Here is a 57671-nt window from a genome sequence, read left to right on the forward strand (position 1 = left end):
CAAATAAAAACAGTACTTTTCTAATGAGTTTATACATTGCTTACGCTCTTAATTCTGCTTTTAATTTGGTTTCAAATGTTTGTTGTAGCTTATTCATTACACCGTCAATTTGATTGTCTGTTAACGTCTGTTTATCATCTTGTAATATAAAACTAACGGCATAAGACTTTTTACCTTCTGGCAATTTATCACCTTCATACACATCAAATAAATCGACAGATTTTAATATTTTTCTATCGGTTTGAATTGCCAATTGAAACACTTCATTAAAAGTCACTTTCTTATCCAATAATAAAGAGAAATCTCTTTTAACCGATGGAAACTTAGTTAAACCACTTACTTTAAGTGTTTTGTTTTTAATGAATTGAAGCATCACATCCCAATTAAAGTCTGCATAAAGAACTTCTTGTTTAATTCCAAATTGTTTGGTTATAGTAGCCTTTACCACACCAAAATCTACAAGCGTTTCTTTTCCAACCTGTAATGATATACCTTCTGAAAAGAAATCATTTTCAAGTGGTCGCGATTTATATGAGCTAAGACCAACTCTTTCTAAAACATTTTGAACGATCCCCTTTCCGTAAAAGAAATCAGATTTTTTTGTTTTAAGCAACCAATTATTATCATTTCTATTCCCTGATATTAAAAGGGAAAAATGTTTTTGTTCTTCATACTTACCATCAAATTTATGATAGGTATTTCCAAATTCAAACAATTTAATATCACTACTTTTTCTATTGATATTATAGGCTACTGCTTCTAAACCACTAAAAAGTAAGGTCTGTCTTAACACAGATAAATCAGCACTTAACGGATTAAGCATGGTTACATTATGCTTCGTGTCTATTTGTTCTGAAAATTCAACATAATCAGGACTTGTTAATGAATTGGCCATCATTTCATAAAACCCTTGACTTGCCAGTTGATTGCTAATTAAATTCTGTAATTTATTAGCATCTGGTTTAGGAGCATATGAAATTGAAGTATTCAACTTCGGTGAAGTTTTGACATTATTATAGCCATAAACTCTTAAAATTTCTTCAATAATATCTGCCTCTCTCGTAACATCAACTCGGTATGCCGGTATGGTTAATCCTAAACCGGAATCAGTTTGATTGTTAATTTTTATATCTAATGAAGCTAAGATATTTTTAATGGTATCTGGTTTTAACCTTTCACCAATTAGTTTTTCTGCATTATCGAATGAAAAGCGTACTTGATGATCTTCTATTTTATTCGGGTAAATATCAATTAAGTCAGAAGAAATTTCTCCTCCCGATATTTCTTCAATTAACAAAGCTGCTCTTTTTAGAGCATAATCCGTAATATTTGGATCAATCCCTCTTTCAAAACGGAAAGAAGCATCCGTATTTAAACCAAATCTTTTTGCTGTTTTACGAATAGAAACAGCATCAAAATAAGCACTTTCTAAAAAGATAGCGGTTGTATTTTTACTTACACCAGAATCTAAACCACCATAAACACCTGCAATACATAAAGGATTTGAATCGCCATCGCAAATCATAATATCATCCTTATGTAACTTACGAGTTTCTCCATCTAAGGTTACAAACTCAGTATCTTTTGGTAAATTCTTTACAATAATTTTATTTCCATTGATTTTTGCAGCATCAAAAGCATGTAAAGGTTGCCCCAACTCATGTAACACATAATTGGTAATATCAACGATATTATTAATTGGATTTACGCCTATAGCCTTTAATTTATCTTGCATCCATTTAGGAGAGTCTTCAACTTTAATCCCCGTAATTGTTACACCCGCATAACGTGGTACTTGCTTTTTATTAGCAACGTCAACCTGTATTTTTAAGGAACGGATGTCAACATCAAAATTACTTACGGAAGGAGTTATTAATTCTTCATCAATATTTAGTTGTAGTAAACCCGCTTTTAAATCGCGTGCTACACCAAAATGACTCATAGCATCTGATCTATTGGGAGTTAATCCAATTTCAAAAACATAATCTGTCGTTATTTCAAACAATTCAGCAGCAGGCGTACCTGCTTTTACTTTTTTATCTAAGACTAAAATACCATCATGACCTTCACCCAGTCCTAACTCATCCTCAGCACAAATCATTCCGTGACTCGCTTCACCTCTTATATTTCCTTTTTTAATTTTAAATCCGTTACCTTCTTTATCATATAATGTGGTACCGACAGTTGCTACTGGAACTTTTTGACCAGCATCTACATTAGGAGCTCCACATACAATTTGTACAGGCTCTCCATTGCCCAAGTCTACAGTAGTCACTTTTAATCGATCTGCATTAGGATGCTTTTCGCAAGTCAATACCTCTCCTACTACAATCCCATCTAAACTTCCTTTTATTGATTCTACCTTATCAATACCTTCTACTTCCAAGCCTAAATCGGTTAAAATTTCACCAACCTTTTCTACCTCTAAATCAATCTTTAAGAATTGTTGTAACCAATTATAAGAAATCTTCATTTATTCTATTTTTTTTAATATCGGCACAAAGATAATCAATACATTTTACTAGTTGCAATAGGGAATGTATAAATTTCATCAACAAAAAATTAATATAATTACAATCATATTAAACACTGTTTTTCGCTTGTTTATTACTTTTAATTTTTATACTTTGCATTACCAAATTACAAAAATATGCCCATAGAAATTACGAGATTATTTGATTTCCCCTACTATCAATTGGAGAAATACAATTTAGACGCCGCATTGGTAACTAAATATAATGGAGAATGGGTAAAAACATCCACTAAAGAATATTTAGATAAAGCGAATGCATTAAGTAGAGCTTTACTCAAAATGGGAGTAAAAAAGAATGATAAAATTGCAATTATATCTTCTACGAACCGAACGGATTGGAATATTACAGATATAGGTGTTTTGCAAACAGGTGCTCAAAACGTTCCTATATACCCCACTATATCAGCGGAAGATTATGAATATGTATTAAACCATAGTGAATCTATATATTGTTTTGTTTCTGATAGTGAAGTATTAGCTAAAGTTAATGCTATCAAAAGTAAAACCAGTTTAAAAGAAGTTTTTTGTTTCGATCATATTGAAGGATGTAAACATTATTCTGAACTGTTTGAGTTAGGTAAAGACTTAGATAACCAACCCGAATTAGATCAACGAAAAAGTGAGGTTTTATATACTGATTTGGCTACTATTATTTATACATCAGGTACAACTGGAAAACCCAAAGGAGTTATGCTTTCGCATAAAAACATTGTTAGCAATGCCTTAGATAGCGACCCTAGATTGCCTTTAATTGACGGTCAGACCAGAATTTTAAGCTTTTTACCAATATGTCATATTTTTGAAAGATTATTAATTTATTTATATCAATATGCAGGATGTACCGTCTATTATGCAGAAGGTTTAGATAAAATTGGTGATAACATTAAGGAAGTTCAACCCCATATGATGAGTGTTGTACCTCGTTTATTGGAAAAATTATATGATAAAATATATGCCAAAGGAGGAGAATTAACAGGTATCAAAAAAGCCTTGTTTTATTGGGCCGTTGAAATTGGTGAAAAATTTGAGCCATACGAGGCTAATGGTTGGTGGTATGAATTTAAACTTAAAATTGCCAGAAAATTAATTTTCAGTAAATGGCAAGAAGCCCTAGGAGGCAACTTAGGCACCATGGTTTCTGGTAGTGCCGCTTTAAACCCCAGATTGGCAAGGATATTTTGTGCGGCAGGTATGTACGTTATGGAAGGTTATGGCCTGACAGAAACTTCTCCTGTAGTTGCTGTTAATATGTATAAAGACAAAATGTTTAAAATAGGTGCGGTTGGAAAACCTATTAGAAATGTTGAAGTAACTATTGCCGAAGATGGCGAAATATTAGTTAAAGGCCCCAATGTGATGATGGGTTATTATAAAGATCCTGAAAAAACAGCAAGTGTAATGACTGGAGATTATTTCCATACGGGAGATAAAGGAGAGATAGATAGTGAAGGTTTCCTGAAAATTACAGGACGTAAAAAAGAAATGTTTAAAACCTCTGGAGGTAAATATGTTATACCTACACTTTTAGAAAATATTTTAAAAGAATCTCAATTTATAGAACAAATAATGGTGATTGGTGAAGGCGAAAAAATGCCAGCAGCATTAATCCAACCTAATTTTGATTTTATAAAGGAATGGGCAAAAAGAAAAAATGCAACCATCGGTAATAATGATCAAGAAATTATTAAGAATCCTGAAGTAATTCAACGTATTCAAAAAGATGTAGATAAATGCAATAAAAACTTTGGTAAATGGGAACAAATTAAGCGTTTTGAACTCACTCCCGATGTTTGGAGCATAGATGGCGGGCACTTAACACCTACCATGAAAATGAAACGAGCCATTATAAAAGAAATATATAAAGATTTATACGATAAGATATATAGTAATTAATACCTTTGTCCTCACCCAAGATTATAGAAAACAATAATCTTGACCTCTCCGAAGGTGAGGTAAAAAATTTGTTGGAATTTGAATTTTAAATTTTGATTTTTTAAATTTTCTATGGAACATTTTATAGTATCGGCACGTAAATATAGACCTCAGGTTTTTGATGATGTTGTGGGGCAAAAAGCCATTACAAATACGCTAGAAAATGCTATAAAAAACAACCATTTAGCACAAGCTTTGTTGTTTACAGGCCCCAGAGGAGTTGGAAAAACTACATGTGCAAGAATTCTAGCAAAAAGAATTAATCAAGCCAATGCAGAAACGATTGACCCTAATGAAGATTTTGCTTTTAACATCTTTGAATTAGATGCAGCTTCTAATAATTCGGTTGATGATATAAGGAATCTTACAGATCAGGTTCGTATACCTCCACAAACAGGAAAATATAAAGTTTATATAATTGATGAGGTACACATGTTATCTCAAGCTGCGTTTAATGCATTTTTAAAAACTTTAGAAGAGCCTCCTGCTCACGCTATATTTATTTTAGCAACCACAGAAAAACATAAAATTATTCCTACCATTTTATCAAGATGTCAAATATTTGATTTTAAACGGATTGGTGTTGTTGATATCAAAGAATACCTACATAAAATAACCAAGGAAGAAAAAATTGAGGCAGATGATGATGCCCTGCATATTATCGCTCAAAAAGCGGATGGAGCTTTACGTGATGCTCTTTCTATTTTTGACAGAGTCGTTAGTTTTTCTAATGATACTATTACAAGGCAGGCCGTTGCAGAAAACTTAAATGTATTAGATTATGATTCTTATTTTAAGATTACTGATTTAATTCTTGAAAATAATATACCTCAGGTATTAATTGCTTTTAATGAAATTTTAGCTCAAGGTTTTGAAGGTCATCATTTTATTGCTGGTTTAGCATCACATTATAGAGACCTACTTGTTGCAAAAGACAGTATAACTATTCCATTATTGGAAGTTGGTGAGTCTACAAAAAAACAATACGACGAACAAAGTAAGAAATGTGAAATATCCTTTTTACTTAAAGGGATTGATTTAGCCAATGACTGCGATTTAAAGTACAAAAGCAGTAAAAATCAACGGCTGTTAGTGGAATTAACTTTAATGCAATTGGCATCCATCACTTTTCCGAATACGGACGAAAAAAAAAAGCATAAAAACTACATAATTCCCGCCATACACTTTATAAGTACTTCTGTTGCTAAAAAAAATAAAGTGGCTCCAGTACTTTCTAAAAAGCCAACGGCTGTAGTTGAAAAAACTAAAATTAAGGAAGCACAAAAGACACCTATAGAGAAACCAACGCTATCCACAAGAACAACAAGGCGTTCTTCTGCCCTATCTCTTAAAAGTATTCATAAAAAGAAAGAAACCGTTAAAAAAACGGATGATGAATTAGAAGATAATTCTAATAAACCAAGGGACGAATTTTCAGAAGCTGAATTCTTAGAATTTTGGAAGCAATATATTGAAGGATTAGAGAAAAAAGGCGTTCGTAACCTGGTCGCTATTTTAAAAGCGGATATTCCTAAAGTTAAAAAAAACAGCATTCAATTAGATATGCCTAGTGCAATGATGAAAACCGAACTTTTAAAGGTAAAACCTAAATTAGTACGCTATTTTCGTGAAAAACTAAATAATTACGGCATTGATTTGGTGATTAATATTAATGAAGATAATCAAAAAAAATTCGCCTATACGCCACAGGAGAAGTATAATAAATTATTGGAAAAGAACCAGGCTTTGGCATTACTAAAAAGTAAATTTAAACTCGATTTATAACAAAACTATGTTAGGACTTAAATTTGAAACAGAAACTTCATGGGCAGAAATTGCCAAAAATGATTTACAGCAAATATTAACAGATCATGCATTTTTAGAGCAAAAAGCGGCTTCTAATGCGGTTTCTATTATCATAAATTACTCTGAAGAAACAGAATTAGTTTCGGCAATGAGTGAAATTGCCATAGAAGAAATGCAACATTTTAAAATGGTGCATGATTTAATGACTGCAAGGGGGATGGTATTGGGCAGATCTCAATCAAATAACTATGCCAAAGATTTACAAGGCTTTTTTGTAAAAACAAAGGACAGAAATGAAGCTTTAATTCAACGTTTATTAGTTGCAGCACTTATAGAAGCTAGAAGTTGTGAACGTTTTAAAGTGTTTTCAGAAAATTTGGAAGATCAAGAATTATCTGAATTTTATAAAGATTTAATGATTTCTGAGGCCAATCATTATACTTTGTTCTTAGGTTTTGCGAGAAAATATCAGGATAAAGATATTGTCAACAAGAAATGGGATCAATTATTAGCCTTTGAAGCAGAGTTGATGAAAGCAGGAGGTAAAACAGCAAAAGTACATGGCTAGAAAGCAACTCAAACGATTCAACTAACGATCTCAAATAATTTAAGAGGAACTAGAACAGTTATAATATTCAACAAATAAAATGAATTTGCGTATACCATTAATAGTTGCATTTCTAAGTCGCCTATTTGTTTTGTTCCAAAAAAGTATTTCCGAGATAAATACCTATCGTGAATAGTACTATAGACTTTATGAAAACTGGTAGAAAATAATAAGAAATAAATTTTTGATTTTAAAATAGTAAGGAGAAAAGCTACTTGTAGTGTTAAGCTCATACTTAACCTTTCGCTTCTCTCCTTTCTCCCCTGAGTTAAACTCCTAAGAGTAATACTTTTATATTTTTTACTAATTCTACTTTTAATAGAAGGAGAAAAGCTACTTGTAGATTTGAATCTTCATTCATAATTTTCACTTCTCTCCTTTCTCCCCTGAGTTAAACTCCTAAGAGTAATACTTTTATATTTTTTACTAATTCTATTTTTAATAGAAGGAGAAAAGCTACTTGTAGATTTGAATCTTCATTCATAATTTTCACTTCTCTCCTTTCTCCCCTGAGTTAAACTCCTAAGAGTAATATTTTTATATGTATACTAACTTTAGTTTAATAGAAGGAGAAAAGTTACTTGTAGATATGAACTTTAATTCATAATTTTCACTCCTCTCCTTTCTCCCCTAATTTTAGTATTCAGATATTATAACGTCGTATTTTCGTTTCTATTATATATTAATTTTATAAAGCAAATGTATGTTCTCAGACCATACCAGTCAATAGTGTAAATGGGTGTTTTTAAAAATCAAGGAAAATGGGTAGTTTTTAGGTTTTTACCTAACGCGTTGACATTCAATTATTTCAATCGTTTGTTTTGATGCTAAGGATGAACATTGTTATAAATAAATTCAAAAATTATAGAAAAATAATTCTAAATATTTTCATCATTTAAAGAATTTTTAGGGAAAATGGGTAGTTTGGGGGCTCATTATTACTTGCTTTTATCGCATTTATTATTGGGAAAATAAAATAAAAGACACCAATTACTGCAAATCCAAGTAATCCTAGACCAAAAAATAGTATTAATGGAATACATATTAGCATGTAAATTATCATACTTAACCGAAAATTGATAATTGATCTTCCATGTTCGTCCATAGTAAAAACTTTATCCTTATTTGTGATCCATATATATAACGGTACTAATAATCCTCCTACTAAAGTTACCAAATCTAAAAGTTGGCTTAAATGTGTAATTACAATTAATTGATTGTTTCGCTTCATAGGATGTGTTTTAGAGTGTTTGTTTTCTTATAAGACGCATTATTTTAGAAAATGTTACAAACATAGCTTTACTAAACACCCGTAAAACAAGAGAATTTGCTACTTTTGCATAGAAATTAAATTATGAATACACAAGATACAATTATTGCTTTAGCAACTCCTTCCGGTTCTGGTGCCATTGCCGTTATACGGTTATCAGGTAGTAATGCCATTTCTATTGCCAGTAGCTATTTTAAGTCTATTCATAATAAAAAATTATCCAATCAAAAGACACATACGATTCATTTGGGTAATATAATTGATGGTGAGCGTGTAATTGATGAAGTTTTAATTTCTCTCTTTAAGAATCCTCAATCATATACTGGTGAAGATGTAGTTGAAATTTCTTGCCATGGCTCACTATATATCCAGCAAGAAATTATGCAACTTTTTGTGAGTAATGGATGTAGAATAGCTGACCCTGGTGAATTTACTTTACGAGCTTTTTTGAACGGTAAATTAGACCTTAGCCAAGCGGAGGCTGTAGCTGACCTAATAGCTTCTGATTCCAAAGCTTCTCATCAAATTGCCATGCAACAGATGCGGGGTGGTTTTTCTAATGAAATTGAAAATCTGAGACAAGACCTTTTGAATTTTGCTTCTCTAATTGAATTGGAATTAGATTTTTCTGAAGAAGATGTTGAATTTGCAAATAGAGACGATTTCCAAAAATTGGTCACTAAAATCTCAACTGTCCTAAAAGCATTAATTGATTCGTTTGCTTTTGGTAATGTTCTAAAAAACGGTATTCCAGTTGCCATTATCGGAGAACCCAATGTAGGTAAGTCTACATTATTAAACACATTATTAAATGAGGAAAAAGCAATAGTAAGCTCTATTGCGGGTACAACTAGAGATGCCATTGAAGATGAATTAATTATTGAAGGAGTAGCGTATCGCTTTATTGATACGGCCGGAATAAGAGATACCACTGATGAAATTGAGAGTATCGGAATTAAAAAAACTTTCGAAAAAACGGCACAAGCTCAATTGATTATTTATTTATTTGACGCATCAATAATTAGAAGTAGACATGATGGTGAAATAACTGAATTATTGAATTTGATCAAACATGAAATTGAAAAGGTTTCCATAAAGTTTCCTGATAAAAAAATGTTGATAATTGCAAATAAATCTGATTTACTTTCCGAAAAAGAAATGGATCAGATTGAAAACCAAATTCCTAATATCTTATTTCTTTCTGCAAAAGAAAACGAAGGTATTCATGAATTAAAAGATCAACTAACTGAATTATCTAATATTGGAGTCTTAAGTAATAATCAGACCATTGTAAGTAATAGTCGCCACTTTGCCATATTAAACAAGGCCCTAATTGAAATTAAAAATGTTCAATTTGGAATTGACAACAGCATCAGTTCTGATTTAATAGCTATCGATATCCGCCAAGCCCTACTCTATTTGGGTGAAATTACTGGAGCAGTAACTAATGAGGATTTGTTAGGTAATATTTTTGCTAACTTTTGTATTGGGAAGTAAATTACATCTTTTAGTTTTTACTTCATCTCTTTTTATTGCGGAATACAAACCATTGCCCACATAATTAACTTTCTTTAATCTTACGTTATTACGACAATATAACCTCTTTGGTACTACACATATTAATTTTGTTGCACAATGTTACTTCATAATGAAAATAGTCCTTTTATTAAATTTAATGTTAAGTTAATTTTATAATGGTTTGTGAACTTAACGTTATTACAATTCTCTTATAATTACCATCACTTTAAAAAAAATGTTATAATAATAAATAAAATTAGACTTAGAAATTACGTAAAACTAAAAATATAAACACCACTACTGCATACATTTAAAAACGTTTTGTTAAAAAATTAAAATTTATAAAATTCCATTTCTACGATTTTTATAGCATAATCTTTTTTAATCTTTCCAATAACTTAAATGTAATACTTCTCTAACAATAAGTTAACCCATTCGGTACTTTCTGGTTCTGTTTAAATAATAATTTTGGGAATCAATTTTAACACTAAAACGTAAAATTTTTACTCATGTATAAGAAGTTACTCTATCTATTTTTTAGCATTTGTCTTTTTTCATGTGCAACTACAAACGAGTCAAATGTTGTCACAGTACTAACTACAAAGGACGGCTCCAACATTCAAAAGATTCAAAGTATTAACTGGACTAAAAATAAGATTCACCCAAAAATCAGTTGGAATCACCATCAGTTTCAAGATCTTTTTTCTTCTATACAAAGTATAACCGTGGTAGAAATAAAAAGTCCAGGTAAAAGAATAAAAGCTGCAGTCGAATACGCTACATCTGGATTTATAAAAACAAGTGATTTTGCTAAAAGCTCAGAAGCATTGGTGGCTATAAACGGCTCCTTTTTCGACACCAAAAATGGAGGCTCAATTGTCTTTTTTAAGAAAAATGGATTAATTATTAATCAAACTAAAGAAGGTTTTACCCCGACAAGAGAATCAGTTGGATTTTCAATTAACAAAAGCGAATCCATGGAAATTATAAAAAAACCAATTAATGGTTGGGCTGGTGCCACGGAAAAAACCATTTTAAGCTCTGGCCCATTACTTCGTTACCATGATGTTAATGCCTCTCAAGAAAAAACCAAATTTAATACAAATAGACATCCTAGAACAGCCATTGGACGCACCCAAGATGGTCGAATATTAGCTGTTGTAGTTGATGGGCGTTCCTCGCAAGGGCAAGGAGTTTCAATAAAAGAATTAGCTCAACTGATGCACGCGTTGGGCTGTGTTGACGCTATGAATTTAGATGGAGGCGGATCTTCTACCGTATGGATAAAAAATAGTGGCATTGTAAATTTTCCAAGTGACAATAAAATGTATGATCACCAAGGTGAACGTGCTGTAGTAAATGCAATAATTTTTAAAGAATAATAACTTTTAATACCCAAACCTAAATTAATATTATGAACATTAGAAAATTACGAAGTGTATGGTTTTTAATTTACCTGTTGTATTCAATCAACAGTTTTTCACAAGAAATAAAAATTGATGGAGAAATTAAAGATGAAGAAAACATAGCCATTCCCGGCGTTACTGTTTTAATAAAAGGCACCAAAAAAGGGGCAGTTAGCGATTTTGATGGGAAATTTACGATTACAGTACCTGATGGCGAAAATAGTATTTTAGTTTTCTCATCTGTCGGTTATAAAACTCATGAATTAAAAATAGCAAATCAAGTAAATCTACAAGTCCGCCTGCTTGTAGATAATGAAAGTTTAGAAGAAGTAGTTGTTGTAGGGTATGGCACACAGAAAAAAGAAAACTTAACTGGTGCAACAAGTCAAATTGAAGCTAAAGATATTGCTTTAAGACCTTCATCCAATATTTCAACGGCATTACAAGGCTTATTACCAGGCTTAAATATTCAAGTAAATTCTGGAGATCCTTCTGCAACACCAGACATCAACATTAGAGGGTTCAACTCTATTAATGGAGGTAGTCCATTAGTCTTAATAGATGGTATCGTAGGTGATATAACACGGGTTAATCCACAAGATATAAAAAGTGTTACCGTTTTAAAAGATGCTGCTTCAGCGGCAATATACGGAGCTAGAGGAGCCTTTGGGGTAATATTAATAACCACTAAGACAGGTAAGCCAGGAGAAATGAAGGTAGAATACACCAACAATTTTGCATGGACTACAACCACGACGCGAACTGATTATATTTCTGACCCTTATGTATATGGTAAAACAATAGATGCCGCAATTTTCGGTTACAATGGAACTAGTTTCACCGGTTATAATGATGATGATTGGGAGACCATTCAAGGAGTTGCCAATGGCACAATAGAACCATTTCATCAAGTGCAACCTAATGGAACTAATAAGTTTTTTTATAAAACAGATTGGTATAATTATTTATTTAAAAAATGGCAACCTTCACAAAACCATAATGTTTCTATTTCCGGAGGAACAGAAAAATTACATGGATATTTGTCAGGAAGATTGTATGATAGAGAGACCATAAACAATTTTCAAGATGGTGGATTGAAACAAAACAATATAAAGACAACGCTAACCTTTAAGCCAACAAGCTGGTTAGAGCTATCAAACAATGTTTTATTTAATCGTGAGCAAAATAAAGAGTATGGAGGCTTTAGAAGTGGGTATGGAGGTATTTGGAGTACTACAACTTGGTATGACTTAGCAGCTTTTTATCCAAATGAAATGGATGGGATTCCAACGGATATTGGAAGAAGTGGAAATGGTGGTCAAGGTGGACATGCAGCTATGGAAGCTGGTAATAATTATCGCACTTTCAACTCAGAAGAATTTACCAATACATTTAGGGTCAAAATAACCCCAGCTAAAAATTTAGAACTAAATTTTGATTACAGTAATAGAATTTCTAATATTTCTAATAGTTACCGACTAAACGAATTTGAATATTTAGCATCTAGCCGTCTTACAATGCAAACAGCAGGATTAAATAGGTTGACTGAATATAGAAATAGAAATTACTATAATGCTATGAATATATTCGGATCTTATTCAACATCAGTTGCAGAAGATCATAATTTTAAATTACTATTAGGTTATAATCAAGAGGACTATGAAGCTGATAATGTAACTGCAGAACAGGGAGGTCTTTTGGTAAGAGATGAATCTAATCTTTCTTTTGGCACTGAATTGTTACGGGCAGATGGTTCTGCTCAACTTTGGGCCGTTCAAGGTTTTTTCGGACGATTTAACTACGATTATAAAAATAAATATTTGCTAGAAGTAAATGCTAGATACGACGGATCCTCACGTTTTCCAAAAGATAGTAGATGGGGATTCTTTCCATCAATTTCTGCAGGATGGCAAATTAATCGTGAAGATTTTTGGGAACCACTTAGTAGCACTGTAAGCACAATTAAACTTAGAGCTTCTTATGGTGAACTAGGAAACCAAAGTATTGGTGTAAACACTTTTCAAAGTTTGATGGGAACAGGTCAAACAAGCTGGTTAAACAATGGTGATCGATTAAATTATGTAAGTGCTCCAGGGCCTTTACCAACAACCGTAAGTTGGGAGACTACAAAAAGTTTAGATTTTGGAATTGATCTTGGATTTTTTAATAATAAATTAAATGCTACGTTTGACTGGTACGAGAAAAACATTGAAGGAATGTACTTGCCAGGAACACCGTTACCAGCAGTATTTGGATCTTCAGAACCTAAAGAAAATTTAGCTTCTTTACGTAATAGAGGTTTTGAATTGAGCTTGAACTATAGAAATTCTTTTATTGTAGGAGGATCTCCGCTATCATTAAGTGCAACAGCAACAGTTTCTAATTTTAAAGGAATTATTACAAAATACGAAAACCCTGAAGGTTTAATGAGCTCATACTGGGAAGGTCAAGAATTAGGTGTGATTTATGGTTATCAAACTGATGGTCAATTTCAATCTGATGAAGAAGCGTTGGCTTATCAGAATTCATTTGCAAATCCATCAGGTGACTTAAGTCAAGTTTATAGATACATTCTTAACATTGTTCAGAATAGTGAGTGGAATAAATTAAGAGCAGGTGATGTTAAATATCTAGATACAGATGGTGATGGAAGTATTGATCGTGGTAATTATACGTTAGACGATCATGGAGATTTAAAACCAATTGGTAATGCAATGCCAAAATTCCCATTCGGATTTAATATCAATGCTTCATGGAAGGGTCTTGATTTATCTATTGCAGGTGCTGGAGTTGGTAAACAAAATTGGTACCCAACTGGTGATATCTATTGGGGTCCATACCAAAGACCCTATTTAACTTTAATAAGAAAGGATTTAGTAGACCAAGCATGGACAAGTGAAAGCCCAGGTCAGTATCCTCAAATCTATAGAGGCTACTCTTCTTTAGGAAGCGGTCGATCACTCTACGAAATGAATGACCATTATCTTAAAAATATTGGATATTTAAGAATCAAGAACCTTACTTTAGGATATACTATACCTGAAAACCTAACCTCTAAATTTAATATTGACCGCCTGCGTTTCTATATTAGTGGAGAAAATATTCTTACCTGGAGATTTGGAGATTTAACAAAATACGTTGACCCTGAGCAAGCAGGATCAGCTATAAACTATTCAAGCCCAGGTAGTGCTGTTGGTCGTGCTGATTTACGGTCTTATCCAATGGGAAAAACCTTCTCAATGGGCATAAACATATCCTTATAATTAATAAACATTTAAGCTTTTTAAAAATGAAACATTTAACTTATTTATTGCTCATACTATTGACATTTTCAAGTTGTGAAGACTACTTAGAACGTGCTCCTAAAGATCAGGTTGATTCAGCGTTTTTCTTTAATTCAGCCAAAGACTTAGAAGTTGCAACTAACGATTTTTACTCAATGTTACCAGGTAAAGAAGTATATACTGATGATTCTTCTTCTGATAATGTAGTAACATTATCCACTGCTGATAGATTGAAAGGAACTAGAATTGTACCTACAAAAAGAGGAACTGGAGGGTGGTCATGGAGCAACTTACGTGATATCAATTTTTTTCTAGAGAATTATACAAAAGTTGATGATGAAGAGGCCCTGAAAGAATATGGTGGAATTGCGAGATTTTTCAGAGCATTTTTCTACTTTGATAAAGTTAAAGATTTTGGTGATGTACCATGGTATAGTAAAGTATTAAATGCTGGAGATGAGGATTTATATAAAGCTCGAGATTCAAGAGAACTGGTTATGGATTCAATAATGGCTGATATTGATTATGCTATTGAAAACATTCCTGCTCAAGTTGAAGTAAGTAAAATTACCAAGTATACTGCACTAATTTTAAAAGCAAGAATTGCCTTGTTTGAAGGAACTTTTAGGAAATATCATAATTTAAGTGGTCATGCAGCCTTTTTAGAAGCCGCTGCTGATGCTTCTAAAAAATTGATAACCTCTGGTACATATTCTATTTATTCTATTGGAGGTCCTGAAGCTGCATACCGTAATTTATTTTCAAGAAATGATCAAGATGCTACAGAAACTATTTTAGCAAGAGATTTTGATCGCGAAAAACAAACACATAATCTTGGCTACTTAATGACAGCTCCTACCAATGGAGCCTACGGACTTACCAAAGATTTAGTAAATAGCTATTTAATGTCTGATGGATCACCATTTACAAATAAACCAAACTATGGTACAATGCAATATTATCAAGAAATACAGAACAGAGATCCTAGGTTAACGCAAACCACCGCTGGACCTAATTTTATTGTTAATGGTGAAGGCTCGGTTGAGCCAGTGACACTTAATGGAACCACAACAGGTTATAGAATTATCAAAGGCTTGCCATCTAGAGATCAATGGAATGCCGCATTTTTTGATGTCGTAATTTTTAGATACGCTGAAGCTCTTTTAATTTATGCTGAGGCAAAAGCGGAATTAGGTACATTAACCCAAGAAGATTTAGATATTAGTGTAAATGTTTTAAGAGATCGTGTTAGTATGCCTCATTTAGTAATGGAAAATGCAAATACTAATCCAGATGCTTATCAAGATGCAATGTATACCAATGTTGATAATGGAGCCAATAAAGGAGTAATCTTAGAGATTAGAAGAGAAAGAAGAGTCGAATTGTTTAATGAAGGTCTGCGTTGGGACGATTTAATGAGGTGGAAAGAAGGAAAAAAAGTTGAACAACCCATGCTTGGATTATACTTTCCAAATTTAGGATCTTTTGATTTTAATAATGATGGAACAGCAGATGTTTATGTACACAATGGAGATATTTCAGGTGCACCAACTGGGATAACTTCATATATTAATGTGCAACAACGAACACTAACCAACGGTAATGAAGGTAATTTAAATCCGTTTAGTGAAGGAGGATCTTTTGATGAAAGTAGAGATTATTATTATCCAATTCCTTTAGAAGATTTGGCATTAAATGATAACTTAATTCAAAATCCGAATTGGTAAACTGTCGCACCAATTGTTGAAATCAATTAAATTATGAAAATAAATATTATTGTAGCCTTTTTTAGTACTTTGTTGGTTAGCGTAACATGTATTGCCCAAGAATTAAAGAGGAATAATCGTTTAAATATTCCAGATATTCCAGGCTATATGACATTAAAAGCAGATTTTCATTTACATACGGTCTTTTCGGATGGACATGTTTGGCCTACTTTTAGAGTAAGAGAAGCTCAACAAAACGGCTTAGATGTTATTTCATTAACTGAGCATATCGATTATGAAGGTTTTCCAAATGAATTGGCCTATAATCGAGAAAGAGCATTTGAAATTGCAGAAGCAGCAGCAGAAAACACAGAAGTATTAGTAGTACGGGGAGTCGAAATTTCTCCCCGTGTTCCTCCTTACCATCACAATGCTCTTTTTCTTAAAAATGTTGATAAAATACCCTATCAGTATATGAAAGACACACATAACACCTTTATTATGAAGGATAAAATTGAACGATCAGAATTGTTGGCACCGTTTTTAGAAGCACAACGTCAAGGTGGTTTTGTATTTTATAACCACCCCAGTTATAATTGGTGGGATAAAAAAGATACTCTTTTGTTTACAGATTTCCATCAAGAATTATTAGATAAAGAAATTTTGGCTGGTGTTGAGGTTTCAAATTCTGGTAGATATAACAAGATTGCCCATGAGTTTGCTGAAAAATATGATTTAACTATCATATGTAATTCAGATGAACATTACGATATAGCTTCAAGGTATAAAGATAATCATAGACCGATGACTTTAGTGTTTGCCAAAGAGAAAACAGAGGCCGCAGTCGCCGAGGCACTTCGAAAAAAACGAACATTGGCCTATTTTAGAGACTATTTAGTTGGACGTTTTCCAGAAGCTGATGCTTTTTTTAGAGCTTCAATTGAAATTATTCCAGAAAAAGGAAAAGGTAAAAACTCTCCTTTATTAAAAGTTCACATTAAAAATACTACACAAATACCTTATCGAGTTCAGTTGAAAACAGACTATTTAATAGAAGATTTACCCTTAGGCCAACTAATCATTCCTGCAAATGAAACTAAAACCATTATTCTAAATCCCATTTGGAAATACCCTAAAATTATCACTTTAGATTTTGTTGTTCAGAATATATTAGTTTCCCCAGAAGAGGCTCTTAAAACAACTATCACAGTTCCTATTGACTAAAAAACTTAAATAAAAACAAAAATAACTATTATGGAATGAGTAATAACTAGAATTAATATACATTAGCAACAGCAAAACCGTTGACATCCACTACTTCTTCACCACTACTACCCTATTCTTTAAAAGTTAATCTATATATATTCTAAAAATAAAACATAAAGAAATGATTGAATGTATTTTACCATGGTGTAAATTTATTTAATTGATAAAGTATCTTTGCAATTCAAACCTGATGCTACTATGAATATTTCAAATCTTATAGGAACGTATAACATTATTGGAAGTAACCAAGATGATACTGATATTAATTACAAAGGAACACTAACTTTAAAACTTGATTCAGATAACAGAATACAAGCAAAATGGTTAATTAATAACAACCAAGAACAAAATGGAACAGGTTTTTTTAAGGATAATATATTAGTAGTTAACTTTAATTATTTAGGAGAAAATAATATCATTTTTAAGGGTGTTGTAGTCTATAAATGCATATCGAAGGATATTTTGGAAGGGTTTTGGTCTGAAGAATTTGGAGATCCATTATATCTCGGTGAAGAAAATTGCTTCAGAGTAAAAGATAAAAATGAACTCATAAACTAAAAAATTTCTATAAAATTTACTAAAAGCGAGATTAAATCTTTTTTGTAGTCAATAATTTTTAATATAATGAACAGCAATAAAAGATATTTTTTTAGAGGACTATCTTAAATTATATTTTTTGATTTATAAATTTTATGGTAGATATCAATTTTATGGATGGCTTGAGGTTTATCTAATAGCCTATCATTTCTTTTTTGAAGTATCATAAATTGCTTTCAAAAGACTATTCTTCTCATCCGTATCATTGCCCAATTCCCAAAACATAATTCCTCCCAAATTATTTTTTATAGCATATTCTGTTTTTAGTTTAACCGAAACGGTATCGTCATAAGAGATAAAAATACTGTCCTTGGCACTAAACAGATAAGGTGCTTTCGCAATGGAATCCCAATATCTTTGATAATTACTGTTACTTTCAAATTGATTTCTAATTTGCATATAGGGACTCCATCCTATATATGACCCCGTATTGGTTTGATATAAGCCATTATTAGTAGGTGGTACTCCTTTCCAAGCCCTACCGTAAAAGGCAGCCCCAATAACAATTTGTTCTGGTGAGATGCCATTTTCAAGGCAATAATCAATTATCTTCTCCGCTGATTGGGGCTCAAAGCTATAACCGTTCTTTTTCATTTCCTCATTTTTGGCATCAACAAATTTTCCATAAGGTGTAGCCTTCAAATCCACTGATTTGATCCAACCTAGAGCCGTGTGATGACCTGTAAAGGTGGACGTTGCAATAATTTGATCATAGGTCATTACATTTATATAATCGACATATTTCATCACCTCCTTAATCTCTATATTTTTATAATAGTATTTCCATCCTGCGGAAGCAAAGGTTAAAGTCTGCTTATTATCTAAAGTATTCAAACCTTCCCTAAGTTCCTTCATTAAAAGCGTGAAATTTTCTTTGTCTTCAGGCCTAGCACCTGTATTAGCCGCAGGAATACCCGGATATTCCCAATCTATATCCAGGCCGTCCAATTTATATTTTGTTATAAATTGTACTACACTGCTTACAAATTTTTGCCGATTTTCCGCAGTGTGAGCCATGTCAGAAAACCCATCTGCCCCCCATCCTCCGCATGCAATCATTACTTTTAAGCTCGGGTGGTTCTTTTTCTCCGCTACCAATTGTTGAAGTTTAACTACCAAACCCTCATTACTAAATTTCATTTCACCATCAATTACTTTGGTGAAGGAGTATATAATATGCGTCAATTGATCTAATGGAAGTTGCTTGGGATTATTATACCATCTTGGGACATAGTAGGCTATAACAGCGATTGGGTCTTTTTGGCTATCATTGTTCCAATCCTTAGGAAGGATAAAAGCAATGAGTATAAAAAACAAATAACCGAAATATTTCATTTTGAAAAATTTTGTAAACAAATTTAACGAAAAAAAGAATATCAATAGTGGTATTATTCTTCCTTAAAGACAGAATGAAAAACAATATCTTATATAAATAGCAAATAGTATTCTGCTATTCCCCCACCCCAAACACCACTACCTCAATGTTTATGGAAATAAAAAAAATATCGGTAAATAAATCTTTAAATTTATATTGAAAAAACCGAAATTTTATTGTTAAGATTACATACTATAAAATTCAATCAAATTTGCTTCATAATATTGATCCCCTAATTTGGTTAATAAATTACGAATCACATTACTGTCACCATCTATTGCCAACGCAGAATAACCTACATTATTCAATTTACCTAATCTTAAATCTATAATATTAATATCTTTTGAAGATAAAGCAGAGAGCAAAATCAACAACACTCCAGGAGCATTTTTATGTTTGGTTAATATTACTTTTTCACTTAATGCCAATTTTAATTCAACACCATCCATTTCTAATAAATAAACACCTTCTCTATAGTAATTTGGCAATCGGGCATTCTTTTTATAGGTTAAATTATGAAACAATTCAGCACTCGCACTTGTACCATTTACAAAGTCAATGGCACTTTGAATGTTTCCATTATCACTTTCAATCGATAAAAATGCCACTGCAGTACCATCATTATTTGACTTTAATCGTGCCGTTTCAACGTTTATTCCTTCAGAGGCCAAAGTATTAAACAATGAAGAAATAACTCCGGGTTTATCTACATGTTCAGAAAACAATCCATTTACAGGTAAATCTGCAGATATTGGAATTTCATTTGTAACCGTTATTGACTTTCCCCATTTACGTATTCGAATTGCATTGTAATCCCCCATTCCTGTAGAATTTTTATAGATGTCTACAAATTCTAAAAATGAGCCCCCAAAAGAAAAATCAGGAATAATTCTTCGATGGGCTATATCCAATCGTTGATTTAGCAATTCAATACCTTTATTTAATACCGTATATTTCACTTTTAAATCATGATCATCATAGATGGTACGATTCTCTGGAATTAATTTTGAATAACTAACATAGCTATTATAACCTGCTTCTTGAATATATTCAAGACTCTCCTTAAAATTTAATGCGTAATAGCGAACATGATGCGTATCGGTTCCTACGCAAACTGGTATTTGAAGTTCATTTGCTCTTCTTAAGATACTCTGAATCGGATAAACACCTACTCCTTTAAATTTACCTGCCATATCTACATCTATTGAAAGATTCCGATCCGCAATCAACTCTAATAGTGTTCTAACCTTATTTGCTAAAGGATGTGAACTCGTCTCAAAATTCAATAATGCTTCAGGCATATCAACATTCAGTTTTGGTAAATCTATATGCCCAACAATTTGAATCATATCACCAAAACATTCAATCATTTGAATAGTTTCGTTAAAATAACCATCCCAATAGGCCTCCAGACTTCCTCTCATTTCCAACAATTGGAGAGCTTCCTCTTTTGAACCATCATAAGGCAAACCTTCTGGTGCAAAATGTACTGAGCCAATAACATAATCAGCACCTTCTGCCTGAAATATTTTTGAACGACTCCACTGCAATCCTAAATCAGCACCCATCCATTCTAGCTCAACACCGTATTTAATATTTATTTTACCTTCGTACTTTTTACGAAGACCCGCAATTCGTTTTGGATAATTTAAATATGATCTATTGCCACGAATAAACTTTACGTTTGTTTCTCTTTCCGCTATATATCTAAAATTTGTTAAGCGAGGAGAGTGTATTATAAAGGTAATACTCGGATGATTTGCTTCTATAGCTTTATCAACAACTTTTTCTAATTTATCAATACCATGTTTTACACGATCTTGTTCGGTTCCGGCATGAATACCATGTGTCTCCCAAATAAAGTCATTCAGTTTTTTCATGTGTTTATTTTTATTTTTTTAGCGGACATCCCCTCCCGTCCCAACGCTTCGGGATCGGGTTCGAGACTGTTCGCAAATAATCATTTCCTTAGGTGATAAAATTTTGAACATGCTCGTTTCATCAATCAATTGCTTTAAAATTTATTTACTGACTTACAAAATTAACAATTGGTTTAGAATTAATGGCTAAAATATCATTTGTTTTGAATTTAATTCAATAGCGTATTTCAATAATTAGTCTTGAATAAATATAATATGCCCATATAACACAAAAATAACTAAGGCTAAAACAATAGTTTCATAGAACCCTTAAACACATATTGTAAGGAACATAAATCTTATTTTAATGACATTTAATAAAACAACATCCACAAAAAAAAAGCAACCAAAAATGTACTATTTCACTACTACTCTACTCATGAATACCCTTTTACTTAAAACGTTATTAAGATGTGTATTACAAAGTAATGCTATTTATTATTGTAAAGATGTAATCTAATAAAGAGTGAATTAGTAGTAAGAAAAATTGGAATTAAATACTTACGAAACTTAAGTTATATAAACGACTCATAAAATAATAACTAAATAGAATATTTATTTTTTTAACAAAATTTTTAACTACTCCTAATTCTAGTTATTATACCTTTGCATTACTGATGAAACAACTATTTTTCAAAATATCATCCTTTTTAATGGCAATTGTAGTTTTGTTCTCTACGATGTCATTTAGTATTGAAACGCACTATTGTGGAGATACTATGGTTGATACCGCTATCTTTCATAAGTTGGAAACATGTGGAATGGAAATGAAAAAATCTACCGATTCTTCAGATTGCAACGTTACCATAAAAGATTGTTGCACTGATGAACAAATAAGTATTGAAGGACAAGATGAACTAAATATAACATTTGATACTTTAGCTTTTGACCAACAACTTTTTTTAACCTCATTTGTTTTTTCTTACAATACCCTTTTTAACAGTTTAGAAGAAAATGCAGCTTTATACAGAGATTACATTACTCCACTCGTCATAAGGCAAATTTACAAGCTTGACGAGACGTACATAATTTGATTTTTAAACAACAGACTTTTTTATCCAGTGGATGCTTTCCATTAGGATAATTCCTTGTATTCGGTGTTTTCTTAACACCATTGTCTAATTGTTTAATTTTCAAGCCAATGCTAAATAAAAGCATAAAATTTCTAATAGAAAACAAACTTGTTGCAGTATTAATGCTCGTTCTATTTATAGGATGGGGTACAGTTAATGCTCCTTTTAATTGGGATACTGGTTTTTTACCAAGTAAACCCGTAGCTGTTGACGCCATACCCGATATTGGAGAAAATCAACAAATCGTTTTTACAAAATGGGATGGTCGTTCTCCTCAAGATATCGAAGACCAAATTACGTATCCATTAACCAGTTCACTTCTAGGAATTCCAGGCGTAAAAACGGTTCGTAGTTCCTCTATGTTTGGGTTTTCAAGTATCTATATCATTTTTGAAGAGGAAATAGAATTTTATTGGAGTCGAAGTAGAATTCTCGAAAAATTAAACTCATTACCCAGTGGTTTATTACCTGATGGTGTTAATCCTGCTTTGGGGCCTGACGCCACAGGTTTAGGACAAATATTTTGGTACACACTAGAAGGTCGAGATGAAAAAGGTAATGTAACTGGAGGTTGGGATTTACAAGAATTACGAAGTATTCAAGATTACTACGTAAAGTATGCGTTGTCATCTGCAAGTGGTGTATCAGAAGTAGCCTCTATTGGTGGTTACGTTCAGGAATATCAAATAGATGTAAATCCCGAATTGATGCGTCAGTACAAAATCGAGTTGAATCAAGTTGTAAAGGCGGTTAAGGAGAGCAACAGAGATATTGGTGCACAAACATTGGAAATTAATAAAGCCGAATACTTGGTACGCGGTTTAGGATATGTTAAGTCTATTGCAGATATAGAAAATGCAGTGGTTACCTCTGAAGATTTTACTTCAATCAAAATCAAAGACCTTGGCAATGTGTCTTTAGGTCCAGCCGCACGAAGAGGTATATTAGACAAAGAAGGTGCTGAAGTAGTAGGTGCAGTTGTAGTAGCTCGTTATGGGGCTAATCCGATGGAAGTAATCAATAATGTAAAAGAAAAAATAAATGAATTGAGTGCTGGATTACCTTCAAAAGTATTGGCAGATGGAAGAACGTCTCAAGTAACCATCGTCCCTTTCTATGACAGAACAGAGCTCATACAAGAAACGTTGGGAACACTTAACGAAGCTTTGACATTGGAAATATTGATAACAATTTTAGTCATTATTATTATGGTTTTTAATCTTCGTGCATCTATCCTGATATCCGGACTTTTACCCGTCGCTGTTTTAATGGTGTTTATTGCAATGAAATTTTTTGGAGTAGATGCTAATATTGTGGCGTTATCAGGTATCGCTATTGCAATTGGTACCATGGTCGATGTAGGTGTTATACTATCTGAAAATATTATCAGGCACTTGGACGAAGATGATGGAAAACTACCGATAAACACGGTTGTTTATAATGCTACTGCGGAGGTATCTGGAGCAATTGTTACGGCAGTAATGACCACCATTATTAGTTTTATTCCCGTCTTTACAATGATTGGTGCAGAAGGTAAATTATTTAGACCATTGGCATTTACAAAAACCTTTGCATTAACGGCATCTATAATCGTGGCGTTGTTCTTAATCCCTCCTTTCGCAGCCTTTTTGTTTAGAAAGAAGCGTATAAAAAAGACGTCTGGATTTGTAATCAATGGGCTCTTAATTGCATTTGGTATCACAACCATTTTCTTTGGATATTGGTTAGGGGTAATCCTAATTGCATTTGGTATTACTACGCTATTGAAATTACAAGATAAGTTGACAGAAAAACGGGCCAATTTCATTAACATTGGTATATCAGTTTTCGCAATTTTAATCCTTTTAGCCGAATATTGGCGACCTTTAGGTGTTGATAGAAGCATGCTATGGAATCTTGTCTTTGTTGGATTAATCTGTTTTGGGCTAATAGGTGTCTTTATCTTATTCAGACACTATTATACACTGATTTTAAGATGGGCTTTAGCCAATAAAATACTATTCTTATCTATACCAACGCTCATTGTAATCGCTGGTATTTTTATTATGAAAAACACAGGAAAAGAGTTTATGCCTTCTTTAAATGAAGGATCATTCTTATTAATGCCAACTTCTATGCCACACGCAGGAGTGGAAGAAAACAAACGGATTTTACAACAATTGGATATGGCCGTGGCCAGTATTCCTGAAATCAAAACAGTTGTTGGTAAATCAGGGAGAACAGAATCTGCATTAGACCCAGCCCCCTTATCCATGTATGAAAATGTTATTCAGTATAAATCAGAATATATATTGAATGAAAAAGGAAAAAGGCAACGTTACAAAGTGAATGATGAAGGTTTTTTTGAAAGTAGAAATGGTAGTTTGATTGAAAATCCAAATAAAGCGGTTGGTTCTAAAGTCGTTGAAAATGCTCGAAAGGCTGGTGAAAAAGTTTTAATAACAGTAGACGAATCATCTAAAAACCTAATTGTTGATGATGATGGCGAATTTTTCAGAAACTGGCGACCAGAAATAAAATCACCTGACGATATATGGAAAGAGATCGTAAAAGTTACTAAGTTACCAGGAGTTACATCCGCACCTAAATTACAACCCATTGAAACCCGATTGGTAATGCTCCAGACAGGTATGCGTGCACCCATGGGCATTAAGGTAAAAGGACAAGATTTAAAACAAATTGAAGCTTTTGGAATTCAATTAGAAACAATTTTGAAACAAGCTGAGGGTGTTAAAACCGAAGCTGTTTTTGCAGATAGAATCGTAGGAAAACCCTATTTATTAATTGATATAAACAGAGAAAAACTTGCACGATATGGGGTAACGATTGAAGAAGTACAGAATGTACTTAAAGTAGCCGTAGGCGGAATGGTATTAACACAAACCGTTGAAGGTCGCGAACGTTATGGGGTTCGTGTTCGCTATCCGAGGGAATTGCGAGAAAACCCGAACGATTTAAAAAAGATTTACATTCCTGTTGAAAAAGGTAACCCCGTGCCATTAAGCGAATTGGCCACCATTCGATACGAACAAGGACCGCAAGTCATTAAAAGTGAAGATACCTTTTTAGTGGGTTATGTATTGTTTGACAAATTAGATGGTTTTGCAGAAGTTAATGTAGTTGAAAATGCCCAATCTTTGATTCAGGAGAAAATAGATTCAGGTGCATTGATCGTTCCTAAGGGTATCAACTATCAATTTACAGGTACCTATGAAAATCAATTACGAGCAGAGAAAACCTTAGCTGTAGTAGTGCCATTAGCGTTGGCCATTATATTCTTGATTTTATATTTCCAATTTAGGTCAGTAGCCACATCATTAATGGTTTTTACGGGAATTGCCGTAGCCTTTGCTGGTGGATTTATAATGATTTGGTTATACGGTCAAAATTGGTTTTTAAACTTCAGTTTTTTCGGAGAAAATTTACGAGAATTATTTCAAATGCACACCATTAATTTGAGCGTTGCCGTATGGGTTGGTTTTATCGCCTTGTTCGGTATTGCCACAGATGACGGTGTGGTAATGGCAACCTATTTAACCCAAACCTTTGATAGAAATACACCTGATACAAAACATGAAATAAGAGCCTCAGTAGTTGAAGCTGGTGTAAAACGTATTCGGCCCTGTTTGATGACCACGGCAACGACTATATTGGCATTATTGCCCGTTTTAACATCAACCGGACGAGGAAGTGATATTATGATACCTATGGCAATTCCGAGTTTTGGCGGTATGCTCATTGCATTAATAACCTTATTTGTTGTTCCTGTTCTTTATAGTTGGAAACAAGAATTTTTATTAGAAAAAAGAGTAAAGAATATTGATAGTAGAGAGAATAGAATATAGACTAAAAAAAATGACAATGAAAAACTATAATATGCAAATCGTTCTGAAATCAGTATTTCTACTTTGTTCTATATTCTTTGTTCTTAAAGGAAATGCACAACAGTTGGAATTACTTATTGATGACGCATTAAAAAACAGTCCTGAAATCCAAAAATTCGAATTGCAATATGGCATTGCTTCTGAAAAAATAAATGAAGTTAACGCGATTCCAAATGCTGAATTTTCCGTTGGTTATTTTGTTAGTGAGCCAGAAACGAGAACAGGTGCACAACGTTTCAAAGTGTCTGCCAAACAAATGATGCCTTGGTTTGGCTCAATTACGGCAAGGGGAAATTATGTAAGCTCTTTGGCCGATGCTAAATATGAGGATATTGTAATTGCTAAAAGAAAATTAGTCGCCTCTGTTTCGCAATCCTATTACAATTTGTATGCTAATAGGGCAAAGCAAAAAGTGTTGATGCAAAATATTGAATTGCTCGAAACTTACGAAACGTTGGCTTTGACTTCTGTTGAAGTAGGCAAAGCGTCAGCAGTAGACGTATTGCGATTACAAATGCGTCAAAATGAGTTAGAACAACTTAAAGAAGTATTGGTACAACAATATTTAGGGGAGCAAACAGCACTCAATAAATTGTTGAACCGTGATAAAGATATTGTAGTGAATGTGGTTGAAGAACTAACTATTCCATCTGAAACCGACTTAATCAATACAGAAAATTTATCCCTACATCCCGAATTGATTAAATATGACAAACTCTACCAATCGTTTGAGCAGTCCGAGCTATTAAATCAGAAGGAAAGCCTTCCTATGATTGGTTTTGGGTTGGATTATGTGAATGTTGACAAAAGACCAAATATGGATTTTAGCGATAACGGAAAAGATATAGTAATGCCAATGGTGTCGGTATCAATACCAATCTTTAACAAAAAGTATAAATCTCAAACCAAACAAAACGAATTACAACAGCAGGAAATAACTTCACAAAAACAGGAACGATTGAACAAACTGGAAACCGTTTTGGATAAAGCCGTGAACGATAGAATTTCTGCAAGAATCAGTTACAAAACGCAAACGAAGAATTTGAAACAAGCTAATGATGCCGAAGAAATATTAATTAGAAGTTATGAAACAGGAACGATTGATTTTAATGACGTACTAGACATTCAGGAATTGCAATTGAAGTTTGAAATGAACCAGATTGAATCTGTTAAAACCTATTATGTGCAATCAACGATAATTAATTATTTAACGGGTTAAAACATTTTTTAAACAAGTTAAAGAAATTGTAAAAATCAAACTTACTTAAGTAAAAATCAAATTATTAATTCTAAAAATTAAAAAATTATGAACTACTATTTTAACAAAACAATCAAAGGTACTTTTGAAGACGTTATCGATAAAGTTACTAAAGGATTGAAAGATGAAGGTTTTGGTATACTCACAGAAATTGATATAAAAGAAACCTTAAAGAAAAAACTGGATGTAAACTTTAGAAAGTATAGGATTCTCGGAGCTTGTAACCCTCCCTATGCACATAAAGCGTTGCAAGCAGAAGATAAAATTGGAACCATGTTGCCCTGCAATGTTATTGTACAGGAAATTGAAGAAGGAGTTATTGAGGTAGCCGCAATAAACCCAATGGTATCAATGCAGGCCGTAAAAAATGAAAAATTGAACGCTGTAGCCAATGAAATAACTTCGATGCTGGAAAATGTAATTGAAAAATTATAAGGCTTTAAAAAAAAGGATAAATAACAAATCATAAACTTAAATCAAATAAAATGAACTTTTCGAAGAAAAATCACGAACTCAGAAACAACAATAAAAATGTTGTGAGTAAAAAAGTAAAATTAACAATACCAATTATGGTGATGGTTTTTGTATGCCTAACAGTAATATCTTGTAAAGACAATAAAAAGGAAAACTCAGCTGATACGATGCACTCTGAAATGAACCATGACACAGAGCAAAGTGTAAAAGCAAACTTTAACGATGAAAAAACGGCATCAGTATATCAGCATTATATTCATATTAAGACTGCCTTGGTAAATTCAAATGCTGCCGAAGCACATTCTGGTGCGAAGATTTTAATTGAAAATACAGATAATGCTGCATTGAAAACTGCGGTTTCAATGATTGCGGATTCTGATGATATCGAAACCCAACGAAAAGCATTTTCCGATGTAACTGCTCAAATAGAACCGCTCTTAAAAGAGGCATTGTCATCTGGAAAAATATATAAACAATTTTGCCCAATGGCATTTGATAATACTGGAGGATATTGGCTATCTAATAATAATGAAATACAAAATCCATATTATGGTAAAAAGATGCTTAAATGTGGAAAGGTTACAGAAACCATTGAAAAACTATAAAGTAAATGGTAAAACCATAGTTTGACTCTATTATTATATTAAAACTTAAAACAAAATGAAACATACTTATCACATACATGGAATGACGTGCAACGGTTGTCGTAGTCACGTTGAAGAAACACTTTCAAAAGTAATAGGAGTTTCAAAAGCTGCCGTTAATTTAGAAAAGGCAGAAGCAACTATTGAAATGGAATCACATATTCCGATTGAAAAATTTCAAAAGGCTTTAAAAAATGATGGAGGTAGTTATAGTATCCATAAGTTAGGGGAACAACATCACATGAATGAAGAAAAAGATGTATTACCAAAAGGAAAGGGTACAGGAACGTTTTATTGCCCCATGCATTGCGAAGGCGAAAAAACCTATGACAAAGCAGGCGACTGCCCTGTCTGTGGAATGGATTTAGTGGAAGAACAAAATCTATCAGCGACAATAACAGAGCAATGGACCTGCCCAATGCATCCAGAAATTGTAAAAGATGAAGCGGGCTCATGCCCTATCTGCGGAATGGATTTAGTACCTATGCAACCCGACCAATCGGCAGAAGAAAAAACCTATCATAAACTATTAAAAAAGTTTAAGATTGCAGTGGTATTTACATTGCCAATTTTTTTAATGGCAATGAGTGAAATGCTTACGAACAATCCGTTATATGATATAATGGAGCAAAAATATTGGAATTGGATTCAGTTTGGATTCTCTATCCCAGTTGTTTTTTATGCTACATGGATGTTTTTTGAACGTGCCTATAAAAGTATAAAAACGTGGAACCTCAATATGTTCACACTCATTGGTATTGGTGCAGGAGTGGCTTGGTTATTTAGTGTGTTTGGTATGCTTTTTCCAGATCTTTTTCCGAGTCAATTCAAAACGGAATCTGGTGCGGTACATGTGTATTTTGAAGCAGCTACCGTCATTCTAACTCTGGTTCTTTTAGGACAACTTTTGGAAGCAAGAGCACATAGCAAAACCAATTCAGCGGTAAAAGAGTTACTAAAATTAGCACCTAACAAAGCATCAAAAATAGTTGATGGAGAAGAAATTGAAGTAAGCATTGACGCCATAAAATTAAGTGATATTCTGAAAGTAAAACCTGGAGACAAAATTCCTGTGGATGGTGTAATAACTGAAGGAAATACTACTATTGACGAGTCTATGATTTCTGGCGAACCTATTCCGGTAAATAAATCAGAAGGTGATAAAGTAAATAGTGGAACAATTAACGGTAACCAATCTTTTTTAATGCAAGCGGAAAGAGTAGGCAGTGACACCTTACTTTCTCAGATTATTCAAATGGTTAATAATGCGAGTCGAAGTCGTGCACCCATTCAAAATTTAGCAGATAAGGTGTCTGGATACTTCGTGCCGGTTGTGGTAATAATTTCTTTATTAACTTTTACTGTCTGGGCTATTTGGGGACCAGAACCTGTTTATGTTTATGCGTTTGTAAATGCCATTGCCGTATTAATAATTGCATGTCCCTGTGCATTAGGATTGGCGACTCCAATGTCCGTAATGGTTGGTGTGGGTAAAGGAGCTCAAAACGGCGTATTGATTAAAAATGCTGAAGCTCTTGAAAGACTCGACAAAGTAGATACATTAATCATTGATAAAACAGGAACAATTACCGAAGGAAAACCGACCGTTGAAAAAATAGGTGCGTTCAATAACAATTTGAGTGAAACTGAAATACTTCAATATATAGTGTCATTAAATAGTAATAGTGAACACCCATTAGCAGAGGCTACCGTTAAATATGGTAAAGAGCAAAATACTAGTCCTGAAGCTTCTGGTTTTAAATCAGATGGGTTTAGTGCAGTAACTGGTAAAGGTGTTGAAGCCACTATTAAAGATAAAAAAGTAGCATTAGGTAATCCTAAAATGATGGAATATGCCAACGCAGAGATAACCTCAAAAATGAAAGCAGAAGCTGAAACTTATCAAAAACAGGGAAAAACGGTTTCTTATTTATCGATAGATAAGATAGTTGTTGGTTATGTAGTCATAGGTGATAAAATAAAAAAAACTAGTGCAAAGTCAATTGCGGACCTTCAAGGAAGAGATATTGCAGTAATTATGCTTACAGGCGACAATCACGATACAGCACAAGCTGTAGCAACAGCACTCAACCTTACCGATTTTAAAGCAAGTATGCTACCTGAAGACAAACTTAAAGTGGTAGAGCAATTGCAAAAAGAAGGTAAAATAGTTGCTATGGCGGGTGATGGTATTAATGATGCACCAGCCTTGGCAAAAAGTGATGTTGGTATTGCCATGGGCACGGGTACAGATGTGGCTATTGAAAGTGCAATGATCACCTTGGTTAAAGGCGATTTACATGGAATCGTTAAGGCCAGAAATTTAAGTCACGCCGTTATGAAAAACATAAAGCAAAATCTGTTTTTTGCACTTATATATAATACAATAGGCATACCTATTGCAGCAGGAGTTTTATTTCCGTTTTTTGGAATCTTATTATCACCGATGATTGCGGCTTTAGCAATGAGTTTTAGCTCAGTTTCTGTCATAGCGAATGCGTTACGATTAAGAACAATTAATGTTTAACTACTAAATCAAATTCGAATGGAAAATTCAAAACAAAAATCAAATACAAATTACACCACATTCTTTTTTATGTTGGGTGGTTCATTTATAGCAATGTATATGACAATGTACTTAAATACTTATTCAATAGACCATGTGTATTTTAGTTTAACTCGATTTTATATGACCTGTTTAGGAATTTCAGCAATGGCAGTGATAATGCTGCTCTTTATGCTGAAAATGTATAAAAACAAAAAGAAGAACCTAGCTATTCTTGTTGGAAGTTTTGTATTGTTTGTTGGTGCATTAGGTTTGGTCAGAGCACAAAGCCCCATTGTAGGAGATATCTTTTGGATGAAAGCAATGATTCCTCATCATTCAATTGCCATCTTAACAAGTGAAAGAGCAGATATACAAGACCCAGAAGTGAAACAATTGGCAGAGAACATAATTAAAGCTCAACGAAAAGAAATTGAGGAAATGAAAGCAATGATAAAACGATTAGAAAACAATAAATAGAATGAAAAAATATGCAATTTATATCGGGATATTGGTCACAGGGCTACTATTGGGATGGGTCATTTTTGGTAATTCGTCCAATAAGGAAACGGAGCATAATCATAACGAAGTAGCAGAAGCCAATCAAATGTGGACCTGTTCAATGCACCCACAAATTATGAAATCAGAACCAGGCGATTGCCCGATTTGTGGCATGGAATTAATTCCTGCCGAAAGTGGTGCGGATGGTCTGCTGGCAGACCAATTTAAGCTCACTGAAAACGCAATGGCCTTGGCTAATGTTCAGACTTCCATTGTTGGCAATGGTAAAGTGAACGATAATACTATAAAATTATCTGGGAAAATTGTTGAAAATGAAGAATCTAACGCAGTCCAAGTAAGCTACTTTTCAGGAAGGATTGAACGGTTGAATGTGAGTTTTACTGGAGAAGAAATTCGTAAAGGGCAATTATTGGCCACCATTTATTCGCCTGAATTATATGCTGCTCAACAAGAGTTGTTGACAGCATCTTCTTTAAAAGAATCTCAACCTGCTTTGTATAAAGCTGTAAGAAATAAATTGAAACTCTGGAAACTTTCTGAAAGTCAAATCAACAACATTGAAACATCAGGTAAAGTTTTAGAAAATTTTCCTGTTTATGCGACTGTTTCAGGTACGGTATCAGAAAAGTTGGTTGAGCAAGGAGAATCTATAAAACAAGGACAACCACTATTAAAAATAGCCAATCTCAATACAGTATGGGCAAATTTCGATGTCTATGAAAATCAGATTTCTTTATTCAAAAAAGGACAAGAAGTAACCATAATAACGAATGCCCATTCCGATAAGAAATTCAAAGGTATAGTTTCATTCATAGACCCTATATTAAATACAAAAACAAGAACCATAAAATTAAGAGTCGTACTAAATAATACAAATAATGCCTTTAAACCAGGAATGTTTGTTGAAGGTAAAGTTGAGGGAACTACTTCCTCAAAAAAGGAAATTTTAAATATTCCATCCACAGCTGTTTTATGGACTGGAGAACGATCGGTTGTTTATGTAAAAACAAATCCTAACCAACCCATTTTTGAAATGAGAGAAATAAAATTAGGCATTTCAATAGGAGATAACTATGAAGTGTTAAGTGGATTGGAGAATGGTGAAGAAATAGTCACCAATGGAACTTTTACAATTGATGCCGCAGCACAATTAAAGGGTAAAAAGTCAATGATGAATAAAGAAGGTGGAAAAATAACTAGTGGACATGAAGGGCATATAGGAAAAGAAACTTCAAACACCGATAAAAAAACTGACCATTCTGAAATGAATGAACGAATTAAAGTGTCTATAAAATTCCAAGAACAATTAAAAAGTGTTTATGAAAACTACATAAATCTAAAAGATGCATTGGTCAATGATGACTCTAAAAAGGCAAAAGAAGCAGCCACGACTGTTGTTAATAGCTTGGGGGATATTAACATGAAATTGTTATCTGATAAAAATTCCCATAGTGATTGGATGAAGTTAGAAAGTGAAATTAAGACGGTAGCGAATTCCATTGCCTCTGAAACAGAAATCAATAAGCAAAGAAGTCATTTTGAACAATTATCTTTACACTTAATAAGTGCTGTTGAATCATTTGGCGTTAACGAAAAAGTGTATCGACAATTCTGCCCAATGGCAGATAATAATAAAGGTTCGTATTGGTTAAGTAAAGAAGAAAAAGTATTGAATCCTTACTTCGGTAAAGTAATGCATAACTGCGGTAATGTAACTAATGTTATAGAATAATGAGAAAAAAGAAAATCAATTTAAGAGATTTAAAAACCAGTTCTGAAAAAGAACATAGTCACGATGATGGTCATAATCATAGCAGTCCAGAGGAAGTTTTCAAATTTAAAACCTATTTGCCTGCCATTTTCAGTTTTGTAATCTTGATTATTGGAATAGCTATGGATTTCTTTGATGTATCATTTTTTAAAGATTGGGTGCGTATTATTTGGTATGTAGTAGCATATCTTCCCGTAGGTTTTCCAGTAATAAACGAAGGTTGGAAAAGTATAAAAAATGGCCATTTTTTTACGGAATTTCTCTTAATGTCCATTGCCACAATAGGTGCATTTGCCATAGGCGAATATCCCGAAGGTGTTGCTGTAATGTTATTCTATGCTGTTGGAGAGTTATTTCAAAACGCCGCAGTCAACCAAGCAAAGTCAAACATCAAAGCATTGCTAGATGTGAGGCCGAATGAAGCTTTGGTATATCGCAACAGTAATTATATTTCTGTAAATCCAGAAACGGTTGAGATTGGCGAAAAAGTACAAGTACGAGTTGGAGAAAAAATCCCATTGGATGGTATTTTACTTTCTAAAAAAGGCTCATTCAATACAGCTGCCTTAACAGGCGAAAGTAAACCAGATACCATTGCAAAAGGTGAAGAAGTTTTTGCGGGAAGTATTAATTTGGATGGAGTCATAGAAATTGAAACGACCAAGGAGTTTAAGGACAGTTCTATTGCCCGAATTCTAGATATGGTGCAAAATGCCACTGCACGAAAATCAAAAACAGAATTGTTTATTAGGAAATTTGCACGTATTTACACACCTATTGTTGTATTCTTGGCGATTGGTGTTACCTTAATACCTTACTTTTTTGTAGAAGATTATGAATTTAAAGATTGGTTGTATCGAGCATTGATTTTCTTGGTTATTTCTTGTCCTTGTGCCTTAGTAATATCTATACCCTTGGGCTACTTTGGTGGATTGGGGGCAGCTTCAAAAAATGGTATTCTATTTAAAGGAGCTTCTTTTCTAGATGCAATGACCAAAATAAATACCCTAGTTATGGATAAAACGGGAACCGTTACTAAAGGTGTATTTAAAATCAAAGAGATTAAAGCGATTGGTTGGGATGAAAAAGAGTTTATGAAATACCTCATGGCCATGGAAGAGCAATCTACACATCCTATTGCCAAAGCAATCTTGGAATACAAAGCTGAAGGAGAAGATTTTGAAGCGACCGAAGTATCAGAAATAGCGGGAAAAGGTTTAAAAGGAACAGTAAATGGTAAAGGCGTACTGGTCGGTAACGAAGCCTTAATGACGGCTAATACTATAGAAATTTTAGCGGAAACAGAAACAATTGTAGAATCAATTGTTTTAGTAGCAATTGATTCTACATTTGCTGGCTATGTGGTTATTGCAGATGAATTAAAAGAAGATGTAAAAGAAACTATTATCAATCTACATAAAGTTGGTATTACCAATATTATAATGCTTTCTGGAGATAAAGATTCTATTACACAAAAAGTAGCATCCGAATTAAATATTCAAAAAGCCAAAGGAGGTTTGTTACCAGAAGACAAACTAAATGAAGTGGAATCTTTAAAACGAAATCAAAAAAATAAGATAGCCTTTATCGGAGATGGTATTAATGACGCACCAGTTTTAGCAGCTAGTGATGTTGGCATTGCAATGGGAGGTCTAGGAAGCGATGTTGCCATAGAAACCGCAGATGTGATTATTCAGACAGACCAACCATCAAAAGTAGTAAAAGCCATTAAAATAAGTCGCTCCACTCGAAAAATCGTGTGGCAAAATATAATACTTGCATTTGGTGTTAAGATAGTTGTTTTAATATTAGGGGCAGGTGGACTGGCTACAATGTGGGAAGCAGTATTCGCAGATGTTGGAGTGGCTTTGTTAGCAATATTAAATGCCGTGAGATTGCAAAGAATGGAATGGAAATGAAATTGTTTAAAATCAACAGTCTCTATAAATTCAATAGCCCGTAAACAGAAACAAAAGAGCAAAGAAGTAATTTTGAACAATTATCGTCACACTTAATAAGAGCCGTTGAATCATTTGGTCTTAATCAAAAAGTGTATCATCAATTCTGACCAAGGCAAATGATGAAAAAGGAGCCTATTGGTGAAGCAAAGAAGAAAAAGTATTGAATCCTTACTTCGGTAAAAAAATGCATAACTGCGGTATTGTAACTCGTATCATAGAATGATAATTTAATAACAAATTTACGATAAAATCAGACTAAATTTTTACTAAAGGAAAACAATAGGATACCTTCTTTTGGCAACTAATCACCTAAAAATAAATAATGTTTTCAGAGTTTTTAAGATAATGTATCTTTACATAATCATTCTTATTCTTGATTGGGTACTATCTCTTTTTGAAGGATAATAAGTTTCAATTTATTTTAAAAAATAATTGATAGGCTAATTCTGCATCGTATTGTATTCTTTTTCGGTTACCTCATTACCTTTAGAATCAAAAAAGTAAGGCTTATCATTTAGTTTCATTTTCACATATGTATTACTAAAATAATAAGTATCTGCTTCATCATAAATTATAGGGATAACAATTTCCCCATTTGCGTTTATAAATCCGATTTTATCTTTCACTTCTACCCTAGCTAATCCGTTTTCAAAACCAGTAACACCATCATAATGTAATGGAATTACAAGTACTCCGGTTCCATTTATAAATCCATATTTATTTTTAATTTTCACGATTGCTCTATTTCCTAAAAATGGATGGACCTCATCATAACCAACAGGCGTAAATACTTTTTTATTTTCTAAATTGATAAAGTATTCATCTTGATTCCAACTCTTTTCTACTAAAAACAAACCATTGCTTGAGGCCGTATGTTGGGCATAAGAATATTCAATTGGTATTATCACTTTTCCGTAGTAATCAACAAATCCATACTTATCCTCTTTTTTTACTCTAAAAAGTCCATTTTTATAAGCAAGCACTTCGTCGTATATCATTGGAACCACTATGTTACCCAAACTATCAATTACACCGTGCATACTATGGCGTTTATTTTTAATAGTATTATGAGTTAATGGTTGCTTATATCCATAAGCTAAACCCTTGCTAAAACTAGACAGATCTATATATTCACAAGGAATAATTGATTCTCCTTTACGATTTATATAACCGTAAAATTCGTTCTTTTCAACTTTAATCAATCCATTTTTATCATCCAATCTGCCAAGCTCATCATATTTTGTAGTTGTAATTTTAACACCATTAAAGTCATAAACTTCCCATTGCTCATCTTTTTTTAGTCTGAACAGTTTTTGTTCTTCCCACATTTGAGCTTCATCATAAATGGGTTTGACAATTTCTTCTCCTTTGGTATTGATATACCCTTGATTTAATAGATAACTATAATCATCTTCTTCAATTCTTATTTCTGCTACATGAGCAATGCCATATTCAAAATCTGAAACATAAGCATAGTTATAGTTGGTTAACTCTTTTCCATCGTTACTAAGCAAGGCATATTTACCATTGTCATCCTTTTTAAAATAAGACAACGTATCTTTTTGGGCGAAACAATTTAAGGTAATACCAATAAGAAATAGAATAAGTGTTTCTTTCATTTTTATAGGTTTTAATAACTAGAAATAGTTTAATGTAATATGATATAAAAAATGTATTTACATTTAAATCTGATAACGAAAATCTTTTAATGAATCACTAACATAACTGTTGACAATTACTTGTCCATCAATAATAGCCCATATTAATGGTGCAAATACAAAAAAAAGATACTATATTTTACTATTTTATTTGACACCTCTTTGGTAAAAAAGATTATAAGGTATACAACTAAATAATAAACAAAAAGAATTCCAGAACCAATACCTAGTATCTGCATCCATGTCCCCATAACTAGCATAACTATTGTTACTTTTAATAATATGCCCATAATTATTAAGATTATTCTTATTTTAATAAGCTACTGCCATTCATAAGGTAATACTTATTATTTATCAAAAGTAGACGTAATCTATTTCTAACCAAATTATCAATGTTTATTTGTTGGGTTAATTTATATTTACATGATTACAAGAACAAAAAAAACCACTAAAAGTGGTTTTTATGTAAGCGTCTGATCTCATGAATTATTTTTTCATTTTCTTATGTATTTGTTCAATAAGTTCTGTTGTAGAACTATAGGTGTCATCATTTTTTTTGGCAATTCTAATGGCTTCTTTTGCCAAAATTAAAGCTTGCTTATAATTGCCAGTTTTAAATAATAAGGCAGCATAGGTATCCGTATTAAAATAATCTTTATCTAGCTCTATAGAACGCTTAACCATCTTAATTCCTTTTTGTAGTATAGCTGCATCTGTTTCATTCTCATAGATATCCCAAGCCATATTATTAAGTTCAAATGCATCATTCCAGTCAATTTCTTCACCATTAACAAATTCTATGGTTGAAACTAATTTATTATTAGCATCATATTCTTTTATGGTTCCTTTACCCGCTTTCAATGTTCCTTTATCCAAGGTTTTTCCATTTTCATCAAAGTAGGATATTACTTCAACAATTTTACCTGCTTTCCATAATTGGACCCTTTTTATTTGGCCATTATCATAATAAGAAGTCCATTTTCCATATTTCCTATCATTTAAATAATTACCTATTTCAATAACGTTACCACTCTCATTATAAAATTTCCATTCACCATTTCGATTATTTCTATAATAATTTACACTTTCTACTGTAGCATCACTTGCAGCTTCAACAGCATCACCTGCGGCTTCAGCAACCGTCTCAATAGCACCTTCTTCTACTTCAACATATTCTATTATTTCTTCCTCTTCAGTCTGTTCAATCTGATTAGAAGCATCAATAACCGCATCTTCTCTTACAACTGTATTACTATTTTCATCATTGTTTTCCCATTTGCTTATTCTGACATCTTCCTTATAGTTTTCAATCTTAAATAATTGCCCAGATTCAGTATAGTAATTCCATTGACCATGCTTTTTTCCATGTGAATAATTACCTTCTAGTTTTTCCTGCCAATTGTCATATTGTTGTTTCCAAGGACCATCCTTTTTTCCATTATCATCAAATCCTCCTGAAACCATAAGTCTACCATTATCATAATATATTTCATTTCTATATATTATCCCACTATAATACCTTGTCACTTTCTTAGTTGTACCATCATAATAATACTCCTTCCAAGTTCCTATTTTTTTTCCATTTTCATAAGATCCATATTCTTTAAGTTCTCCATTTTCATAAAAGGTTTTATAAGTTCCTGTTTTCTCACCATTATCATCAAGAATAATTGTAGTTTTTACATTGCCATTATCCCAATAGGTTTGTTCTTCTTGTGCATTTAAACTCATAGCCAAGCAACCCAAAATAATAATTAAGATTCCGTTTTTTTTCATTTTTCGATTTGATTACGTTTTAATAACCTTTTTGTAAGGTGATTATTGTTTTAATAGAAGGTGAAATTAGTTAATGCTTATCAACTGTCAAGTAGTAAATGTATATTTGTTTGTATTGAGTCTATAATCGTTTTAAGCCAGTTGTATATAAGAACTTCTTTTTTTATAATTAAGGTCTATGATCGCCAATTTTCAATGACTTAACTTATGTGATTTTTTAAAAGTTATGATTTAATCAATAATGAATCAATAAAATAATGTTTACTATCTAAAAAGTGCTTATTAATTCTAAAACCACTTTGTTCAGCAAGATGATCTAATTCAACTAAACTATATTTTTTTGATAATTCTGTCCATATCAATTCATCATTAGAAAAATTAAAACGCTTATTTAACTTTTTAAGCAGTACTTGTAGATCACCTCCGTCTTTTGCAAATGTATTATTCATCTATAGCTTTTAGTTTTTCTAAAGTGGTTGGTATTAGTTCTGAAATGGTAGGATGCAATACCACAGAATCTCTTATTAATGTATAGGTTTTTTTAGCATACATCACGTTTAAAATACTGGTAACAACTTCGTCTCCGCCTGTTCCTAAAACACAAGCACCAATAATTTGATCAGTATCTGCGTCTACCAAAATACTCATAAAACCATAGGTTTCCGCTTTTTCTTTGGCCCTAGCAATTCTAGACATTTCGCGTTTGCCTTCCAATACATTTATTCCTTTAGATAATGCTTCTGCTTTTGTCATTCCACAACGACCTAAAGGTGGATCTACAAATAATCCATATGTAGAAATTCTATCAGAAATTTTTCTTCTTTTATCAGCAAATAAATAATTTTCAACGATTTGATAGTCATTATATGCCGTATGTGTAAAAGCTCCTTTTCCGTTACAATCTCCTAATGCAAAAATGCCTTTTACATTGGTTTCGCAATAGTCGTTTACATTTACAAACCCCCTTTCATTTACGGAAATAGTTGTGTTTTCTATCTTTACAATGTCAGTATTAGGTTTTCTACCTATGGCTAACAACAAATGAGATCCTGAAACTTCAATATCATCATTTATTTTTAAAGAAACTTGATTACCATTATATGAAGGTGTTATCTTTTTTGCATTAAAAACAAATTCAATACCATCAGCTTTTAAAAACTTTAGAATTTCATCGCTAATAGCGATATCTTCTCTACTTATTATACGCTCACCGCGTTCTATAATAGTTACTTTACTTCCAAAACGCTTAAATATCTGTCCAAATTCCAATCCTATATAACTTCCACCAACAATAATAAGGTGCTTTGGAAGCTCTTTTAAGTTTAAAACAGAGACATTGGTTAAGTGCGGAATGTCTTTATATTCATCAGGGACAAATGCTCTTCCACCGATATTAATAAAAATTTCATCAGCTGTTAAAATTTCATCATTTACACTTACTTCATTATCGGAGATAAAATGAGCTTCCCCTTGAAAGAAATGAATATGTTTATTATTTTCAATGGCACTATGTATACCTTGCACTGACTTTGCGATTAAGGCATCTTTTCTATCTTTTATGGCATTCATATTGGCTTTAAAAGAGCCTTCAAAATCTACACCAACATCATTACTATGTTTAATATCCCACATTCTCCGGGCACTGGCCACATAGGTTTTAGTTGGGGTACAACCCACATTTAGACAGGTACCTCCAACTTGTGTTTTTTCTATAAATGCTACTTTCTTACCTTTTGATGCTAATGAAAAAAGCAATGGTGTACCCGCTTGACCCGAGCCTATAATAATACTATCAAATTTTTGTTTCATATTTTAATTTTATATTGTGCTATTTTAAAGTTGAAATAGCTTAACGTTAGACGAGCCTTATACCAGAAAACACCCATTGTAAAACAGAATGAAAAAAGTTTCTATTTGTCTTTCTACTGTGGTTTTTTTGGTGTTACTATGCAGGCTCCTCGAAATACTTGCAAATTCACCATAAATTTTCCGTTATACTCACCTAAAGCACCATCTGCTTTAGTGAAATTTGGATATGGTTGGTAAACACTGGCGGTCTACCCCAAAAGTTATCCTTAATTTAATTGGTCAGCTGCTATATCCTATTTAAATTCCGTTGGTAAACGCATTTTTTTTTAAGAATACAAAGGCATAACCTTTGTAAAAATCGTATACATTACCGGTTAATTAGGGTTAAATATTTTCCAATCCATTAAATTGTGACAACTACATCTTTCCAAAAAGCAACGTGATTTTTTATTTGTTTTGCAGCTTCCGAAGGAGTTTTGTAATACCAACCAGCATCCTTTGATACTTTACCATTAACCTCTATGTCGTAATAGGATGCTAGACCTTTCCAAGGACATGTACTTTCATGTGAACTTTCTTTAAAATATTGAATATTTAAACTCTCTAATGGAAAATAGTGGTTGCCTTCTAATTCTATAGTGTTATTACTCTCAGCTATTATACTATTATTAAATATTGCTTTCATATTATGTATCGATTTAAATTTTAAATGGCCTTCTATAAATCTATTATAGAAAGTTTATTTTGACTTTTATCTTTGGTTTATAAAGCATTCCATTTTACGTAATAGTTGCTGTATCAATTCATATTCCAACAGTTTCATTTAATAATGAATAGCATTGAATCTTTTAAAAATAACTAATTATAATTAATAAACATAATTTAGTTTATTTTCAGTCATCAATTTGCATTAATGTATTCCCGCATTATTTCAGATATATAGGTTTATAATACAAATTTTTGAAAGGTTTTAAAATAGTATATTTGATTTATTATAATTACGGACTTAAATTTTCATGGAAGATAATAAAGGTGATACATCAGTTGTATTTGAGAACTGGGTCAATGAGTTTAGTGATGCTCTTTACTCATGGGCATTATACAAGACTTCCTCTAAAGAAACAGCAGAAGATTTAGTTCAAGACACCTTTGTGTCTGCTTTTCACAACATAGATAGTTTTAAAAGACAAAGCCAACCAAAAACTTGGTTATTTTCTATTCTGAATAATAAAATCATTGATTATTATCGTAAAAACGCGAAAATTAAAAAGCACGAATTTAAGCTCTCCGAAAAGGCAGGGTTTCAATTATCTGATAATTTATTTAATGAAACTAATGGCTGGAAAACTAGAGAAATAGCCCCTATTTGGGATCAAGAAGAGGAATTATTAGACAACCCAGAATTTAATGGTGTTATGGCTGCTTGTATTGATAATTTACCAGAAAAATGGAAAACCGCTATCACTTCAAAGTATTTAACAGATAAAAAGGCGAAAGAAATTTGTCAGGATTTAGGCATTACTGTGTCGAATTATTGGCAGATTGTGCATAGAGCTAAACTTTTACTAAAAGAATGTTTAGAAACAAATTGGGTCTGAAAAGAAGTAATAAAATGAAAAAAATACTACAAAAAATAATGAATAAATTAATTAACTCATGTAAAAAGACTACTGAGCTAATAGATAAAGAAGCTATTTCTAAATTAACTTTAACAGAAAAAGCACAATTACAACTGCACAAGTCTATGTGTAAAACATGTGATGCATATGCACATCGTTCAAAATTTTTAGACAATGCTATTGGTAAATTATTTAACCATAACGCTCCACATAATAAGACGAAACTTTCCGATGATAGCAAGTCTAAAATTCTTGAAAAACTAAAAAAATAATAATTTTTAATATTTTTTTGTCAGGAAATAAAAACTCTGAGTCTATTCTTTTGTAAACCAAAAAATAGATAATAAAATGAGTATCACAAAAAAAATAGTTCTAGGTCTCGGTATCGTTATTATAATCATTGGCATTATTGGAGCCATGATGTTTTTTAAGCCCCAAAGAGATGTACAAAACACCAAAACAGATTTCAGTTATCAGGCAAGTGAAATCGTAAATGAATACCTTACGGATTCCAATAATGCAAACAATAAATATTTAGACGAAGAAGGCAATTCTAAAGTTTTAGAAATAGAAGGTCTTGTTGCTAAAATCTCTGAAGACTTCAATAATCAAAAAGTAATCCTATTAAAATCTGCAACGGATAAAGCCGGTGTAAGCTGCACTTTTACAAAAGACACCAACGAGCATACATTAAATATTAAAACTGGTGATAAAATAACCGTAAAAGGTGTGATTCGATCTGGAGCCGCATTTGATGCTGATTTAGATATGTATGAAAACGTAATCCTAGAAAAATGTGATATTATTTCTAAATAGACAAGTAAATAAAAAGTATAACTATAATCATTAAATTTTAAAATAAATGAAAAAATCATTCTTAACAATCGTAGCATTAGTAGCAATTACAGTAAGTTCATTTGCTCAAAAACAAGTAAGTTCAAAGACGCATCTAAAATTTTTCTCTACAACACCAGCAGAGGATATTGAAGCTAACAATTACAAAGCTATAAGTACATTAGATACGAGTACAGGAGATCTTGTATTTTCAGTACCTATGCAAAGTTTTGAATTTGAAAAAGCACTGATGCAAGAGCATTTTAACAGTAAAAAATTTTTAAATACAAAAGCAAATCCTAAAGCAAAATTAAAAGCAAAACTTGTTAATCTTGACAATGTTAAATTTAACACTGATGGCTCTTATACTGCAAATGTGGAAGGTGATTTAACCATAAATGGTGTTACTAAACCCATAAATGAGAAAGTAACTTTTAAGATAGAGGGAGGTAAAATTAATCTTACTTCTAAATTCAATCTAACGTTGGCAGATTATGAAGTGGCTTTCAAAAAAGGAAAACCTTCAACAAATATTGCTAAAACCGTAGAAGTAACTGTTGAAGCAAATTTTTAGTTTTTGATTTTGAGTTTTTAGAAAGGAGGCATTGCAACCTTTCTTGTATATACCAGTGAATACTATTTTCACTGGTATTTTTCTATGAACTTAAGTATCGATTCAGCGTATTTTAAAAGCATTCTTTCTTTAAAAAACTGGACTCAAAACCAATTTGAAACTTTCTATAAATTGAAGTATGAAAATCTTTTGTCAAGAAAATCTAAACGAAATAAAAAAGGTATTGCATCAATTAACAAATGAGCAATATAACGTTCCTTCCTGCACTTTATTTGGAGCCACTATTGGGCAACATGTGAGACATATTTTAGAGTTTTACCAAAGCCTTTTATCAGGTGTAAAAACGAATACAATTAATTACGACAGCCGTAAGAGAAATGTTTTAATTGAAACAGACACGCATTATGCTATTCAAATAATTGACAGTATAAATGATGGTTTAAAAACTATTAACGCTGATAAGTTACTCATTCTTGAAGGCGATTTTTGTGCGAAAGAAGGAAAAAAAATAAAAATACAGACTTCTCTTTTAAGAGAATTAGCTTACTGTTTAGAGCATAGCATACATCATCAAGCACTAATTAAAGTTGGGTTGTTAGAACTAAATAGCATCTCCCTAATTGAAGACACTTTTGGATTAGCACCAGCAACATTAAGATATAGAAAACAATGTAAAAAGTAACATTTCGATTATTGGAATGTCGAGTAAATGCAACTCTTATTTCTCGCGTTTCTTTTTTTAAAATTTTATTTCTTATCAATTACCAGTTCTTTAGTATCCTTTTAAATTTTAAAACGTATTCCAGTTTTGAAATAGTAAAAGTTATTCTTATTGACCGTAGTTACCGTATTATGTTTTTTGTCTTTTAATTTGGCACTACTACTAATGATATTGGCAAGGTTTGCATAGAGTTCCAGATGTTTTGTGAGTTTGTATTCATATCTAAAACCAGCAATGATAATAGACATGTTTGCCTTATTTGCAATATCTTCATCATTCACTAAAAGTCCATCTTGAATATTGGCTGTAAACCCGTCCAATTCAGCAACCATTTTAAATCTAGATTTTTCAGAAAAATGGTATTGTAAGTTCGATTTAGGGACCCCTAAATTATAAGACCACTTGGGATGAAATTTTCGATAATAACTAATAAATGGAAGTGGAAAGGGAATTCCCCTATTTTCTGAATAGGATACACCGAGAATCAACCGATAAGGTTTAGACACAGTACTATCCTTTCTTTTGTCATTAATAAAAACTAAATCACCTGAGAATACTGCATCTTCAAAGGTTAGTTTCTTTACCAAATTCGAGCTATAACCTGTTGATAACCGAGCTCCAATACGCCAATTATCATTCATCTTGTAGGTATAACCAATGTTTATATCTAGCAATTGGAAGTCATCAATTGCATCGATATCAAAATTAGTAACTCGTTTATCAAAAGACAATTCTATTTTACTGTAGTCCAACCCTACCAATAAAAAACTATCCTCATTTAGTTTTATAGGATAATTGAACAAACCTCTAAAGCGATCGTAACCAACATCTGAATTACCTATAGGTAGTCTTGTATAATCTATTTTAGCAAGGTTAGACAATTGTGCAGAACAAAACATTGTACCCATTAAAAAAATGATTACAATTTTAAATAAATTTTGTCTCATATATAATTTTTCAAGTAGCTGTTTTACAGGGTTTATTAAGTTTCGAAAAGAAGAAATTATATTTTTTTAACGGAATATAGGAATTGCAGCTACACAATTTCACAAGTAATTAATATCTGAATAGCCGTTAACCGTTTATATAACTTTAGAAATCTCACTATTAATTATAGTATTTGCTCTAGTAAATTAAAAAAGTAATTAAAACAGCTCCTTTATAATTTGCTCTTCTGTAATACCTTCTGCTTCTGCCTTATAATTTTTCACGATTCTATGGCGTAAAATAGCTTCTGCAACCGCTTGAACATCTTCAATATCAGGTGAGAATTTACCATGAATGGCTGCATACCCTTTTGCTGCAATTATTAAGTTTTGTGAAGCTCTTGGGCCAGCTCCCCAATCAATATAATCATTTACAATTTGTGCTGCTTTTGTAGAATTAGGTCGTGTTTTAGAAACCAAACTTACCGCATATTCTATTACATTGTCAGCAACAGGAATACGTCTTATTAAATGTTGTAAATTCAAAATTTCTTGAGCCGAAAAAATAGGGTTAATAACTTTAACCTCATCGTTTGTAGTGCTTTTTACAATATCAACCTCTTCTTGATAGGTAGGATAATCTAAAAATATAGAAAACATAAACCTATCCAATTGTGCTTCAGGCAATGGATAGGTCCCTTCTTGTTCTATTGGGTTTTGCGTTGCCAATACAAAAAATGGAGCATCTAACTTATATTGATGACCCGCTACCGTAACTGACTTTTCTTGCATTGCCTCTAATAAAGCGGCTTGTGTCTTAGGTGGAGTTCTATTAATTTCATCAGCTAAGACGATATTAGAAAAAATCGGTCCTTTTATAAATTTAAAATGTCTATTTTCATCTAATATCTCACTACCAATAATATCAGAAGGCATTAAATCTGGCGTAAATTGAATCCGCTTAAAATCTAAGCCTAAAGTTTGTGAAATAGTGTTTACCAATAAAGTTTTAGCTAAGCCTGGAACTCCAATTAGTAAAGAGTGACCTCCACATAAAACGGAAAGCAATACATGATCTATTGCATCGTGTTGGCCAATAATAATTTTACCAACCTCTTGTTGAAGTTCTTTATACTTAATTACTAAATTTTCGACTGCTGCTACGTCAGACATTGACAACTATTTAATGGTTTAATTTATACTACTAATGCATTATGAATTTACTGACTATTGAGGACTTTCTTTTTTCCAATTGTTTTTAAAATCACAATTGCTATAGTCCTTATTTATTTTAATATAAGTATCTCCTATTTTATCTTTAGTCCATTTAGCAATGGTTTCTTCTTTTTTCTTTTGTAAAGCTAACCCTTGTATTTTAACATAATCCTTAACTAAATCAGCCGTATGTGCATCGGTTTTAGATTTCATTAAGATTATTTTAAACATTTCTTTTCCTTCTCTAGTTCTATCTAAAAACACATCGGTTACGTCTCCTTTTTTTAAGGTGCTAACACGGGCATACAGTGTAGGATCCATTCTTGTTAAATCAAACTTAGAGTCATTCGTTTCAGGATTCATTAACAACCCTTTGTTCGCTTTTGTTTCTTTTTCTTCAGAATATTTTACAACCGCATCATCGTACGAAATCTTTAGTTTTAAGATTTCTGTTCTAATATTTTCTAAAGAATCTTTTACTTTTTCTTTCTGCTCATTCGTAACTTCTGGTTGCATTAATAAGTGTCTGGCATCGCGTTGTTTCCCCTTTACCTTTTCCACTTGTAAAATATGATATCCAAAATCAGATTTAAAAGGCTCAGACATTTCACCTTCATCTAAACTAAACGCAGCTTCTTTAAATTCAGTTACAAATTGACTTTCTCTTGTAATTGTATACAAACCACTATTTTCAGTTACACCAGGATCTTCTGAATACAAAATAGCTTTCATTTTAAAGTTACTACCATTTTCAACATCCTTTTTAATTTCCTTAAGTTTATCAATTACTCTTTCAACTTCCTCTTTAGATGGTTCTGCATACATTACAATTTGTTGTAACTCAATTTCTGCACCAATTTCAGGCAAATTATTTTCGTCTTCTAAACTTTTATAGTAATTCCGAACTTCTTCTGGAGTAACATCAACTTCTTCTGTCAATTGACGTTGCATTTTCTGAACCATCAAAGCTTCTTTTTCAACTTCATTAAATTCTTTTCTAAGATCAGCCATATCATTAAATCCATAATAATTATAGACTTTTTCTTCAGAGCCTAATTGTTGTAAGAAATAAGCAATTTTTTGTTCTACATTTTGGTTTATTTCCGCTTCTGTAACAACAACACTATCAATTACTGCATGGTGAGACAACAATTTTCTTTCCATAATTTGCTCTAGCATTTCACAGTCAGATATATCTACCTTACCTTCACTTTGCTGTTCAAATTCTAATTTATAAGCAGCAATTTCAGATTCTAATACAATGTTTTTTCCAACAACAGTAGCAACACCATCTAATTTTACTCTTTTTTGAGTTTGAGTAGAATCCTGTGCTTGCGTGGTAAATGTAAATCCTAATAATATAAGTACTATAAACTTTTTTAACATATTAATATATTTGAAATTCTTTATTTTTAATGGCATCTTCCGTTAATGTTTCTTCAATTTTCTTTAATAACTCAAGCTTACGCTTGTGCAATATCATTTGTTTTATGGTAGGTATGGCATAACTCATTGGAGCCGTATCATTCCGCAATAATACATCTTTAATTTTAACTAGGTAAACCCCTGTTGAATCTTCTTTATGAATAAATTTATTTTTCTTCAAAAAATCATTTTTATCATAACTTTTAAGGAATGACGCATTCTTTAAAACATCGTCATATTTTATCCAAATAGAATCATTTAAATTATGAGATTTTAATTGTAATTCTTGGTTCATTATTTTAATATCAGAATCGTGTTTATCATCTTTAAATAATGAAATAAACTCCTTTGCATTATTAATCTTTTCATCAAAAAAGATATACCTAAACTTTATAAGAGCTTCATTCAATTTAAAAATCTCTGTATTATCTCCATAAAATTTTTCGATATCCTCTTCAGTAACTAGCGTATCTAATTCTTGTTTTACTACTGCTTCTTTATATTTATTGATCAATAAATCCTGGTGATATTGATTTACCAATGTGTTAATGTGCTCTTTCTCTTCGTGAAGATTAATTTTAGCTTTTTGAACCAACAATTGTTCTCTAGCCCACTTATTTATATAATTTTTCACAAAAATTAAACTATCTTCTTGTGAAATATTATCAGGCAGTATTTCATTAATATCTTTTTCATATAAAACATTTTCATATACTTTAGCTACAGGATTTCCTTCATTTTCAGATCGTTTACACGAAAAAATGGCTAAAACTACAATTATATATATGATTCTATAATTCAAATTAATTTTGATTTTGCTTCATCATTTTTTTTAAAAGCTTTTTATTAACTTTTACTGGATATTGTTTTTTTAATTCTACAATCCAATCTTTTTCTAGCTGTTCTTGAAAATCATTAATTACCAATCCACGAGCCTTTTTAAATTGCATCGGTTCTGATGGTAATATTTTTATCGTTTTAACGACCACAAAGTTATTCGTATTTTCTTCATAAACATCAGAAACTCCTATAGAATCTAAAGAAAATTTCTTAGGGAATTTTTTGTGATTTTCTTCTAAAATTCCTTTTGTAAAAATAACATGTATAATAGGGTCTTCATTTACTACTGCTTTTATCTCATCAAGACTTTTACCAGAAGCAAGCATGCTTTGAACTTCATCAGCCTTTTCTTTAACCGTACATGATGCTAAAATAACATCTCCTCTTTTCTTTAAAACATATTTATCTGAATGTTCATTAAAATACTGTTGCAACGCAACCGTATCTTTTTCTGCTTTTTTCCATACTTTGTCTTGCAAAAGCTCAAAAAGTAATAAGCCATCTTTATACTCTTGCATCGTAAACGCAAAGTCTACTTCTGTTTTTTCTAAATTGGCCTTAAAATAATCCAATACTTTTAATTCTATAAAGCTATTGTAAATCTCTTTTTGATTTGTGTTTTTCCCATTACTATAAGCCACCAATTCAGATACTTTCGTTGCTTCCCCATTAATTGTAAAAAGTTCTTTATCTAACATTTTATTGAGCTCAAGCGTATTGTTTTTCAAGAACAGTTGTTGCAATTCTTCATCCTTATTTATCGTATAAGAATTCATTAGTTTTTTTACGACTGACTTTCCTGCTCTTTGAGAACGCTCGTTCTTTTCAATTTTCTGAACCAACTCCGTTCTTCTACTTTCTAAATCTGTAATAGGATGTTTCTTTATTAATTTTACAATATGCCATCCATAAACCGTTTTAAAAGGTTGGGAAACATCATTAACTTCCTTTAAAGAAAATGCCACATCAGAAAATGACTTGATCATTCTATTGGCACTAAATTTTGGCAATGCACCTCCATTTAAAGCTGATGTTTTATCGTCGGAATGTAAATTCGCTAAAAAATGGAATGGACTTCCTTGCTTTACCTTAGCATATACCTCTTCAATTTTAGTTTTGGCATATAATGAATCTGTCGGATTTTCCTTTATCATAATATGAGCTACTTCTACCTCGCCTTGTGATGCTCTTTTATCATTGACTCTTACAATATGATAACCAAATTGGGTTCTAAACGGCATTGAAACCTTATCTACCACAGTATTATATGCAGCATTTTCAAAGTCATAAACCATATCAAAAACAGTGAAATACCCTAAATTACCTCCATTTTGCTGTGCTGAAGGATCTTCAGAATATTCTTTCGCAATGTCCTCAAAGGGTTGCCCATTTACAACTTTTAATCTCACTTCAATTATTTTCTTATATGCTTTTAAAGTATCCGCAGGTGATGCCTTTTTAGGAACTCCTACCAATATATGACTGGCATTAATTTCTAACTGACTTCTTTCAAATGCCTCTTGTACTAAAGCTTCTGTAATTTTACTATCCGTTAAGTATGGAATAATTAATTGCTCTCGATAAGAATTTAACTCCTTTTTAAATGACGCTACCGTATCGTACTTAAGGTCATAAGCTTGTTTTAGTTTCAGCTTATAGTTCACATATAAATCTAAATATTCTTCGATAGATTTTTTATTTTCTTCGGCAACAATATCTCTGTTTTTATTAAAAACTCGCGTAAATTCGTCCTTATAAACAGGTTCATTTGCTACAGTAAAAAGTATATCTTTTTTGCTTTGTGCCCCAATGTAAAAAGAGTTTACAAAGAAAAGACAAATCAATAGGTTCTTTAAATTCATAAAAAGTTTAATGTTGTAAATTCTGATTGTTTAGAACGCCCAAAAATATTTTATATTTATATATAATCCTGTTAAAAATATCACAAAGATATAACGCCTTCTACTTTGGCCACTTCTTTATATTTTTCTATAATTGCATCTGCATTAGCCATTTGAACTAAAATGGATAAACTGACATATTTACCCGTTTTCGAAGTTTTCTTCTCAATTACAGCTCCTGTATGATCAAATATTACTTCTATTTCTAACATCTTACTATCGTCTGCAGGGATAATAAATTTATACAAATATTTTGTAGGAAACTCAGTAGTTTCCTCTAATCTATGCTTTAATTTTTTATAAAATTCAATTTGTTCGCTCATCACTTTTTTTTGTAAGATATATGGCAATTAATGTACCATAACGAGTTGTCATTATATAAAATGATCAATCACTGACAAAAATACAGATAAAATTTAGTTTCTTTGTTATATGACAAGCAATCTAAAAACTTCTCCAAAAAAAATTGTAATCACAGGAGGCCCTGGAACAGGTAAAACTACTTTAATAAACGAATTAGAGCGTAGAAATCTTATCTGTATCCCTGAAATATCGAGACAAATCACTTTGGAAGCAAGGACTAACGGTATTGAATATTTGTTTTTAAATGATCCTTTATTGTTTAGTAAACTACTGTTAGAAGGAAGAGAAAATCAATATTTAGATGCTTTAAAATTAGATGCTGATATTATCTTTTTCGATAGAGGTATTCCAGACATTCACGCCTATATGAATCATACGGAGACTCAATTTCCTCATATATATATTCAAAAAAGTAAAAAATACAAATATGATAGTGTGTTTTTATTACCACCATGGAAAGAAATTTACACCACTGATGATGAACGTTACGAAAGTTTTGAAATGGCCACCGATTTGTACCAACATTTAAAACATGCCTATACCGAATTAGGATATAACATCATAGAAGTACCTGTAGGCGATATAGATTTAAGAGTTGATTTTATTCTAGACAATGTGAAACCTAACTAATGGAAACTGCAAGAACGCTGCTGAATACCTACTGGGGCTATCCCAACTTTAGAGCTTCGCAAGAACAAATTATTAACACCATTTTAGAGGGTAAAAATGTAGTTGCCATTTTGCCAACCGGTGGTGGTAAATCTATCTGTTATCAAATACCTGCATTATTAAAAAAAGGAGTTTGCTTAGTTGTATCGCCTCTAATTGCATTAATGAATGACCAAGTAAGCAATCTAAAAGAAAAAGGCATAAAAGCTATTGCTATCACTTCTAATCTAAATCAAGAACAGGCTATACAAGCATTTGATAATTTACAATTTGGTAATTATAAATTCTTATATGTTTCACCAGAAAAGTTACAATCTGATTTTATTCAAGAAAAACTAAAACAATTAGATATTAACCTAATTGCTGTTGATGAGGCTCATTGTATCTCAGAGTGGGGACATGATTTTAGACCTGCCTATTTAAAAATACCTGCAATTAAAGAATTAGGTATTGATGCTCCAATACTTGCTTTAACCGCCACAGCGACGCGTCGAGTTTTAGACGATTTAATGAAAAATTTAGAAATAGAAGATGCTACTGTTTTTAAACAATCATTGGTTCGAAAAAAATTAGCTCTAAAAATATCTAGACATGAAGATGTTTATTTTGAGATAAAAAAGTTACTTAAAAAGACTAACAGCACCACCATAATTTATGTAAATAGCCGACGACGCGTACAAGATTTTAGCAATCATTTAAACAAAAACAATTTTAAAAGCTCGTATTATCATGCGGGATTATCGAATGAAGAAAAGCAACGTTCTTTTGATAATTGGATGGAAGAAAAAACACCAATAATGGTAGCTACCAATGCTTTTGGAATGGGTATAGACAAAGATAATGTTGCATTAATTATCCATGTCGATTTACCTTTTAGTTTAGAAAACTACATGCAAGAAGCTGGTAGAGCAGGTAGAGATGGTAATGACGCCAGCTCCATTCTTTTTGCGAATGATCACACTATCAATAACCTAAAAAATCAGTATCAAAAAGGTGTGGTTACACCTGAATTTGCAAAAGATATTTACAATCATTTAAATCAATATTTTTACATTGCATTTGGAGAAAGACCAGAACATCAATTTGAATTTGACCTTGCTACATTTTGCCATACTTACAAAACGAATATATTAAAAACATACAACGCTTTAAAATTATTAGAACGAGAACAAGTACTTTTATTTAACGAAGGTTTTAACAAACAATCTATGTTAAAATTTATAATGCCTCCAAACCGTGTTTTAGATTATGCGGAGCGAACCAACAATAATCTTGTTAAAATAATTTTGAGAACGCACGGCGGTATTTTTGATAATTTTATAAAAATAAATGAATCTGTTTTATCCAAAAAATTGGAGACACAAGTCTCTACAATTAAAGGCATGTTAATAAAACTAGAGAAAGATGGTTTGCTCAATTATAAAAACAATAAAAATACAAGTGAATTACAGTTTTTAGTTCCAAGAGAAGATAACAGAACTATTAATGCCATTTCTAAAGACATTAATCAATATAATAATATAAAATTAGAAAAGATTAATGCCATTATTGATTACGCTGAAAATGATACTATTTGTAGAAGTAAATTGCTACTCAATTATTTTGATGAAAAATTAGAGGTAAACTGTGGTATATGCGATGTTTGCTTAGCGAACAATTTTAGAGCAACAACCAACACCAATTTATCAAATCAAATTTTAGAGCTATTAAGGGTAAAGAAACAGTTGTCTAGTAAAGAAATTGCTATCCTTTTAAATGTCCCCTCTTCTACCCTAATAAAGAGCCTACAAAACCTATTGGATACTGATAAAATAACTATAAATTCGCAAAATAAATTAGAACTAGTACCAAAATGACTGATGTTAGAATAGTATTTATGGGCACACCCGATTTTGCTGTGGGTGTATTAAAAGCCTTAATAGAAAACGATTATAATGTAGTAGGTGTAATTACCGCACCTGACAGACCGTCTGGTAGAGGCAGAAAATTAAATCAATCTGCCGTAAAAAAATATGCATTAGAGCAAGACCTCCCCATTTTACAACCCACCAATTTAAAAAATGAGTTCTTTCTGTCAGAACTAAAAGAACTTAATGCCAATTTACAAATTGTAGTAGCTTTTAGAATGTTACCTAAGGTAGTATGGCAAATGCCAGAAATAGGCACTTTTAACTTGCATGCATCTTTATTACCAAACTATAGAGGAGCTGCACCTATTAATTGGGCAATAATTAATGGTGAAACAACAACGGGTGTAACTACTTTTTTTATTGATGATAAAATTGATACGGGTGCTATACTATTAAAGGACGAGATTTCAATTGATAAAAATGATACCGCTGGAACTTTGCACGATAAGTTAATGGAATTGGGTAGTGGACTTGTAGTAAAAACTGTAAAACTGATTGAAGAAGGTAAAGTTAAAACCACACCACAACATCAATTTGATGAGGATGAATTAAAAGACGCCCCAAAGATTTTTAAAGACACTTGTCAAATAGATTGGAACTTATCATTGGATGAGGTCTATAATAAGATTAGAGGCTTAAATCCTTATCCTGGTGCTTGGACAGTTCTTACTAATAATGAGGAAACTTTTGAAATGAAGATTTTTAATGTAAAAAAGGAAAAAGAACAGCACCTCCATGCTATAGGAAAATTAGTTGTTGGTAAATCAGAATTGAAGGTTGCCTTAAATAATGGATACCTAATTATTGAAGAGTTACAATTACCAGGTAAACGTAAAATGAAAGTTAGCGACTTACTCAATGGGTATAAATTTGACCAAAATGCACGTGTTCAATAATATTGTGTAGGTTAAGCTAGATTAACAAAAAATTAACATGAATGCCTATTATCAGTGACCTTGCGTTAAAAAGACGAGTTAAAAACTCGTGGTTATTAACAATTGACCCCGTTTTATTAACAAAATAAGACTTTTTCATAGGTAAAACTTGCGTTAACCCTTATAAAATCTATATTTGTTCAGCTTAAACAAGCAATTAATTATTAATCAATTTTAAATTTAAAAATTATGAACAAATCAGAATTAGTAGAATCTATGGCTGCAGACGCAGGAATTTCAAAAGCAGCTGCAAAAAAAGCATTAGATTCAGTTATGGGTAATGTAGAACAAACTTTAAAGAAAGGCGGAAGAGTTTCTTTAGTAGGTTTTGGTTCTTGGTCAGTTTCTAAAAGAGCTGCTAGAGATGGAAGAAATCCTCAAACTGGAAAAACTATAAAAATTGCTGCTAAAAATGTAGTGAAATTTAAGCCAGGTGCTGAATTAAAAAGTTCTGTAAACTAATTTTAGTTCACACAAAAACGTAAAGGCTCTCATTTTTCAATGAGAGCTTTTTTTTTATATCAATTTCTTCATATTTTTTTCTACCTTGACTTTCGGTAATCTATATTGCTATAGATTACACAATCACCTAAAGTAACTTTTTTTTCAAAAAAATATCTTCCTTATTTTTTGTCATCCATTAATATTGGCAACTCACACCAATTTAAATCTAATAATAATTACTATATTAGTGGGTAATTAAATAACTTATGGGACAAACAGAATTAACAAAAGGCAAATTGCTTATTGCGGAACCCTCAATTTTAAACGATACCTCATTTAATAGATCTGTAATATTATTATCTGAACACAACGATCAAGGTTCAATTGGTTTTATAATTAATAAGCCTTCACAGTATGTATTAGGCGATTTATTACCAGAAATAGATTCTGATCTAACCATTTATAAAGGTGGCCCCGTTTCTGAAGAAAATTTATATTTTGTGCATCGCGTACCACATTTAATTCCTGATAGTATTGAAATAACAGATGGTATTTTTTGGGGAGGTGATTTTGAAGTTGTACAAGAATTATTAGAAAAAGACGAGCTTGATAAAGAGGATATCCGCTTTTTTCTGGGGTATTCAGGATGGAGTAAAGATCAATTACAAGACGAATTAGAAACTACTTCATGGATCGTTATAGAAAACCAATATCAAAATATATTTGGAATTTCTGACCAATCTTTCTGGAAAGATCAATTGATGAAATTTGGTGGCGAGTACAAACTATGGGCAAATGCTCCTGAGAATCCGAGTTTGAATTAAAATTTATGTAATTGCTATAATGATTATAAATGCAATGTTTTTATACAATAGGTTTGTGCAACATTTGTCATAACCAACGAAAATTATGAAATTTAAACTTAATTTATGAAAATGGAATTCGCAAGAATGATTATAATCATGTTTGGATTTCTTATAATTGTAACTGGTTTATAATGTTTTTTAATCCCCAAAAAGTAAGATTTATATTAAGAAAATTACTTATTTGCGACCTCTAAAACCCTTTCAAGTTAAAAGTACGTTGAGATTAACCTTCTATCCAGTTTATATTATTAACTTCTAAGAATAATAAGGTAACAATTCTAGGCCTAACCAATTACCGTAATGTTAACCACAATCTTGAAATTATACATATGAGATATTTAATAGTTTTATTTTTTGTTTTTGCCTCTTGTAAAAAATCCCCTGAAAACAAAACGGAACCCAAATCACTGGCAGAAATTCATAACCAAGCCATTTTTGTTGATACGCACAATGACATTCTGCTTCATACCATGGAAAAAAGTTTTCTAATTGATGATGACCTAACAGGAAAAACACATAGTGATTTGAACAGAATGAAACAAGGTGGTTTAGATGTTCAATTTTTCTCCGTGTGGAGTGATGGCAATCAATTAAACCCATATAAATATGCCAATGCACAAATAGACAGTTTAGATGCCGTAATTAAAAGAAATCCGACTAAAATAGTTAAGGTTGCCAATACCGAAGAACTATTAAAAGTTGTGCAGCAGCATAAAATAGCAGCACTCATTGGTTTAGAAGGTGGTCATCAATTTGAAAATGATATAGATAAGTTAGATACACTTTTCAATCGTGGTGTACGCTATATAACCCTTACTTGGAACAACTCTACACCTTGGGCAACAAGTGCCTCTGATGAAACAAAAAAAGAGGGTACACTTAATTCGGAAGGTGAAAAAGGATTGACTAAATTTGGAAAACAAATTGTCAATAAAATGAACACATTAGGTATCATGGTTGATATTTCACATGTTGGAGAGCAAACCTTTTGGGATGTAATTGCTACTACTACAAAACCTATTATAGCCTCGCATAGTTCTGTTTATAATATCTGTCCTCATCCTAGAAACTTAAATGACGATCAAATAAAGGCCATTGCTAAAAATGGTGGTGTTATTCAGATTAATTTCAATTCTGGCTTTATAGATGCTACCGTTGCAAAAAAGGAAGAAAAATTTCTCATAAAACATAAAACTGAAATAGATTCTTTGAAGCAATTAGGTATAAACCCTTATTTAGCGGAAGAATCAATGTATTCTAAATATCGTCTAGAAACTGAAGAATTAAAAGCTCCGTTTCATTTAGTTATTGATCATATTGAATACATCATAAAATTAGTTGGTGTTGATTATGTCGGTATCGGTTCTGATTTTGATGGAATTGTTTTACCTCCTAAACAATTAAATGACGTTACAACATATCCATTAATTACAAAAGCATTAATAGAAAGAGGGTATAGCGAAAAAGATATTGATAAAATACTTGGAGGTAATATCTTAAGAGTATTAAAAGCAAATGAATAAAAAGAATATGACTTCTTACCTATTTTCAAACTTGAAAACGCAAATATCCTTAACTCATGTCTAGTTAAAATGTAGTTATTTTAAATTGTATATGAATTACACTAAGAACCTAACAGTTATTGCAGCGTTCATCATTATGCCTACTTTAAAAAATCAGCTCCAAATATTTATGGGATTACAGTCAACACAATTTAACATAATTTTTATATTTTATTTGGTAAAAGAACTAAATTTGTACCCTCTTATTTAAGATAAAAAGAATAATGAGTATAAGACATCAAATTTTTATTTGTCTAACTGTGTTTACAATGA

45 protein-coding genes and 1 pseudogene (1 of these 46 only partly in view) are annotated in these 57671 nt (G+C 32.0%); 29 read left to right on the forward strand and 17 right to left on the reverse strand.

The genetic code is table 11. The annotated features are described in order from the left end of the window. Both JBL43_RS13160 and pheT read right to left on the reverse strand, forming a co-directional pair. Nucleotides 1-37, reverse strand: partial view of a quinone-dependent dihydroorotate dehydrogenase gene (locus tag JBL43_RS13160; RefSeq protein ID WP_198841879.1) — the start only. Its footprint begins 980 nt before the window's first position; the window shows 37 of its 1017 coding nt (coding positions 1-37); it begins with the start codon at nucleotides 35-37; its stop codon lies beyond the left edge, outside the window. 3 nt (nucleotides 38-40) lie between these two features. Beyond that, complete coding sequence (gene pheT / locus JBL43_RS13165) at nucleotides 41-2473, reverse strand: phenylalanine--tRNA ligase subunit beta (protein ID WP_198841880.1); 2433 nt, start codon at nucleotides 2471-2473, stop codon at nucleotides 41-43. A gap of 177 nt (nucleotides 2474-2650) precedes the next feature. Between pheT and JBL43_RS13170 the strand changes: the two genes are divergently transcribed. The 3 genes from JBL43_RS13170 (at nucleotide 2651) to JBL43_RS13180 (ending at nucleotide 6839) form a co-directional block, all read left to right on the forward strand. Beyond that, a complete protein-coding gene (locus JBL43_RS13170; protein ID WP_198841881.1) occupies nucleotides 2651-4426 on the forward strand; it encodes an AMP-dependent synthetase/ligase in 1776 nt (591 codons plus the stop codon). Nucleotides 4427-4537: 111 nt separating this feature from the next. Then, nucleotides 4538-6250, forward strand: a complete 1713-nt coding sequence (dnaX, locus tag JBL43_RS13175; RefSeq protein ID WP_198841882.1) for a DNA polymerase III subunit gamma/tau — start codon at nucleotides 4538-4540, stop codon at nucleotides 6248-6250. 7 nt (nucleotides 6251-6257) lie between these two features. After that, complete coding sequence (locus JBL43_RS13180) at nucleotides 6258-6839, forward strand: MiaE family protein (protein WP_138949260.1); 582 nt, start codon at nucleotides 6258-6260, stop codon at nucleotides 6837-6839. Between the two features lie 934 nt (nucleotides 6840-7773). Here JBL43_RS13180 and JBL43_RS13185 read toward each other — a convergent pair. Next, complete coding sequence (locus JBL43_RS13185) at nucleotides 7774-8109, reverse strand: DUF4870 domain-containing protein (protein WP_198841883.1); 336 nt, start codon at nucleotides 8107-8109, stop codon at nucleotides 7774-7776. 123 nt (nucleotides 8110-8232) lie between these two features. Between JBL43_RS13185 and mnmE the strand changes: the two genes are divergently transcribed. The 6 genes from mnmE (at nucleotide 8233) to JBL43_RS13215 (ending at nucleotide 17886) form a co-directional block, all read left to right on the forward strand. Beyond that, nucleotides 8233-9645, forward strand: a complete 1413-nt coding sequence (gene mnmE, locus JBL43_RS13190) for a tRNA uridine-5-carboxymethylaminomethyl(34) synthesis GTPase MnmE (RefSeq protein WP_198841884.1) — start codon at nucleotides 8233-8235, stop codon at nucleotides 9643-9645. A gap of 530 nt (nucleotides 9646-10175) precedes the next feature. Beyond that, nucleotides 10176-11048: a phosphodiester glycosidase family protein gene (locus tag JBL43_RS13195; protein ID WP_198841885.1), complete on the forward strand. Its 873-nt coding sequence runs from the start codon at nucleotides 10176-10178 to the stop codon at nucleotides 11046-11048. Between the two features lie 32 nt (nucleotides 11049-11080). Further along, nucleotides 11081-14335, forward strand: a complete 3255-nt coding sequence (locus JBL43_RS13200) for a SusC/RagA family TonB-linked outer membrane protein (RefSeq protein WP_198841886.1) — start codon at nucleotides 11081-11083, stop codon at nucleotides 14333-14335. Nucleotides 14336-14361: 26 nt separating this feature from the next. Then, nucleotides 14362-16083 carry a RagB/SusD family nutrient uptake outer membrane protein gene (locus JBL43_RS13205; RefSeq protein WP_198841887.1) on the forward strand — a complete coding sequence of 574 codons (1722 nt, stop codon included), beginning with the start codon at nucleotides 14362-14364 and terminating at the stop codon, nucleotides 16081-16083. Between the two features lie 33 nt (nucleotides 16084-16116). Further along, entirely contained in the window at nucleotides 16117-17286 is a 1170-nt protein-coding gene (locus tag JBL43_RS13210) for an Sb-PDE family phosphodiesterase (protein ID WP_198841888.1), read from the forward strand. A gap of 240 nt (nucleotides 17287-17526) precedes the next feature. After that, complete coding sequence (locus JBL43_RS13215) at nucleotides 17527-17886, forward strand: hypothetical protein (RefSeq protein WP_198841889.1); 360 nt, start codon at nucleotides 17527-17529, stop codon at nucleotides 17884-17886. Between the two features lie 183 nt (nucleotides 17887-18069). Here the strand turns inward: JBL43_RS13215 and JBL43_RS13220 are convergent, their stop codons facing one another. Both JBL43_RS13220 and JBL43_RS13225 read right to left on the reverse strand, forming a co-directional pair. Beyond that, nucleotides 18070-19260 carry a glycoside hydrolase family 18 protein gene (locus JBL43_RS13220; RefSeq protein ID WP_198841890.1) on the reverse strand — a complete coding sequence of 397 codons (1191 nt, stop codon included), beginning with the start codon at nucleotides 19258-19260 and terminating at the stop codon, nucleotides 18070-18072. A 225-nt stretch (nucleotides 19261-19485) separates the two neighbouring features. Continuing rightward, nucleotides 19486-21180 (reverse strand): histidinol-phosphatase HisJ family protein, encoded by a 1695-nt coding sequence (locus JBL43_RS13225; protein WP_198841891.1) that lies wholly within the window; start codon nucleotides 21178-21180, stop codon nucleotides 19486-19488. Nucleotides 21181-21836: 656 nt separating this feature from the next. Between JBL43_RS13225 and JBL43_RS13230 the strand changes: the two genes are divergently transcribed. From JBL43_RS13230 to JBL43_RS13270, 9 genes are all read left to right on the forward strand, one after another. Then, nucleotides 21837-22253, forward strand: coding sequence for an HYC_CC_PP family protein (locus tag JBL43_RS13230; RefSeq protein ID WP_198841892.1), 417 nt, complete (start codon nucleotides 21837-21839; stop codon nucleotides 22251-22253). Between the two features lie 107 nt (nucleotides 22254-22360). Next, complete coding sequence (locus tag JBL43_RS13235; protein WP_198841893.1) at nucleotides 22361-26137, forward strand: efflux RND transporter permease subunit; 3777 nt, start codon at nucleotides 22361-22363, stop codon at nucleotides 26135-26137. A gap of 16 nt (nucleotides 26138-26153) precedes the next feature. After that, on the forward strand, nucleotides 26154-27395 hold the full coding sequence (locus JBL43_RS13240; RefSeq protein WP_198841894.1) for a TolC family protein: 1242 nt from the start codon (nucleotides 26154-26156) through the stop codon (nucleotides 27393-27395). 87 nt (nucleotides 27396-27482) lie between these two features. After that, nucleotides 27483-27869 (forward strand): DUF302 domain-containing protein, encoded by a 387-nt coding sequence (locus JBL43_RS13245; RefSeq protein WP_198841895.1) that lies wholly within the window; start codon nucleotides 27483-27485, stop codon nucleotides 27867-27869. 50 nt (nucleotides 27870-27919) lie between these two features. After that, complete coding sequence (locus JBL43_RS13250) at nucleotides 27920-28513, forward strand: DUF3347 domain-containing protein (protein ID WP_198841896.1); 594 nt, start codon at nucleotides 27920-27922, stop codon at nucleotides 28511-28513. A gap of 55 nt (nucleotides 28514-28568) precedes the next feature. After that, complete coding sequence (locus tag JBL43_RS13255; RefSeq protein WP_198841897.1) at nucleotides 28569-31079, forward strand: heavy metal translocating P-type ATPase; 2511 nt, start codon at nucleotides 28569-28571, stop codon at nucleotides 31077-31079. A gap of 18 nt (nucleotides 31080-31097) precedes the next feature. Next, nucleotides 31098-31577 (forward strand): DUF305 domain-containing protein, encoded by a 480-nt coding sequence (locus JBL43_RS13260; protein WP_198841898.1) that lies wholly within the window; start codon nucleotides 31098-31100, stop codon nucleotides 31575-31577. A 1-nt stretch (nucleotide 31578) separates the two neighbouring features. Then, nucleotides 31579-33351 (forward strand): efflux RND transporter periplasmic adaptor subunit, encoded by a 1773-nt coding sequence (locus JBL43_RS13265; protein WP_198841899.1) that lies wholly within the window; start codon nucleotides 31579-31581, stop codon nucleotides 33349-33351. Beyond that, nucleotides 33351-35309, forward strand: a complete 1959-nt coding sequence (locus tag JBL43_RS13270; RefSeq protein ID WP_198841900.1) for a heavy metal translocating P-type ATPase — start codon at nucleotides 33351-33353, stop codon at nucleotides 35307-35309. Before JBL43_RS13265 ends, JBL43_RS13270 begins: the two co-directional genes overlap by 1 nt. A gap of 482 nt (nucleotides 35310-35791) precedes the next feature. Here the strand turns inward: JBL43_RS13270 and JBL43_RS13280 are convergent, their stop codons facing one another. The 6 genes and pseudogenes from JBL43_RS13280 to JBL43_RS13300 all read right to left on the reverse strand — a co-directional run bounded on the left by JBL43_RS13280 (nucleotide 35792) and on the right by JBL43_RS13300 (nucleotide 41279). Further along, the gene (locus JBL43_RS13280; RefSeq protein ID WP_198841901.1) at nucleotides 35792-36970 is read right to left on the reverse strand and encodes a WG repeat-containing protein; all 1179 of its coding nucleotides are present in this window, start codon (nucleotides 36968-36970) and stop codon (nucleotides 35792-35794) included. A 525-nt stretch (nucleotides 36971-37495) separates the two neighbouring features. Continuing rightward, on the reverse strand, nucleotides 37496-38785 hold the full coding sequence (locus JBL43_RS13285) for a toxin-antitoxin system YwqK family antitoxin (RefSeq protein ID WP_198841902.1): 1290 nt from the start codon (nucleotides 38783-38785) through the stop codon (nucleotides 37496-37498). A 224-nt stretch (nucleotides 38786-39009) separates the two neighbouring features. Further along, entirely contained in the window at nucleotides 39010-39234 is a 225-nt protein-coding gene (locus JBL43_RS13290) for an L-histidine N(alpha)-methyltransferase (RefSeq protein ID WP_198841903.1), read from the reverse strand. After that, nucleotides 39227-40594 (reverse strand): mercuric reductase, encoded by a 1368-nt coding sequence (locus JBL43_RS13295; RefSeq protein ID WP_198841904.1) that lies wholly within the window; start codon nucleotides 40592-40594, stop codon nucleotides 39227-39229. The genes JBL43_RS13290 and JBL43_RS13295 overlap by 8 nt, the downstream gene beginning before the upstream one ends. Before the next feature lie 46 nt (nucleotides 40595-40640). Next, nucleotides 40641-40842: pseudogene (locus tag JBL43_RS20480) on the reverse strand (ergothioneine biosynthesis protein EgtB); the annotation flags it as partial. Nucleotides 40843-40997: 155 nt separating this feature from the next. Then, entirely contained in the window at nucleotides 40998-41279 is a 282-nt protein-coding gene (locus JBL43_RS13300) for a DUF427 domain-containing protein (protein WP_198841905.1), read from the reverse strand. Between the two features lie 331 nt (nucleotides 41280-41610). On the opposite strand from JBL43_RS13300, the gene JBL43_RS13305 reads away from it, so the two are divergent. From JBL43_RS13305 to JBL43_RS13325, 5 genes are all read left to right on the forward strand, one after another. Further along, nucleotides 41611-42192 (forward strand): sigma-70 family RNA polymerase sigma factor, encoded by a 582-nt coding sequence (locus JBL43_RS13305; RefSeq protein ID WP_198841906.1) that lies wholly within the window; start codon nucleotides 41611-41613, stop codon nucleotides 42190-42192. Between the two features lie 14 nt (nucleotides 42193-42206). After that, nucleotides 42207-42485, forward strand: coding sequence for a hypothetical protein (locus JBL43_RS13310; RefSeq protein ID WP_198841907.1), 279 nt, complete (start codon nucleotides 42207-42209; stop codon nucleotides 42483-42485). A 76-nt stretch (nucleotides 42486-42561) separates the two neighbouring features. Beyond that, nucleotides 42562-43029 (forward strand): OB-fold protein, encoded by a 468-nt coding sequence (locus JBL43_RS13315; protein ID WP_198841908.1) that lies wholly within the window; start codon nucleotides 42562-42564, stop codon nucleotides 43027-43029. A gap of 46 nt (nucleotides 43030-43075) precedes the next feature. Then, complete coding sequence (locus JBL43_RS13320) at nucleotides 43076-43621, forward strand: YceI family protein (protein WP_198841909.1); 546 nt, start codon at nucleotides 43076-43078, stop codon at nucleotides 43619-43621. 178 nt (nucleotides 43622-43799) lie between these two features. After that, nucleotides 43800-44303 (forward strand): DinB family protein, encoded by a 504-nt coding sequence (locus JBL43_RS13325; protein WP_198841910.1) that lies wholly within the window; start codon nucleotides 43800-43802, stop codon nucleotides 44301-44303. Between the two features lie 101 nt (nucleotides 44304-44404). Here JBL43_RS13325 and JBL43_RS13330 read toward each other — a convergent pair whose 3' ends face one another. The 6 genes from JBL43_RS13330 to JBL43_RS13355 all read right to left on the reverse strand — a co-directional run bounded on the left by JBL43_RS13330 (nucleotide 44405) and on the right by JBL43_RS13355 (nucleotide 50972). Continuing rightward, nucleotides 44405-45289, reverse strand: coding sequence for a DUF6268 family outer membrane beta-barrel protein (locus JBL43_RS13330; protein ID WP_198841911.1), 885 nt, complete (start codon nucleotides 45287-45289; stop codon nucleotides 44405-44407). Between the two features lie 198 nt (nucleotides 45290-45487). Further along, nucleotides 45488-46441: an AAA family ATPase gene (locus JBL43_RS13335; protein ID WP_138949215.1), complete on the reverse strand. Its 954-nt coding sequence runs from the start codon at nucleotides 46439-46441 to the stop codon at nucleotides 45488-45490. A 54-nt stretch (nucleotides 46442-46495) separates the two neighbouring features. Continuing rightward, nucleotides 46496-47869, reverse strand: a complete 1374-nt coding sequence (locus JBL43_RS13340) for a peptidylprolyl isomerase (RefSeq protein ID WP_233098777.1) — start codon at nucleotides 47867-47869, stop codon at nucleotides 46496-46498. Between the two features lies 1 nt (nucleotide 47870). Further along, nucleotides 47871-48710, reverse strand: a complete 840-nt coding sequence (locus JBL43_RS13345) for a peptidyl-prolyl cis-trans isomerase (RefSeq protein ID WP_198841913.1) — start codon at nucleotides 48708-48710, stop codon at nucleotides 47871-47873. A gap of 1 nt (nucleotide 48711) precedes the next feature. Next, nucleotides 48712-50610 (reverse strand): peptidylprolyl isomerase, encoded by a 1899-nt coding sequence (locus JBL43_RS13350; RefSeq protein WP_198841914.1) that lies wholly within the window; start codon nucleotides 50608-50610, stop codon nucleotides 48712-48714. An 80-nt stretch (nucleotides 50611-50690) separates the two neighbouring features. Then, nucleotides 50691-50972: a DUF493 family protein gene (locus JBL43_RS13355; protein ID WP_198841915.1), complete on the reverse strand. Its 282-nt coding sequence runs from the start codon at nucleotides 50970-50972 to the stop codon at nucleotides 50691-50693. 109 nt (nucleotides 50973-51081) lie between these two features. Here JBL43_RS13355 and JBL43_RS13360 point away from each other — a divergent pair, with 109 nt between their 5' ends. The 6 genes from JBL43_RS13360 (at nucleotide 51082) to JBL43_RS13385 (ending at nucleotide 57359) form a co-directional block, all read left to right on the forward strand. Further along, nucleotides 51082-51642 (forward strand): AAA family ATPase, encoded by a 561-nt coding sequence (locus JBL43_RS13360; RefSeq protein ID WP_198841916.1) that lies wholly within the window; start codon nucleotides 51082-51084, stop codon nucleotides 51640-51642. Then, nucleotides 51642-53537, forward strand: coding sequence for a RecQ family ATP-dependent DNA helicase (locus tag JBL43_RS13365; protein ID WP_198841917.1), 1896 nt, complete (start codon nucleotides 51642-51644; stop codon nucleotides 53535-53537). Before JBL43_RS13360 ends, JBL43_RS13365 begins: the two co-directional genes overlap by 1 nt. After that, on the forward strand, nucleotides 53534-54487 hold the full coding sequence (gene fmt / locus JBL43_RS13370; RefSeq protein WP_198841918.1) for a methionyl-tRNA formyltransferase: 954 nt from the start codon (nucleotides 53534-53536) through the stop codon (nucleotides 54485-54487). The genes JBL43_RS13365 and fmt overlap by 4 nt, the downstream gene beginning before the upstream one ends. Nucleotides 54488-54715: 228 nt before the next feature. Then, a complete protein-coding gene (locus JBL43_RS13375) occupies nucleotides 54716-54988 on the forward strand; it encodes an HU family DNA-binding protein (RefSeq protein ID WP_117884092.1) in 273 nt (90 codons plus the stop codon). Between the two features lie 248 nt (nucleotides 54989-55236). Next, nucleotides 55237-55794: a YqgE/AlgH family protein gene (locus JBL43_RS13380; RefSeq protein WP_198841919.1), complete on the forward strand. Its 558-nt coding sequence runs from the start codon at nucleotides 55237-55239 to the stop codon at nucleotides 55792-55794. 371 nt (nucleotides 55795-56165) lie between these two features. Continuing rightward, nucleotides 56166-57359: a dipeptidase gene (locus JBL43_RS13385; protein ID WP_198841920.1), complete on the forward strand. Its 1194-nt coding sequence runs from the start codon at nucleotides 56166-56168 to the stop codon at nucleotides 57357-57359. Nucleotides 57360-57671 lie beyond the last annotated feature (312 nt).

Origin of the sequence: Aureibaculum flavum (assembly GCF_016406085.1) — a bacterium.
Taxonomy (GTDB): domain Bacteria; phylum Bacteroidota; class Bacteroidia; order Flavobacteriales; family Flavobacteriaceae; genus Aureibaculum; species Aureibaculum flavum.

Coding starts and splice junctions, on each gene's coding strand:
- pheT (WP_198841880.1), bottom strand. CDS start 2,473: ATGAAGATTTCTTATAATTGGTTACAACAATTCTTAAAGATTGATTTA.
- JBL43_RS13170 (WP_198841881.1), top strand. CDS start 2,651: ATGCCCATAGAAATTACGAGATTATTTGATTTCCCCTACTATCAATTG.
- dnaX (WP_198841882.1), top strand. CDS start 4,538: ATGGAACATTTTATAGTATCGGCACGTAAATATAGACCTCAGGTTTTT.
- JBL43_RS13180 (WP_138949260.1), top strand. CDS start 6,258: ATGTTAGGACTTAAATTTGAAACAGAAACTTCATGGGCAGAAATTGCC.
- JBL43_RS13185 (WP_198841883.1), bottom strand. CDS start 8,109: ATGAAGCGAAACAATCAATTAATTGTAATTACACATTTAAGCCAACTT.
- mnmE (WP_198841884.1), top strand. CDS start 8,233: ATGAATACACAAGATACAATTATTGCTTTAGCAACTCCTTCCGGTTCT.
- JBL43_RS13195 (WP_198841885.1), top strand. CDS start 10,176: ATGTATAAGAAGTTACTCTATCTATTTTTTAGCATTTGTCTTTTTTCA.
- JBL43_RS13200 (WP_198841886.1), top strand. CDS start 11,081: ATGAACATTAGAAAATTACGAAGTGTATGGTTTTTAATTTACCTGTTG.
- JBL43_RS13205 (WP_198841887.1), top strand. CDS start 14,362: ATGAAACATTTAACTTATTTATTGCTCATACTATTGACATTTTCAAGT.
- JBL43_RS13210 (WP_198841888.1), top strand. CDS start 16,117: ATGAAAATAAATATTATTGTAGCCTTTTTTAGTACTTTGTTGGTTAGC.
- JBL43_RS13215 (WP_198841889.1), top strand. CDS start 17,527: ATGAATATTTCAAATCTTATAGGAACGTATAACATTATTGGAAGTAAC.
- JBL43_RS13220 (WP_198841890.1), bottom strand. CDS start 19,260: ATGAAATATTTCGGTTATTTGTTTTTTATACTCATTGCTTTTATCCTT.
- JBL43_RS13225 (WP_198841891.1), bottom strand. CDS start 21,180: ATGAAAAAACTGAATGACTTTATTTGGGAGACACATGGTATTCATGCC.
- JBL43_RS13230 (WP_198841892.1), top strand. CDS start 21,837: ATGAAACAACTATTTTTCAAAATATCATCCTTTTTAATGGCAATTGTA.
- JBL43_RS13235 (WP_198841893.1), top strand. CDS start 22,361: ATGCTAAATAAAAGCATAAAATTTCTAATAGAAAACAAACTTGTTGCA.
- JBL43_RS13240 (WP_198841894.1), top strand. CDS start 26,154: ATGAAAAACTATAATATGCAAATCGTTCTGAAATCAGTATTTCTACTT.
- JBL43_RS13245 (WP_198841895.1), top strand. CDS start 27,483: ATGAACTACTATTTTAACAAAACAATCAAAGGTACTTTTGAAGACGTT.
- JBL43_RS13250 (WP_198841896.1), top strand. CDS start 27,920: ATGAACTTTTCGAAGAAAAATCACGAACTCAGAAACAACAATAAAAAT.
- JBL43_RS13255 (WP_198841897.1), top strand. CDS start 28,569: ATGAAACATACTTATCACATACATGGAATGACGTGCAACGGTTGTCGT.
- JBL43_RS13260 (WP_198841898.1), top strand. CDS start 31,098: ATGGAAAATTCAAAACAAAAATCAAATACAAATTACACCACATTCTTT.
- JBL43_RS13265 (WP_198841899.1), top strand. CDS start 31,579: ATGAAAAAATATGCAATTTATATCGGGATATTGGTCACAGGGCTACTA.
- JBL43_RS13270 (WP_198841900.1), top strand. CDS start 33,351: ATGAGAAAAAAGAAAATCAATTTAAGAGATTTAAAAACCAGTTCTGAA.
- JBL43_RS13280 (WP_198841901.1), bottom strand. CDS start 36,970: ATGAAAGAAACACTTATTCTATTTCTTATTGGTATTACCTTAAATTGT.
- JBL43_RS13285 (WP_198841902.1), bottom strand. CDS start 38,785: ATGAAAAAAAACGGAATCTTAATTATTATTTTGGGTTGCTTGGCTATG.
- JBL43_RS13290 (WP_198841903.1), bottom strand. CDS start 39,234: ATGAATAATACATTTGCAAAAGACGGAGGTGATCTACAAGTACTGCTT.
- JBL43_RS13295 (WP_198841904.1), bottom strand. CDS start 40,594: ATGAAACAAAAATTTGATAGTATTATTATAGGCTCGGGTCAAGCGGGT.
- JBL43_RS13300 (WP_198841905.1), bottom strand. CDS start 41,279: ATGAAAGCAATATTTAATAATAGTATAATAGCTGAGAGTAATAACACT.
- JBL43_RS13305 (WP_198841906.1), top strand. CDS start 41,611: ATGGAAGATAATAAAGGTGATACATCAGTTGTATTTGAGAACTGGGTC.
- JBL43_RS13310 (WP_198841907.1), top strand. CDS start 42,207: ATGAAAAAAATACTACAAAAAATAATGAATAAATTAATTAACTCATGT.
- JBL43_RS13315 (WP_198841908.1), top strand. CDS start 42,562: ATGAGTATCACAAAAAAAATAGTTCTAGGTCTCGGTATCGTTATTATA.
- JBL43_RS13320 (WP_198841909.1), top strand. CDS start 43,076: ATGAAAAAATCATTCTTAACAATCGTAGCATTAGTAGCAATTACAGTA.
- JBL43_RS13325 (WP_198841910.1), top strand. CDS start 43,800: ATGAAAATCTTTTGTCAAGAAAATCTAAACGAAATAAAAAAGGTATTG.
- JBL43_RS13330 (WP_198841911.1), bottom strand. CDS start 45,289: ATGAGACAAAATTTATTTAAAATTGTAATCATTTTTTTAATGGGTACA.
- JBL43_RS13335 (WP_138949215.1), bottom strand. CDS start 46,441: ATGTCTGACGTAGCAGCAGTCGAAAATTTAGTAATTAAGTATAAAGAA.
- JBL43_RS13340 (WP_233098777.1), bottom strand. CDS start 47,869: ATGTTAAAAAAGTTTATAGTACTTATATTATTAGGATTTACATTTACC.
- JBL43_RS13350 (WP_198841914.1), bottom strand. CDS start 50,610: ATGAATTTAAAGAACCTATTGATTTGTCTTTTCTTTGTAAACTCTTTT.
- JBL43_RS13355 (WP_198841915.1), bottom strand. CDS start 50,972: ATGAGCGAACAAATTGAATTTTATAAAAAATTAAAGCATAGATTAGAG.
- JBL43_RS13360 (WP_198841916.1), top strand. CDS start 51,082: ATGACAAGCAATCTAAAAACTTCTCCAAAAAAAATTGTAATCACAGGA.
- JBL43_RS13365 (WP_198841917.1), top strand. CDS start 51,642: ATGGAAACTGCAAGAACGCTGCTGAATACCTACTGGGGCTATCCCAAC.
- fmt (WP_198841918.1), top strand. CDS start 53,534: ATGACTGATGTTAGAATAGTATTTATGGGCACACCCGATTTTGCTGTG.
- JBL43_RS13375 (WP_117884092.1), top strand. CDS start 54,716: ATGAACAAATCAGAATTAGTAGAATCTATGGCTGCAGACGCAGGAATT.
- JBL43_RS13380 (WP_198841919.1), top strand. CDS start 55,237: ATGGGACAAACAGAATTAACAAAAGGCAAATTGCTTATTGCGGAACCC.
- JBL43_RS13385 (WP_198841920.1), top strand. CDS start 56,166: ATGAGATATTTAATAGTTTTATTTTTTGTTTTTGCCTCTTGTAAAAAA.